Raw genomic sequence first — 57,671 nt, 5'->3', positions numbered from 1 at the left:
TGGTGATGTGCGCCATCGCGTTGCTGCAACTGGCCGGCCCGCTGGTGGTCTATTGGGCATTGGCCCTTGTCGGTGAACGGAAGGATTAAGCCATGTCATTAGAAGAATTCATTCCCTCGAAGCCTTGCACCTTCGGGGTGGAGCTGGAGATGCAGATCGTCAATCGTCACGATTACGATCTGACCAAGGCCGCGTCCGATGTGATGCGGCTCGTCGCCAAGGAGACGCATCCGGGCGAGATCAAGCCCGAGATGACCGAAAGCATGATCGAGCTGTCGACGGACATCTGCCACCACCATAGCGATGCCGTCACGCAACTGCGTCGTGTGCGCGACGTGCTGGTGGCCGCCAGCGACCAGCTCAACGTTGGCCTGTGCGGTGGCGGCACCCATGCCTTCCAGCGCTGGAGCGAGCGCACGATCTACGACTCGCCGCGCTTTCACTTCCTGTCCGAACTCTACGGTTATCTGGCCAAGCAGTTCACCGTGTTCGGTCAGCACGTCCACATCGGTTGCCCGGATCCGGATAGCGCGTTGTACCTCCTGCACGCCATGTCGCGTTACATCCCCCATTTCATCGCGCTGTCGGCCTCGTCGCCGTATGTGCAGGGGGTAGACACCGGTTTCCATTCGGCCCGCCTGAACTCGGTTTTCGCGTTCCCATTGTCCGGTCGTGCACCGTTCGTCCTGAAGTGGTCCGACTTTGAGACGTACTTCGACAAGATGGTGAAGACGGGCGTGGTCGAGAGCATGAAGGACTTCTACTGGGACATCCGTCCTAAACCGGGTTTTGGGACGATCGAGGTCCGGGTGATGGATACCCCCTTGTCGGTAGACCGGGCGGCCGCTATCGCCTGTTATATCCAGTCTCTGGCCCATTATTTGCTCAACGAGCGCCCGTTCGATCTCAGCGAGGACGATTACCTGGTCTACACGTTCAATCGCTTCGAAGCTTGCCGTTTCGGTCTGGAAGGCGCTTACGTAGATCCGCAGACGGGTGAACGCTCGATGCTGGGCGATCACATTGCCAAAACGTTGGAACTCATCAAACCGCACGCAGCGGCACTCGAAGCCGAAGCGGCCTGCGACGAAATCCGTCAGCTCGTGTCTTCAGGAAAGAACGACGCAGTCTGGCTGCGTGAGATCCATGCGGACGCCAAGTCGCTCAACGAGATGGTCCGTCAGCAATGCCTTCGCTGGGCCGCATAACCTGAAACACTTGTTGCAAGCCCTATCGGTTGTCTGACGACCGGTTTGACGAAACCCCGCCTCGGCGGGGTTTTTTCTTGCCCGATGGTTTTGCAGCAGGGGCTTTGCGGTTCGTTCAAAGGCAGATCTCTGTGCCATGGCGCTCGGCAGGCCCGAAATCCGTCGAATCACGCATCGCAGGCGCTGCGCTCTTCACTTTTTTCCACTGTTCGTGCCGACAGGCTTTTTGCCGTTTTCGCGTGGCTCACAGCAAGGTTTTAAGGTTTTAATAGGTTTACTGTATGTATACATAGTAGTAGTTAACAAAGGCAGCCAACTTCTGTGGATAACCACAGTAAACCTTGAGTAAACAGGAAGTTGTCGGAATGAGAACTGGATGGACAAACAGCGGGTATCCAGAGAACAACTCTGAACAGTTTTCGACCCCTGTGGAAAGATTCGCGACTTATCCCGAACCCATACACAACTAGTCCGATCACTTATCCAGAAAGTTATCCACAGGCGCTTAAATATTGTGCAAAGCACCCCCGAAAACACGGTTTTGTGGATAATTTTGACGTTCTCACATAGGTCGACCGGTTCGCGGATACAATCTCGCCACGCCGAATCCCGGACCTGCCGTACGTGGTGTAAGAAGTGAATGATGTTGGTTTTGCTGGCCGTAACGAGCGACAGCCTCCTTTTGGTCAAATTTCTCAATTCGCGTGTTCCGCAGCGCTCGCTTGCCGACACGCCGATCAGTTCTTTCCCTTTTTTTTCGCGCAGCACGACCCTCGGCCACTGACGATCGACGGTTGTGTTTCAAATCATTTGCGTTCTGTCCTAAACGCAGGGGGATCTGTGCGCGCGCGCCATGACACGGGCAAGGCAACGTTGTCTCGAAAATCTAGTGAATTTGGGAGGGGACGTAACAGGGACGCTGCGCACGCGCCGCGCGTCGTTACGGTCTACGAGCCACGTCCGACGAGGCTTTGCGAGCGAGGTGAGAATTGGTCTGGGGTACGACGTGCTTCGACACGCCGCTGCGCGTTACATCAATTCAGCGAGCGATGTAATTCGCATGGGATGCGAAATGTTTTTTCCGACACGACGCTTCGCTGCACAAGTGCGCAGGACACCAATATTTTGTAAACATCATGAGTAGGATTTGGGAGATCAGTACAAGAACTGATACGCCAAAATTAAACTCAGAACACACAATGGAATCGTGGTGGGGCGGCAGGTTCAACAGCGACTTGCCGTCGAGTATCGACACGGAAGTGGCTTAGGGTTTCCCCCGGGCGGGGCGCCGAAATATACGAAGCAATAGGCAAAGACGTGTGATGCACCGCCTGTGAGTTCATTTGACAAGCTGTTTTATCGACGTATAGTTTTTAGAAATCCTAACGAAAATCATGGCTACCCCGACCCCACTTGATGAACCGCTTTCCAAGCGCGTCACGGCAAGCTTGCTGCGCATGGGAACTGCGTTACGGAGCCACGCCTGGGAAGGCGCGGCACTGTCTGGATTGACGCCGACGCAGGGTGAGATTCTCACGCTCCTGCTTGTGCGCGGCGTGCCGATGCGACTGGGCGAAATTGCGGAGGATGCCGCGCTCACATCGGCCACGGTCAGCGAGGCCGTGAGCACGCTTGAAAGCAAGGGCCTCGTCGAGAAGCGTCGCGACGCCAACGACGGTCGCGCGCTGGCTTTGCGCCTGACGGCCAAGGGTCGCACGTCTGCCAAACGGGCGTCGCAATGGGCGAGTTTCGTGACGACGGCCGCCGACGTGCTGAGCGAGAAGGACCGGGCACAGCTGTACCGCATGCTCGTCAAGCTCATGTCCACGATGGAGAGCCGTGGGGACATGCCGCAGCAGCGCATGTGCCTGACGTGCGAACACTTCGAAGCTGCGCCGCGCGGCAAGGGCATGTACCACTGCAACTATTTCAATACGACGTACGACGATTCGCGTCTTGCGATCGATTGCAATGCGCACCAGGAAGCCGACCTGGCAACGCGCAACAAGGTCTGGAAGCTTTACAGCAAGAGCTGAACGCCGGGCCGGTATTCGCTGCGCTCGGGTGGGATCCCGCAGCAGGGCGAATCAAGGGGGAGAACGTCATCCGCGACCGGGTGACGTTTTTTTTCGTCGGGCGTTGTCACGCACATGACCGTCGCGTGCCTGTACACTGCGCTTTTTTGCATCCACGAAACCTCATCGCATAGAGATGGCAGCCAAGCGCAGAATCGAAGTCAGGAAGTCGGGCGTCCACGGTAAGGGTGTGTATGCGGTCAAGCGCCTCAAGAAAGGGGATCGCGTGATCGAGTACAAGGGCGAGATCATTTCGTGGCGCGAGGCGTTGCGTCGCCATCCGCACGATCCGGATCATCCGACCCATACGTTCTACTTCAGCCTGGAAGACGGTCGCTGCATCGACGGCAAGGTCGATGGGAACAATGCTCGCTGGATCAACCACGCGTGCTCGCCGAACTGCGAGGCGCGCGAGGAAGGGGAGCACGTCTATATTTATGCGATGCGCGATATCGATGCGGGCGAAGAGCTTTTCTACGATTACGGTCTTGTGATCGACGCCCGCTATACCAAGAAACTCAAACGCGAATACGCTTGCCACTGCGGCAGCAAGGCCTGTCGCGGCACGCTGCTCGCGCCGAAGCGCTGAGCGCGTGAGGGACGGGGTGGTTAGCGCGACGCGCGATCGCCTGCGAACTGGTCGATGGCCAGCGCCAGGTCGACGTCGCGTTGCGTCAGACCATCGGCGTCGTGCGTCGAGAGGGTGATGTCCACTCGGTTGTAGACGTTGAACCACTCCGGGTGATGGTCCATCTTTTCCGCCTTGAGCGCGACTTGCGTCATGAAGCCGAAGGCCTCGTTGAAGTCGTGAAACGTGAAGCTGCGCTGGATGGCGTCGCGTCCGACCACCTGGTGCCACTCGGGCAGCACTTCGGCCAGGCTGGCGCGTGCCTCGGATGAGAGTCGTGTTGTCATGGCATTCCTTTCAAAACGTTTCCTGCAACCATGAACGGCCGGTTCGCCGGTTCATTCGGCCTATTGTTTCACAGGCGGGCGGCGCACGTGTGTAAGCGCTGTCTGATAGCGCTTGAGTCTGACAGTGCTTGAAGGGGGCTTGGGACGCTTGGGACGAAAAGGCCCGGGTCATCCCGGGCCGTGCCATCATGCCGGCAGCAGAATCTGCGTGTCTTCCGCGCGGCGTGCGTTGGCGTCGAACGACGGCTGTTCGGCGAACGCCTTGAACAGCGCCGGGAGGTCGGCGCGCATGGCGTCGAACAGCTGGGCGAAGTCGTCGATGACGAAGTACGTCTGTTGAAACGTATCGATGCGGTATTGCGTGCGCAGTACGCGTTCGAGCGAGAAGCCGATGCGATTCGGCTCGCGCGAGGTCAGCGAGAACTCCGTTTCACCACGGCTCGAGACGATGCCCGCGCCGTAGATGCGCAGTCCGTCGCCATCACGCATCAAACCGAATTCAACCGTGTACCAGTACAGACGTGCCAGCAGCGGCAGCGCACCGAGCGATTGCGCCACCGTGCCCGCTTTTCCGTAGGCCTGCATGAAGTCGGCGAACACGGGATTGGCGAGCAGCGGCACGTGACCGAACACGTCGTGAAAGCAATCGGGTTCCTGAAGGTAGTCGAGCTGGTCCGGACGGCGCATCCACCAGGTCGCCGGGAAACGGCGGTTGGCGAGGTGGTCGAAGAAGACTTCGTCCGGCACGAGACCGGGCACCGCTACGACCTGCCAGCCGGTGGCTGCCATCAGTTTCTCGTTAAGCCGTTCGAACTCCGGCACGCGACGCGCGTCCATGTCGAGAGCGCGAATGCCTTCCATGAAGGCATCGCAGACACGGCCGGGCAGCATCGCCGTCTGACGTTCGTACAGCTGCTGCCACACCGCGTGATCGACCGCGCCGTATTGCTCGACGGGTTGATCGATGGTGAAGTCGGAGCGGGTCGTGAGACCGGCGTCGAATTGCTCCTGGAGCATGGCAGTAAGGGACATGATGCGAACGACTCAATTAAGCGGTGACAATGATTGAAAGTGTATTGCGCATGGCATGCGAAATGGGCGCATAATGCGCCTGTGGTGAAAGTCGTTTGCATAAATTTCGCATAAAAATGTGATTTATTGCGGAGAATCGTCATGCTTGATCTGGATAGCTTCGATTTGGCCCTTTTGGACGCCTTGCAGAAGGAAGGCCGGGCCACCCATCACCAGTTGGCAGAGCATGTGGCGTTGTCGGCGTCGCAGATCGGTCGACGCCTGCAACGGCTCGAAGCCGCGGGCGTGATCGAGGGGTATCGCGTGGTGTTGCGCCCCGAGGCGTTAGGCCTGGCGGTGACAGCGTTCACGACCCTGCGCCTGCAACATCATGGCGATCAGGTCATCGAACGGTTTCAGGCGGAGATCGATTTGCTGCCCGAAGTGCTGGAGTGCCACGCTGTGGTGGGCGAAGCCGATTACCTGCTGAGGATCGTGGTGCCGGATCTGAACGCTTTGTCGGCGTTCGTGATGAAGCGGCTGATGCAGGTGCCAGGCGTGGAGAATGTGCGCTCGAACATCGTGCTGAGCGCTTTCAAGCGCAGCAACGCCTTGCCGCTGAGCTATCTGTCGAACAACCGCCCGGCGTCGCGCTGATCGCAGCCGGGGACGGGGTTCAATCCTCCGGCATCAGCCACGGCTTCACATAGCGTCCGTAGATCAATGACTGGATAAGCGCGACGGTGGAGCCGATCAACACTTCGATCACGCGCAGCATGGCGAGGCTCAGCTCTTCGTGCAGGCCTTGCCCCTGTCCGCTGAGCGCCGCCGACATCAGAATCACCACCGTGGCCGGCCCCAGACGCCAGTTCGCCGGATAGTTCTGCACCAGCATGGCTGCGAGCGTCGCGATCGTAATGCCCACGAGCATCGCGGCCAGACCCGGCCCCATCACCAGCAGCACGATACATGCCACGACTGCCCCGGTAATCGTGTTGATCGAGCGCGCCTTGAAGTTGCTGCGGGCCTGCAACGGATCGGGCTCGGTCACGATGATGAGCGAGATCATCGCCCAGTACGGTTCGGGAAAGCCTGCGGCGCGCAGGCCGAACCAGACGATCAGCGACCCGCTAAGAATCTTGACGAGATAGACCAGCGCGTTCTTCTTTGGGTGCAGAAAGGCGATGGACATGGGCAGCGCGGGTGACGAATGCGGAAAGCGCCAGTGTGACATAGGCCGCTTTCTTGTCTGCCCATTTGCGTGATATCCGCGAGACATACGCGAGACATACGCGAGACATACGCGAGACATACGCGAGACATTCGCAAGATTTTCGAAGCGAATTCCGAGCGACCGTCCGGACGATTCCGACCCGGCCGGCGATCCCATCCCAAATATCGTTTTCCGTCCAAGTTCTGTTGGGAAACGGTTCGATATGCCAAAGACTGCGGGTTAGAATCGCCTCACCAGAACCCGGGAGGAGTCCGGCATGCATAGCCGAACGCAACGCGTCTGGCCGACCGCGCCGTTGGCGTGGGCGGCGCTGAGTCTTGGAATGATCATGGCGTCGCCAGCACAGGCGGCCCGTGTCGTAAGCGTCAGTCCGCAGGGCGAAGTCGCGAGTGTGAATCAGGTCGTCGTGAAGTTCGACGAAGCGATGGTGCCCGCAGGCGATCCCCGGGCGACGTCGCCCGCTGCCGTGCGGTGTACGGACGCGTCGCTGACCGGCGACGGTCATTGGCTCGAACCCAAGATCTGGGTCTTCGACTTCAAGAGCGATTTGCCGCCGGGGGCGAAGTGTTCCGTCGAGATGCGCAGCGGCCTGTCCGCCGTCTCGGGCACGGCACTCTCCGGTACCACGAAATACGCGTTCAATACGGGCGGTCCGGCCGTCTCGTCCATCCGTCCGTCGTACGGTCCTGTCGACGAAAACCAGATTTTCATCCTCACGCTCAACGGGGCGGCAACACCCGCGAGCGTGCGTCAGAACGCCTGGTGTGAAACCGAGGGCGTGGGCGAGCGTATCGGCGTGAAGTGGATCGAAGGCGACACCCGCACCGCGTTGCTCAAGCGTTTCAATCTCGACAAGCAGTCGGCGCGCGTTGTCATGCTGCAATGCAATCGCACGCTCGCCGCCGGCGCGAAGATGCATCTGGTGTGGGGGGCGGGGATTGCCACGCCGTCCGGGGTGCCGACCAAACAGGCGCGCCGTTTCGAATATGACGTGCGCGAACCGTTTACGGCCAGCTTCACCTGCGAACGCGAGAACGCCAACGCGCCATGCACGCCGTTGCGCCCGCTGCGTCTGACGTTCAGTTCGCCCGTGGCGCGAGAAATGGCCGCGAAGATTCGCTTGCAAGGGGCCGGGGCCGAACGGTCGCCGAAGGCCAGCGATTCGGACCGCTCGTCGAGCGTGGCGGAAGTTTCCTTTGACGCGCCGTTCCCGGAGAAGGCCGAACTGACGATCACCCTGCCGAAAGGCTTTACGGACGACAGTGGCCGCGCGCTCGATAACGCGAGCGAATTTCCGTTGAAGACGAAGACGGCAACGATGCCGCCGCTGGCCAAGTTTGCAGCGGCACCGTTCGGCATCGTGGAGCGATTCGCCGAGCCGGGCATGCCGCCGATGCTGCCGGTGACGTTGCGCAAGGTCGAACCGGCGCTGCAAATCAACGGTCTCGGCGTCGCGGGCGAAGCGGCGAAGGCAGGGGGGGCCGGTGAAGCAGGGCGGACGTTGCAACTGCGTGTCGACGATGACGCTGAGGTGCTCACGTGGATGTCGCGTGTGCGTCGCTTCGACGAGACGACGATGACGCGCAAGCAGATCGCGCAGGAAATGCCGTCGATCCTGACCGCACCGGCGGCGAAGGAGGCGTTCGGACCCAATGCGGCGGCGATCGTCGAAGAGAAGGTCACGCGATACGACACCCGCAGTCTGTCATTGCTCTCGGGGCTGCAAGGCGTTCAGGCGCTGACCTTGCCGGTGCCGAAGGAGAAGGATCCGCGGCCGTTCGAAGTGGTCGGTATTCCGTTCCAGAAACCCGGCTTCTATGTCGTGGAACTGGCGTCCCCGTCGCTCGGGGCGGCGCTGCTGGGCAAGTCGTTGCCGATGTACGTGCGCACCACGGTGCTGGTGACCAATCTGGGCGTGCACTTCAAGATGGGCCGCGAGAACGCGGTCGCATGGGTGACGACGCTCGACAAGGGGCAACCGGTCGCCAACGCGAAGGTGCGCGTGCTCGACTGCGATGGCAGTGAAATCGCAACGGCTGTGACCGACAAGACGGGCGTAGCGAAGATCGACAAGGCGCTCGAACGTTACAAGTACTGCCAGAAGACGGGCCGCTCGGGATACTTCGTGGTGGCGCGCACGCAGGGCAACGATCCTGATATGGCCTTCGTGTCGTCCGACTGGGATCGCGGCATCGAACCGTGGCGCTTCCATGTGCCGACCGACGGCGGCAACAGCCCGACCGTGCGTGCACAGACGGTGTTCGATCGCATGCTGTTCCGTGTGGGCGAGACGGTCTCGATGAAGCACTTCATCCGTCAGGAGACGATGCAGGGGCTGGCATTGCCGGCGAGCCTGCCATCGCAAATGACGATCACACATGAGGGCTCCGGACAGACGTACACGCAGCCCCTCACGTGGCGTAACGGACGGCTGGCCGAGAACACGTTCCAGATTCCGCAGGGCGCGAAGCTGGGTGAATACGCCGTGACGCTCGACTACACGGACAACGATTCGCGACCGAAGACCTATCCGCAGTCGCTCGACGCCGGGCATTTCCGCGTAGAGGCCTTCCGTCTGCCCGTGCTGGCCGGATCGATTGGCGTACGCGATGCAGCGAAGTCGCCGCTCATCAACAAGACCGAAGCGCCGGTGAACGTTCAGGTGAATTACGTTGCGGGTGGTCCGGCGGGCAATCTGCCGGTGCGTGTGTCGGCATTGATGCGCGTGCGTGATCTCACGTTCGACGGATACGACGATTACAGCTTCACGCCCTATCGCCCGCCGTCTGCCCAATCGGGCGGCGACGATGACGATCAGGGCAACGACGAGAGTTCGGGATCGAGCGACCAGAAGCTGGTGGCCGACAAGCAACGGCTTGTGCTCGACCGCAACGGCGCGGGCACGCTCACGCTCAAGGATCTGCCGAAGGTCGACCGTCCGAGCGATCTGGTGCTCGAAGCGAGCTTCGCCGATCCGAACGGCGAGATTCAGACGCTGCGCGGCAACGCGACCTTGTGGCCGGCCAATCTGATCACCGGCGTGCGCAGCGAAAGCTGGGTGTCGGTGACCAACAAGCTGCCGGTCAAGGCGCTGGCGCTGGATTTGCAGGGCAAGCCGAAGTCCGGTGTGGCGATGGAGGTGCGCGCAGAGGCGCGTATCACCACAAGCAGTCGCAAGCGGATGGTGGGTGGTTTCTACGCCTACGACAACCGAACGGAGGTCAAGGACCTCGGCAAGGTGTGCAGCGGCAAGACGGATGAGCGCGGTGAGTTGTCGTGCGACGTATCGCTCTCTCAGCCGGGCGAGATCACGCTGGTCGCGCAGGCGAAAGACGACAAGGGCAACCTGAGCACGTCGACGACCGGTGTGTGGGTCACGGGCCGGGGCGAGGTCTGGTTCGGCGGCGATAACACCGACCGGATGGACGTGTTGCCGGAGCGTCGCGCTTACGAGCCGGGCGAGACGGCCAAGTTGCAGGTGCGCATGCCGTTCCGTTCGGCGACAGCGCTCGTGGCCATCGAGCGCGAAGGCGTGATGGAGACGCGCACGGTGGAGATTTCGGGCAAGGATCCGAACATCTCGCTGAAGGTCGACCCGACATGGGGGCCGAACGTCTATGTCTCAGTACTCGCGGTACGCGGTCGCATCCACGAAGTGCCCTGGTACTCCTTCTTCCAGTGGGGCTGGAAACAGCCGTTGGAGTGGTTCCGCGCGTTCTGGTACGAGGGGCGCGAATATCAGGCCCCGACCGGTCTGGTCGATCTGGGTAAGCCGGCGTACCGGTTCGGTCTGACCGAGTTGCGCGTGGGGACGGCGGGTCAGCGCCTGGCCGTGGAAGTGAAGCCCGATGCCGCGACCTACCCTGTGCGCGGTCACGCGAAGGTGCGCATCAAGGTGACGCAGCCGGACGGGAAGCCGGTCGCAGCAGGCTCGGAGGTGGCCGTGGCGGCCGTCGACGAGGCGTTGCTGGAACTCGCCCCGAACACCAGCTGGAATCTGCTCGATGCCATGTGGCAGCGCCGCAGCTATACCGTCACGACAGCGACGGCACAAATGGAGATCATTGGCCGTCGTCACTACGGGCGTAAGGCGGTCCCTGCCGGTGGTGGCGGGGGTAAGAGTCCGACGCGAGAGCTGTTCGACACGCTGTTGCTGTGGCAGCCGCGCGTAGTGCTCGACGACAAGGGCGAGGCGACGGTCGACGTGCCGCTCAACGACTCGCTGTCGAGTTTCCGGATCGTGGCGGTGGCGGATGACGGTAAGCCCGGCACGCAGGCGCTTGGCTGGTTCGGCACCGGCTCGGCGACGATCCGCTCGACGCAGGACCTGCAACTGATCTCGGGGTTGCCGCCGCTGGTTCGAGAGGGCGATAACTACCGCGCGCAATTCACCGTGCGTAATACGACGCAGCACGCCATGCAGGTGCAGTTGACCGCGCGTGCGACGCAACTCACGCTCGCACCGCAGCGTGTCGACGTACCGGCTGGGGAGTCGCGCGAGGTGATGTGGGAAGTCACCGCTCCGACGGGGCTGGCCGACACGCGTGCGCAGCGGGTGCTGTGGGAGGTCAGCGCGCAGGCACCGGCAGCAGGCGGTGCGCCGGCCGCGAGTGACGCCATCAAGGTGGGGCAGGACATTCAGCCGTCTCTGCCGGCGACGGTGCAGCAGTCGGTGCTCACGCAGGTCGAAGGCAGCCTCACCTTGCCGATGGCGCCGCCCGCAGGCGCGGTGGCGGACAGCACGGGCAAGCTGCGAGGCGGCGTGCGCGTCAATATGCAGCCGCGTCTGTCGCAGGGGTTGCCGGGGGTGAGGCGCTGGTTCGAGCTTTATCCGTATGCGTGTCTGGAGCAGCAGGCGTCCAAGGCACTCGGCTTGCGCGATGTTGCGCAGTGGAAGCGTGTGATGGGCACGTTGCCGTCGTATCTCGACGAAGATGGCCTCGCAAGCTACTTCCCGCCGCAGGAGGGCTTCGCCAATCAGGGCAGCGATACGCTGACGGCCTATCTGCTCGCGATGAGCAACGAGGCGAAGGCGCTGGACCCCGCTTACGGTCTGCCGGATGACGCACTCGCACGCATGGAGGACGGGCTCACAGCGTTCGTGGAGGGCCGTCTTACCCGCCGCTTCTGGGCGCCGCGTGACGACCTGACGCTGCGTAAGCTCAGTGCGATCGAAGCGCTCTCTCGCTACGGTCGTGCCAACGCCCGCATGCTCAGTTCGTTGACGATCGCGCCGAACGACTGGCCGACGTCGGCGGTAATCGACTGGTACGCAATCCTGCAACGTCTGCCCGATGCCCCGCAACGGGCCGAACGCATGGCGCAGGCCGAGCAGATTCTGCGGGCGCGCCTGTCGTATCAGGGCACGCGAGTGGGCTTCTCGACGCAGGGCACCGATGGTCTTTGGTGGCTCATGGTGGGCCCGGAGACCAACGCGGCGCGGCTGGCGTTGCTGATGAACGCGAACCCGGCATGGAAGGACGACATGCCGCGTCTCGTGATCGGCTTGCTGGGTCTTCAGTCGCGTGGGGCGTGGTCGACGACGACGGCCAACGTCTGGGGCGGACTGGCGGTGGACCGCTTCTCGGCGCGCTTCGAACGCGATACGCCGACGGGGCAGACCACGGTTCAGTGGCAGCGTGACAACCAGACGAGCGGTGGGGTGCAGAGCGTCGACTGGGACAAGCTCAAGGCAGGCACTGTGCCGCCGACCGTGTCGCTGCCGTGGCTGAGCAACGCGACGGCCGGTGCCGACAACGCGCGCGACGTGTTGCGGCTTGAGCAGTCCGGTGCGGGCAAGCCGTGGGCGACGATCCAGAGTGTCGCGGCGGTGCCGCTCAAAGCGCCGTTTGCGGCGGGTTATCGCGTCACGCGCAGCGTTCAGGTGCAGGATGCGGCGGACAAGTCCGGCGACAGCTTTGTGCGGGGGGCCGTGTTGCGCGTGCGACTCGATATCGATGCGCAAGCCGACATGCGCTGGGTCGTGGTGAGCGATCCGCTGCCGGGCGGGGCGACGGTGCTGGGTGGTGGGCTTGGACGCGACTCCGTCATTGCGACGCAGGGCCAAAATAGCGAAAAGAGCGAAGGGGCAATGCCCGCGTTCGAAGAGCGCGCGCAGGACGCCTATCGCGCGTACTACGACTATCTGCCGAAGGGGCAGCATCGCATCGAGTACACCGTGCGTCTGAATAACGTCGGCAAGTTCGCCACGCCGCCCACGCGCGTCGAAGCAATGTACGAACCGGCGATGTATGGCGAGACGCCGAACGCGCCGGTGCAAGTCGTGCCGGCCAAGCAATGACGCACGGGGGACCGATCGCAATGACGTCGAACTTCTTTGCGCCGGCGGCGGCGCTGCCGCGCGAGGCACGCCGCTTCTGGTGGCTCGCCGCGGTGGCGGGGGCTGCGTATGCCGTCTCGTTGCGTGGCGCGCCCTATGCGGATCAGGCCATCGCGAAGGTATTCCTATGTGCGCTGCTGATGTTTGCCGCGCTATATCACCGGGTGCCGCGTGAGCGGGTCTGGCTCTGTGCCGCGCTCATCTTCTCGGGGGCGGGCGATGTGCTGCTCGCACTCCCGGCGCTCGCGCAGGGCTTCGTGTTCGGGCTGGGGGCGTTTCTGGTGGCGCACCTCGCGTACTTCATGCTGTTCTGGCGAGTGCGTCGGCCGTGGGCGCAGGTGCCGCGCTGGCATCGTGTAGCCATCGTTTTGGTGTGGATCGCGGCGGCGCTCCTGTACGCGCTGTACTGGCGTGGCATGGGCGAGTTGAAGGCACCGGTCGCATGCTATGTCATCGTGCTCGCCATGATGGCCTCGGCGGCGCTGCTGGCTGACGTTCGGGGCGAATGGGCACCGGTCGGTGCGCTGCTCTTCACCGTATCGGATGCGCTGATCGGCACCACCCGCTTTGTCGGCTCGGTGCCCGCGCAGGAGTACGCCATCTGGATTCTGTATGCGCTCGCGCAGTTGCTGCTCGTGGCGGGCATCATGGCGATCCGCTCGCCAGGGCAGGCGCCGTCACCGTCGAATGAGAAAGGATGAAGCCCATGTGCGCAGTGCCTGATGGGCGTCGTGGAGGCATTGTGCGTGGTGTCATGCGTCGTGTCGTGCTGAGCGTCGCGTTGGCGCTCGGGCTGATTCAGGCACCGGTCAGCGCGCACGCGGTGCCGTCGTTCGACGAGGTGCGTCAGGATTGGCGTGCGTCAGACTGGATTCTGCTGGATCGTCGTGGCGAGCCGTTGCAGCGCCTGCGCGCGGACATGCAGGCACAACGCGGCGACTGGGTGACGTTGGCCGATGTGTCGCCTGCCTTTCGTGAGGCGCTGATCGTCTCGGAAGACAAGCGGTTCTACGAGCACAGCGGGGTCGATTGGCGGGGTGTTGCTGCCGCTGCGTGGGGCAATCTCTGGCATTCGCGCACGCGTGGCGCGTCCACCCTGACGATGCAGCTGGCGGGCCTGCTCGACGACGATCTGCGCCCCAGCGCGCGTAACCGGTCGGTGACGCAGAAGATCGGGCAGGCAGCGACGGCACTCTGGCTGGAGCAGCGCTGGCGCAAGGACCAGATACTCGAAGCCTATCTGAATCTCGTGCCGTTTCGCGGCGAACTCGTCGGCATCTCGGCCGTCTCGCAAACGCTGTTCGGCAAGCTGCCCATCGGCCTCGACGCGCGTGAGGCGGCGATTGCCGTCGCGTTGCTGCGAGCTCCCAATGCGCCTGCCGGGCGCGTCTCTCAGCGCGCCTGCGGCATTCTGAAGGACATGGGGCAAGGGGCCGATTGCAGCGGGTTGGAAGGTTATACGCAGTTGGTCTTTTCGCGTCCCGCGAGCGTGATGACGACGCGCGACGCCGTCAATCTCGCGCCGCATTTCGCACGACGTGTGTTCAGCGAAAGTCGTCCGCCCACGGGCACGCGCATCACCAGCACGCTCGACGCGAATCTTCAGCGCATGGCGGTGAATACCTTGGGGCAGACGTTGCGTGAGTTGAGCACCCCGGGCCGTGCGCGCAACGTTCAGGACGGCGCGATTGTCGTGATCGACAACGCGAGCGGCGAGATCCTCGCATGGGTCGGATCGTCCGGCGCGCTGTCGTCTGCGGCACAGGTGGATGGTGCGACGTCGCTGCGTCAGGCAGGCTCCACGCTCAAGCCGTTTCTCTACGCGCAGGCGATTGCCGAGCAGCGTCTGACGGCAGCGTCGCTGCTTGATGACTCTCCGATCGATTTGCCCACGGGCGGTGGTCTGTACATCCCTCAGAACTACGATCGCCACTTCAAGGGATGGGTCAGTGCGCGCACCGCGCTCGGTTCGTCGCTCAATGTGCCCGCCGTGCGCACACTCGTGATGGTCACGCCGCGCCGGTTCGCACAGACGCTCGTCTCGCTCGGCTTGCCGCTCACGCAAAGCGGCGATTACTACGGCTTCAGTCTGGCGCTCGGCAGCGCCGACGTGACGTTGCTCTCACTCACGAATGCATATCGCGCGCTCGCGAACGGCGGCACGGCGAGTGGCATTCGGGAGCGCATGCCTGAGCACATGCCTGCGCGTGCGGCATCGACGTCGCGAGCGCGAACGGACGATAAGTCGGTGGGCAAAAAGGCTAAGGACGACAACCGTACGCAAGCAGCAGGCACGACGGTCTTCTCGCCGCAGGTGAGCTTCATTGTGTCCGACATGATCGCGGACCGGCAGGCGCGAACGCGCACGTTCGGTCTCGACAGTCCGCTCTCGACGCGCTACTGGACCGCCGTGAAGACGGGCACGAGCAAGGATATGCGCGATAACTGGGCCGTCGGGTATTCGCGTCGCTATACCGTGGGTGTCTGGGTCGGCAACGCGGATGGCGCGCCGATGTGGGACGTCTCCGGCGTCTCCGGCGCTGCCCCCATCTGGCATCGCGTGATGGACTATCTGCATCGACGAACCGCCAGTCTGCCGCCTGCGCCACCGCCCGGCGTGGAGCATGTCGCAGTGCAGTATGCGGAGCACGTCGAACCCGCCCGCGAGGAGTGGTTTTTGCCCGGCACGTCGCAGAGCACGATTGCCTTGTCCGCACTCGCCACGAAGGCCCCGAGCGGTCCGCTCTGGCGCATTGCCGGACCGACGGACGGGACCATCGTCGCACTCGATCCCGATATCCCGCCCGCCAACCAGCGACTGTGGTTTCAGGTGGCCGCGGCGTGGCCCAAAGGCGCAGCATGGCGACTCGACGGAAAGCCGTTGTCCGGCACGTCGCGTGTGGGATGGTTGCCGTGGCCGGGACGTCACACGCTCGAGCTGGTCGACGCGTCCGGCACGGTGCGCGACAGCGTTCGCTTCGAGGTACGCGGTGCGACCGTCAACGACGGAAAACGCATGCGCAATGCGAGCCGCTGAGCGCATGTGCGCGATGGCGCGTCGTTCGCGTCGACACGAAATGTCACGATTAAATTTTGATGTGGCAGACGCGTTCACGCGATGCGCGCTACACTGAAATCAGACTTGGCAAAGCGTGACGCGATGTGACGACGACGAGTGCAAACTCCGCCGCCCGAAGGCGTACGCCCCGAAGCGGAGACAATCGATGATCACGCTGGATGCGCATCAAACCGCGCAGTTGTTGCCTTATCCTCAGTTGGCCGACGGCATCGAGGCCATGCTCATGGAGATGCGCTCGGGTACCGCGCGCGCCCCGGAGCGTCTGCACTTTCCCCTGACCGAACCCGAACGCGGCCGCCGCACCGGCGTGCTACTGGTGATGCCTGCCGTCAATCGGGATGTCGCGATGACCAAGCACATCACCGTGCATCCCGAGAATTGCCGCGCGGGCAAACCGTCGATCATCGGCGAGGTAATGGTGTTCGACCCGCACACGGGGGAGCGTCAGATGCTGCTCGACGGTCCGACCGTCACCGGGCGTCGTACTGCCGCCGTCACACTCTTTGCTGCGAGAAAGTTTGCGCCGCGTCCGAAGGGGCCGGTGCTGATCGTCGGCGCGGGCGTGCAGGCGAGGGCGCATCTGGAGGCTTTCGCCGCCGGTATGGGCACGCGTCATTTCATGATCTTCTCGCGCAGTCCGGAGCGCGCGCATGCGCTGGCCGATCACGCCGCGACGCTCGGTGTGGAAGCGACTGTGGTCGATGCCATCGAGCCTGTACTCAATACCGTCAGCATCGTGATCACGGCGACGACCAGCAGCGAACCGGTGTTGCCGGACAGCGACGTGACGCGTTGGCGCGACGACATTTTCGTCGCGGGCGTGGGCGCGTTTCGCCCGGACATGCGCGAGTTGCCGCCGCAGTTATGCCGCGATGCGGCGGTGCGCGGCACACTCGTCGTGGATACGTGGGAAGTGAAGCACGAGGCGGGTGATCTGCTGCACGCCGCCATCGATTGGGGACGCGCAGCACCCTTGATGGACGCGATCATCACGCCCGATCGTTTCCGGTCGAGCGGGCCGGTGGTCTTCAAGAGCGTCGGCTATGCGCTGTGGGATCTCGCGGCGGTGCTGTGCGCGCGCGCGAATCTTGCGAAGGATGGTGTGCCTGCCGCTTGATTCGGCTTGATTCAGCTTTGGCCACCTGGCGGGCCATCAAGCGGGCAATGCGAACGGTACGCCGGCGGATGCGCCCTTCGGCATGGGGTATCCCGCTGCGGTCTCCGGCGTAATCACGTGCACCGGCAGACCCAGCGTCGTTTCGATCAGATCGGCACGCATCACGTCGTGCGGCGTGCCGGTGGCGAGAATGCGTCCGTCGGCCAGCAACGCCATGCGGTCGGCGTGACGCGCGGCGAGATTCACGTCATGCACGATGGCCATCGCACCGAATCCCCACGACTTTGCCAACGCCCGCGTGAGCGACAGCAGATGATGCTGATGGGCGAGGTCGAGCGCCGCCGTCGGTTCGTCGAGCAACAGATAGCGCGGGACCGACGGGGCCGATGCGCTCTCGTCAGGCCACAACTGCGCAAGCACCCGCGCGAACTGCACCCGCGCCCATTCCCCGCCTGAGAGCGTCATCACGTCGCGATGGATCAGCGGCAGCGCGCCTGCCTGTTCGAGGGCGAGGGCGGCAATCTCCGTGTCGCTGCGGCTCGCCTTCGGAAACGGCAGACGCCCCATCGTCACGATCTCCAGCGCACTGAACGGAAACGACAACTGTGCCGTTTGCGGCAGCACGGCGCGCAGGCGCGCGAGCGCCGCCGTCGAGTATTGCGAGAGCAGCGCACCGTTGAGCGTGATCGCGCCGCTCATGTGCGTGCGCGGTGGCAACGGTTCGCCCGCCAGCGCTTTGAGCAGCGTGCTCTTGCCCGCGCCGTTCCGGCCGAGCAGCACAAGCAGCTCGCCGGGACGGATGTCGAGCGACAGGCCGTCGAGCACGGGCGAATCCGAGTGGGCGATGGTGAGGTCGTAAGCACTGAGCATGGCGATGTCCCGATGTTGGCTGATGTCGTCAGTTGGCGATGGATGCGGATGGGGCCGTCGGCGTTACAGACCGAACTGTCCGCGGCGTCGCCACAGCAGCATGAGGAAGAAGGGGGCACCGAGCAGCGCCGTCAGAATGCCCAGTGGCAGTTCGGCGGGCGCGACCCACGTGCGGGCAACGAGGTCGGCGAGCAGCGTCAGAATCGCGCCGAAGAGGGCTGCCGCAGGCAGCACGGCGCGCGGATCGGGGCCGACCACCAGACGCACGATGTGCGGCGCGATCAAACCGATGAAACCGATCATGCCGCTCGACGCCACCAACGCGCCCACGCACAACGCGCACGCCACCATCACACGTCGCTTGACCGATTGCACCGCCACGCCGAGGTGCAGCGCTTCGGCTTCCCCGAGCAGCAACGCATTGAGCGAGCGGCACTGCGAGGCAAGGGCGACGATGCCCAACGCGACCGGCCACACGATCACCGCGAGCATCGACCATTGCGCACCGCCGAGACTGCCCAGCGTCCAGAAGGTGAGCGTGCGCAATTGCGTATCGTTTGCGAGATACGTCAGCAAGCCGATGGCGGCCCCCGAGACGGCATTGATCGCGATGCCGGCGAGCAGGAGCAGTGGCAGGGCGAGACGGCCGCGTCCGGCGGCCAGACGATAGACGAGTGCCGTGACGCCCAACGCACCCACGAACGCCGCCAGCGGCAGCATCCACAAGCCCAGCGACGCTGCGAGTGCCGCGGGCAGCAACACCCCGCCGAGCACGATCACGCCCGCCGCACCGAGCGCTGCACCGCTCGCCACACCGATCAGCCCCGGGTCGGCCAGCGGATTGCGAAAGAGCGCCTGCAAGGCGGCACCGGCCGCGCCGAAGCCTGCGCCCACCAGCACGCCCAGCACGATGCGCGGCAAACGGATCTGCAACATCACATTGCGCGCCTGATCCTGCGCGAAGTCGCCCGTCGCGCCACGGAACAGGGCGGTAATGGCGTCGTCGGGAGCGATGCGATAAGCGCCGCCACACAATGCGGCCAGTACGGCGGCGGCGAGCAGGCCGACGAGCACCGTCATGACGATCCAGCGCGGCGGACGTCGCCGTGCAGCGCCGGTATGTCCCGGGGCGCCAGGACGGCCGGTCGAGGCATTGGGTGTCGTGGCCCGGCTGCCGCTGGACGTGCGGGACGCGCTGGACGAACTTGACGACATGGGCTTCGGAATCGGAGGAGCGGCTGACATGGCAACGATGACTGGCGAGTGGCTGGCGAATGACGGATTCGGGACGGGAGAGGCGCAGTGTGGGTGACGTCACGAAGTGGCTCGCGACGTCACGCCACGCTCACGCAGCGGCCCTCAGACGGTATGCACGCGCCTGGCAAGCTCGGCGACCGCTTGCGGCAGACGCGGGCCGAAGCCGAGCAGATACAGGGCGTCGAAACTGACGACGCGTTTGGCGCGACCCGCCGGTGTGTTGGCGAGTCCCGGCTGCGCGAGCAGCGTGGCGGCCGGATCGGCGGGCGACGGTCCCGTCGTCGTCGTGAGCAGCACGTCGGGCTGCGCAGCGACGGCGGCTTCGGCGGTCAGCGGACGGTAGCCGTTGAACCCGCTCAGCGCGTTCTCAGCACCGGCGTAAGCGAGCATCGCATCGGCGGCGGTGTCCTGCCCGGCCACCATCACCTGATTGCCCGTATGACCGAGGATGAACAGCACGCGCGGACGCTTCTGAATGCCGTACATCTCCTCGACCTTGCCGCGTGCCTGAATCCAGTCGGACATAAAGCGGCCTGCCACGCGTATGCCCTCGTCGTTGAGCTTCATCGCGTTCGCGACACCGCGAATGTTGTCGCGCACCAGCTCAGCGGTATAACCGTGCTTGAAGTGCTGCACGGTCACGCCAGCCGCCGCGATCTGCGACAGCACATTGGGCGGCCCGGCTTCGGCACCGGCGAGCAACAGATCGGGATGCAGCGAGAGCACGCCCTCGGCCGAGAGCGTGCGCAGATAGCCGATCTTGGGCAGCTTGGTGGCCGCCTCCGGATACAGGCTCGTCAGATCGTTGGCGATCACGCGATTCTGCGCGCCGAGTGCGTAGACGATTTCCGTCAGCGCGCCACCGGCGACGATCACGCGCTTCGGTCCGTCCTTGGCGACGGACGCATCCGTTGCCGCATGCGCCGCGCCGACCAGCGAGTGCGGGAGCAGCGCGCCGAGCCACGCACCTGCGGCGAGCGTCGCGCCACCGCCGAGCAGGGTGCGACGCGAGAGGCGAAACGCGTCGCGTGCGTCGTCAGATTTGTTCACGCCGGGCTTGTTCACGCTGATGCCTCCGCAACCCCTTGCGAACCCTCCACGCGTACCAGCGTCGCGCGCCAGTCTTCGCGTTCGGCCTGACCCGGCTTGCGCTCACCGAAGAACATGGCGATCACCATGCCCGAGGCGTCGAGCAATTCGAGCGACGAGACGATGCCGTCCGCCGTCGGCTTGCGCACGACCCACGCGGTGTCGACGAGGTCTTCGCGCAGGTGCAGATTGAAGCCCGGATCGAGGATGTTGACCCACGGACCCATCATGCGAATGTTCTTCACCGGGCCGGTGTGGATCTGGATCATGCCCGCATTGCCGACGAACACCATGATCGGCAGATCGGTACCGGCGGCATCTTCGAGCAGCGTACGGACCGAGGCGGACGACACGCGCTGCGCGTGACCGGCGGGCGCAAGACGCAAAGCCTGCGCGCGCGACACACCGTGGCGCTTGAGCATGTCGAAGAACTGGTGCGTGTCGGTCATCGCAAGCCAGTCGCGCTGGAAGGCGTCGGCGTCGATGTCTGCGTCAGGGGTTTCGGCCTTCGGAGCGTCGGCAGCGACAACATGCTGACCCGGTGTCTGATCGTCGTCGCGGAAGCGTGCGACAAGCGCTTCAAAGGCAGCGACGTCGCTGTGATCGCGCAGGAACATCTTGTGCACGGCGGTGCCGGCCTTGTCGAAGAATTGCAGCGAGCGGCGCGGGCCGTTTTCCGCCGGCGTTTCGACGGCGTAACCATAGGCCCATTGGTGATAGAAGATGCGCAGGTCGAGGTCCTTGCCCAGACCCAGACCGATGGTGCCCTGATGCGAGAGCTTTTCGTACTGACCGTCTTTCTCGTGAACAGCGGCGTTGTTGCGCGTGAGCGCCATGACGCGTCCGAGCGCAGGCAGCGCTTCGACAATCTCGACGAACGCCGGACGCAGGCGCACGACGTGCTCGCCGACGAATGCCGCGACCGTCTCGCCTTCGGACACACCGAGCGCGGCGGCGGCGTCGCGATCGCGCAGGTTCTGTTCCGTCTTCACTCGTTGGAATTCGCTGCGCAGACGGGTGACGTCGGCGAGCGCGGGGAATGCCGGGCGGGCGGTGGAAGTGGCGTTTTGAGCGTTCATCATGGCGATTCCTTGAATAGCGTGTTTGCTGGCGATAGCGGATAGCTGGCATGCGCCGGCGGGGCGAAGCTCAGACGCTGAGCCTCTTGCGCCGGCGCGGTTCTGACGACCGATCCCGAAGGATCAGTACTGAAGCTTCAGGCTCACAGCCACGCTGCGGCCCGGTGCCGAATAGGCGTCCTTGACGTTGGAGTTGTCGGCGAGGTTGCGAACGTCCGACCAGTTCCAGTACTTGCGGTCGAACACGTTGTAGATCCCGGCGTAGACCGTCGCGTGCTTGTTGATGTGATAGCCACCGGACAAGTCGAGCACGATGGAGGTCGGCGGAGCCCAGCAGTTCTGGTTCTGCTGTGTACCGGCTGTGCAGCTCTTCGCGATCTGGCTTTGCGACTTGGCGGCCTGGAACATCAGGTCGGCCTGCGCGAACCAGGTGCTGTTCGGCTCGTAGCGCACACCCACGACCGCAGAGAACGGGTTGATGGTGTTGAGCGGTTGGCTCGCAGCGCCGTTGTCTTCCGTCGTGCCGTGCGTGTACGCCATGGCGGTACGCAGCGTGATGCCGCCCTTGAGCGCCCACGTCGCACGGCCTTCCCAACCCTGAATGTTGGCGCGGCTGAAGTTGACGTACTGGAAGACGAGCGGATCGTTCGGACGGCCCGAACCGCTGATGGTCTGCTGCGAGATGAAGTTGCGATACTTGCCCGCGAACACGGCGGTGCTGTACGTCACCGGGCCGAGTGTGGTCGCCAGACGGCCGCGCAGACCCAGCTCGATGGTGTCGCTCGTCTCAGGCTTGAGGTTCGGGTTCGCGATCGACATGTAGCCGAAGAGCGGATTCGAGAAGCCGTTGTTGACCTGATCGGGCGTCGGCGTGCGGAAGCCGCGGGCGTATTGCACGTACGGAATCAGCGACGGCGCGATTTCATACATCACCGCGATGCGCGGCGAGAAGGCGGAGTCGTTCGACGAGGTCGGCTGCGTGCGTGCGCCCGATGCCGTTTGCGAGACGTACAGCGGATCGTTCTGTTTGGGCGAGAGCCAGTAGGCGTCGTAGCGGATACCCGGCGTGACGGTCAGCGCGCCGTAACGGATTTCGTCCTGCAGGAACGCGCCGAAGAGGGTGTAGTCGGTGTCCGGGAAGGCCTTGTTCGGGAACGACTCGCCCACGCCCGGCACGGTGCCGTTGCGGTAGCTGGTGATGTACGCCAGGCTCGCATCGGTGCCGTACACCAGCTTGTGTGCGAGCGGACCGGTCTCGAAGTTGCTCTCTGCTTGCAGCGAGCCGCCCACGGTGCGTTCTTTGTACGTGTTGTCGCGCGTGCGGTCGCCCGCCGTGCGTTTTTCGTACGAGTACTGGCTGTTCTTCGCGTCCTGGAAGTACACCAGCGCGTGTGCGTTCTGGATGTATGCCTGCGAGGCGTCGTTGAAGTCGTAATCGAGGCTGACGCGGTTGCGCTCCAGACGATCGCTCGTATGCAGGCCGAGCGTCGTGGGCGGATTGACGGCGGACAGCACGTCCGAATCCGTACGACGGCGCACGTTCTCGGCAGTGAGCTTGAACGTCGAGAACGGCGTGGCCTTGAAGACGAGCTTGCCGAGGATGGAGTCGCCGTTGGTGTCCTGCGGGTTCGCCGTCGTACGCGCGGTGCTCGCGGAATTGTTCGAGCCTTTGCCGTCGAGTTCGTGACCCTTGTTGCCGTCCACGATCAACATGCCTTGCCACTGCTCGCCACCCCACGCGGCCTGCGCGGTCGTGCCGAAGCTGCGGTCCATCGAGTTGTAGTACGGACGCAGCGAGAAGTAGGTGGACTTGCCGAACACGTCGAGCAAGTCCTGCGGATCTTTGGTGAGGAAGTTGACGACACCGGTCAGGCCGTCGCTGCCGTATAGCGAAGACGCCGGGCCGCGCAGAATTTCGATGCGGCGCAGCAGGTCCATGCCCATGTAGTCGCCACGGCCGGCTTCTAGCGGACCGAACGAGTACGAGGAGGGCATGCGGATACCGTCTTCGAACAGCGCGACGCGATTACCTTCCAGACCGCGGATATTGATGCTGGAGTTGCCATCGCGACCGCCACCGGCAGCGGCCGAGGCAGGGCGATACGGCGCGCGACGTACGGTCACGCCGGGCTCATAGCGCAGCGCTTCCTTGATGTCCTGCGCTTGCTGCTCCTCGATGTCCTGATCGGTGATGACCGAGATCGAGGCTGGCGTGCGTTCGCTGGCAGTCGGTGTGCGCGTTGCCGTCACGTTCACCTCTCGCAGATTGGCTTCGGCGAGCTGGATCGGTGCGTTGGGCGATGCCTGCGCGAGTTGAATCGTCTGGGCGGACTGGACGGGTTTGGCGGGCTGCGCCGAACCGTCGGCCGGGGCCTGTTGCGCGAAAGCGGCAGGCAACCAGAACGCGGCAAGCACCGCGCCTGCGAGCGGATGCAGACGCCGGCGTGACTCGGACGCCCGTTGGCGTCGCGAGGCTTCGGTTCGTGCGCCATGCATGGCGCTGGTTGAACCGTTGGCGCCGTGTTCCCGGCGCATGGACATGACAAAGGCGCGGCCCCCGCCGCTCGACGACTGCTTCACTGCTGGCTCCCAGTGCAAAAAACCCCGTTGCTGGCTGGCGAGCGCTCGTGGCAATCGGCGTGTGAGCGGCGTCTCTCGACGCTTCACTACACGCTGGCAGGCGCGGCTGGCGAAAAAATCTCACGCCACCCGGCCGCAATGTTCGGCCTTGAGACGAAGAGCTTGGATAAAGACTTAAATGAGAATCATTTGCATTTTTAGCGAAGATCCCCCGGTCCGTCAAGAGGGGATGTTGCGCAATGTCAACGCATGGGAAGTGACTGAAAGCTTAGGGAAATGACCGAAAGTCAGATGGGCAAACTCGTATCGAACTTGATTTCACGCAGTACAACGCTGGTTTTAACGTTAGAAACCGCAGGAAGACGGAAGATGTGCTCATGCAGGAAGGCGTCGTAGGCCTTGATGTCCGGCGCCACGATTTTTAGGATGTAATCGGCCTCGCCGGTCGTGCTGTAGCACTCCGTGACTTCGGGGCAAGTGCGGATCTCGCGCTCGAACTGCTCCGTCCCCCCTTCGGTATGCCGCGTGAGCTGCACGTGAGCCAGCGCACAGACATGCAGGCCGAGCTTTTCCCGGTCGAGCAGCACGGTATAGCGCTGTATCACGCCGCTTTGCTCCATGTCCTTGATCCGACGCCAGCACGGCGTGGCCGACAGGCCGACGTTTTCAGACAGTTCCTGCGCCGAGCGGCGCGAGTCGATCTGCAGCAGACGCAAGATCTGCCGCGCAAAGTTGTCGAGTAATTCCATTTCTCGAAATCGCCTTTTGCGAAATGAACGTTTCTTATTGTGCGCCGAAAGGAGTGAAATAGTAAAAATCTTTCTCGGGCCTCCCCATACACTGCTTCCATAACCGACGCGTTCACGCGCTATGCGCAAAGCCGTCGAGACGAACAGAACAAATGCCCCCAAGCACTGCTAGCGCGTCGATGCATCGATCACGTTGCCAGCCGGACGAGGGGATCAGGAGATACCCGATGAATGCCCCCATGCGCGCAGCCTTTGCGACGCCCACGGCCAACCCCCTGGCCCATCCCGACTACCAGCTCTCCGACGCGCTCACCGCGCGTAGCGGTCAGATTTTCCTGACCGGTACGCAGGCGCTGGTGCGCATCCTGCTGATGCAACATCAGCTGGACGCCGCACGCGGTCTGAACACCGCCGGCTTCATCAGCGGCTATCGCGGCTCGCCTTTGGGCGGTGTGGACCAGCAACTGTGGAAGGCGAAGAAGCTGCTCGACGCGGCGAGCGTCAAGTTCCTGCCTGCGATCAACGAGGAACTGGGCGGCACGGCCGTGATGGGCACGCAGCGCGTGGAAGCGGACCCCGAGCGCACCGTCGAAGGCGTGTTCGGCATGTGGTACGGCAAGGGCCCGGGCGTGGATCGTGCGGGCGATGCGCTCAAGCACGGCAACGCGTACGGCGCATCGCGTCATGGCGGCGTGCTCGTGGTGGCGGGTGACGATCACGGTTGCGTGTCGTCGTCGATGCCGCACCAGAGCGACTTCACGATGATGTCGTGGAGCATGCCGGTGCTCAATCCGGCCGATATCGGTGAACTGGTCGAGTTCGGTCTGTACGGTTACGCGCTGTCGCGTTTCTCCGGCGCATGGGCGGGCCTGAAGGCCATCTCCGAGACGGTCGAGTCGCGTGGCACTGTCGATCTCGACAAGATCCGTACCGACTGGGCCGAGCCGCTCGATTACGTCGCCCCGGCAGGGGGTCTGCACAATCGCTGGCCCGATCTGCCGAGTCTCGCGCTCGAAGCGCGTCTGGCGGACAAGCTCGACGCCGTGCGGGCCTTCTCGCGCGTGAACAGCATCGACAAGTGGATCGCCCCGGCACCCGACGCCGACATCGGCATCGTGACGTGCGGCAAGGCCCACCTGGACCTGATGGAGACGCTGCGCCGTCTGGACATCACCGTCGACGATCTCGCGGCGGCTGGCGTGCGTATCTACAAGGTGGGGCTGTCGTTCCCGCTGGATATGTCGCGTCTGGACACCTTTGTCGCCGGGCTGAAGGAAATCCTCGTCATCGAGGAGAAGGGCCCGGTTGTCGAGCAACAGATCAAGCAGTACCTCTACAACCGCACCACGGGCACGCGTCCCGTCGTGCTCGGCAAGACGGACGCCGAAGGCCGGATGCTGCTCTCCGCGCTGGGCGAGTTGCGTCCGTCGCGCGTGCTGCCGGTGTTTGCCGAGTGGCTGGCAAAGCATCGTCCGACGCTGGACCGTCGTGAGCGTGTGGTCGATCTCGTGGCGCACGACATCCTGTCGAATGCGGCCGACGGCGTGCGTCGCGTGCCGTACTTCTGTTCGGGCTGCCCGCACAACACGTCGACGAAGGTGCCCGAGGGGTCCATCGCGCAGGCGGGGATCGGCTGTCACTTCATGGCGTCGTGGATGGATCGCGACACGACCGGGCTGATCCAGATGGGTGGCGAGGGCGTGGACTGGGCGGCGCACTCGCACTTCACGAAGCGTCCGCACGTCTTCCAGAATCTCGGCGACGGCACGTACTTCCACTCGGGGCTGCTGGCGATACGTCAGGCGGTCGCATCGAAGGCGAACATCACCTACAAGATCCTCTACAACGACGCCGTGGCGATGACGGGTGGCCAGCCGGTCGACGGCTCCATTTCGGTGCCGCAGATCGCGCGTCAGGTGGAAGCCGAAGGCATCGCCAAGCTGGTCGTGGTGAGCGACGAGCCGGAGAAGTACATCGGCCACGAAGGGCAATTCCCGAAGGGCACCACGTTCCATCACCGCAGCGAACTCGACGCCGTGCAGCGCGAACTGCGCGAGATCCCCGGCGCGACCGTGCTGATCTACGACCAGACGTGTGCCGCCGAGAAGCGTCGCCGTCGCAAGAAAAACGAATTCCCGAATCCGGATCGACGTCTGTTCATCAACGAAGCCGTGTGCGAAGGCTGCGGCGATTGCGGCGTGGCGTCGAACTGTCTGTCGGTCGAACCGGTGGAAACGGCGATGGGACGCAAGCGTCGCATCGATCAGTCGTCGTGCAACAAGGACTTCTCCTGCGTGAACGGCTTCTGTCCGAGCTTCGTGTCGGTCAAGGGCGCGCAGTTGAAGAAGGCGCTGGCCGCTGCGTTTGATCAGGCCGCTTTCGAAGGACGTCTGAATGCGCTGCCGCAGCCGGTGGCGCTCGCAGGCGACGCACCGTTCGACATCATGGTCACGGGCGTGGGCGGTACGGGCGTGGTGACGATCGGCGCGCTGATCACGATGGCCGCGCATCTGGAAGGCAAGAGCGCGTCGGTGCTCGACTTCATGGGCTTCGCGCAGAAGGGCGGTGCAGTACTGTCGTTCGTGCGATTCGCGAACACGCCGCAGGCGCTCAATCAGGTGCGTATCGACACGCAGCAGGCTGACGTGCTGCTCGCGTGCGACATGGTGGTGGGGGCGAGTGCCGATGCGTTGCAGACGGTGCGCCGCGACCGCACGCGCGTGGTCGTCAACACGCACGCGATTCCGAACGCGACCTTCGTGCAGAACCCGGATGCGAATCTGCATGCGGGCGCGCTTCTGGAGAAGATGCGTCACGCGGCGGGCAACGACAAGCTCGACGCCTGCGATGCGCAAGCGCTCGCACAGCGCTTCCTCGGCGACACGATGGGCTCGAACATCATCATGCTCGGCTACGCATGGCAACTGGGTCTCGTGCCGGTCTCGCTGCATGCGCTGCAACGCGCGATCGAACTGAACAACGTGGCTGTGCCGATGAACCATCTGGCGCTCGCGATCGGCCGTCTGGCGGCGGGCGATCCGGCTGCGCTGACGGAGACGACGGCCAAGGCCACGCATGCACCGATGCATGCGCCCGTCGCTGACGACATGACGTTCGACGCGCTCGTGGCGCATCGTGTGGACTTGCTGACGCAGTACCAGAGCGCGGCATACGCCTCGCAATTCAAGGCGTTCGTGAAGCAGGTGGTCGATGCGGAAACGCGTGTGGCCGGTGCACCGGGACGTCTGTCGCGTGCGGTGGCTCAGCAACTGTCGCGTCTGATGGCTTACAAGGACGAATACGAAGTGGCGCGTCTGTATGCCGCGACGACGTTCACCGATGCGTTGGGCGAGACGTTCGAAGGCAAGCCGGGCAGCGACTTCCGTCTGGAATTCCACATGGCACCGCCGCTCATCGCGCGTGGCAAGGACGGCGGTGTACCGAAGAAGGTGACCATCGGACCGTGGCTGTGGCCGGTGCTGCGCGGCATGGCAAAGCTGCGTGGCCTGCGTGGTGGTGCGCTCGACGTCTTCGGTTACACGCTGGAGCGTCGTATGGAGCGTCAGCTGATCGCCGACTACCGCACGACGATGGAGCGCGTGCTGGCCGGTCTCTCGGCCGACACACTGGCCGATGCGATTGCGCTGGCCGAAGCCCCGGCGAAGATCCGTGGTTACGGGCACGTGAAGCTGGCGAACCTGGCGATGGTCAAGCGTGTGGAAGCGACGATTGCCGGGCGTCTTGGCATCACCCCGGCCACCGGCGACGCCGTCGAACAGGCACTGGCTCACGCCCGCAGCAGCGGCAAGACGCTCAAGGGCATTCCGGTGGTGACGAGCCGGTAATTATTAGCATCATTTTCGCTGTTCGCGGCAGGAGTGATTTGTTTTGAGAAAAGAACGACGGTGGAGCAAGCGATACGAGTCGCTGTTCCACCGTCGTTTTTTTGTTAGTCGCGGCGCTTGCTCTAGTGACACCCGAAGGGTGTAGGGAACGGGGCTCAGTGGACCGACGGAGAGCGTGAGGCCGGGACCATTCGTGCAAATATCCCAAGACCAATGGCGGTCATGCCGGAGCACAAGAAAACAAACTCAATGCTGGTCACGTTTGATAGAGCGCCCCCGAGCAGAGGCGCGATGATCATCAGAAGCAATTGGAGGCTTCTGCCGGTGGATGTGACCGTTCCCAATACTTCGCGTGGACAATATCGTTGGAACATCAGCATCACCAACATGACCCCCAGTCCGTACCCGAATCCATTGCCGATCCACAATGTGAGCATTGCGAAGACGGGCACTTCGGTTTGTGCGAATACCATTGCCGCAGGCGTCAGTACGGTTAAGCCGAAGAGTATCGACGACACAGTTAGCAGAGTGGTCGGAGAGCATCTCTTGATTGCGCTTTTGAAGGCGAGTGAGCCAATGATGGCACCCGCCGCGGTACATCCAACGATGCTGCCAAAAGTGCCGTCGGGATAGCCCCTCGCCTTGAGAAATAGGGCTAACAATGCGTCGTAAAAGCCCAAAACGAATGCTTGGCAAAGCGTAATGGTGAATACGCGTCGCAGAAGGGGGTGGTCCCGCAGTACGGCATGAAATACCGCCCACACAGGACGTCTGTGGACGTTAGCTCTGACAGGCTTCGCGGACACTTCGCGCCAAGGAAGGAGAACGACACCCGCAAGCCCAAGTGCGGCAGACACTGCGAATCCTGGCAAATGCCATGCTGCAAGCATCGCGGCGATGAGTGGCGCGACGAGCTTGGCCATCTGGTCGATCAAGGTCACTTTGCTAGCGTTTCCGGCAAGCGCGTCGTTGGAAAGCAGGCGGCGAAACAACTGCTGCTCAGCTGGGCCAGGAATCAGATTGGCTAGTCCCTTCATCGCTACACAAATCAGAAATAGCTGAAGTGTAGGTGCGAGCAAAAGGGCTATCGCTGCGACCGCGCGTGCGACGTAGCTCCAACGCAGCATGACCCAGGGACAATGACGGTCAACGAGGGCACCGATCCATGGGCCAGCGAGAACGCCGGGAACTCCGTAAAACGTCATGGCTAGTCCGATGAATACAGCATCGGCATCCCAGCGAAATGCGAGACTCTCGAAAATCAATGTGAAGTCTATCCATAGGATCGACGCTCCGACCGCGCGGGACGCCAGCAGACGCGAATAGCTTTGTGCGCGAAAGGTGTGTTTCAAAGCTGGTCTCGGGGTTTCAATGTTGCATCTTGATCCGACGGGCTAGCGAGAGCTAAGCGATTTCTCAGTGCACACGACACCCGGGAGGCCGAATTCTGATATCCGGCGCCTCTGGTCGCTATTCGATTTGAACGCTTCCTTTTTGTACTAGCTAACATGTCTGGTTCAGCTCATCTGTGTCTGGAAAGGACCAATTTCTTGTTGGTTTTTGGGCTTCGGCCCCCGTTTTTCATGGTTTGAGCGTTGCTCAGACGACCGCAACGTCCACCGACTGCGGGAGGGGTTTCTGTACCGTCATCGGGCCGACGCGCTACCATTCGGAAACGACGCTTGATTACGGAGAGGAAAATGAGTGTTTCGAAGGCGCCTGCGGATCGCAAGGTGATCCTCACGGGTGACCGTCCGACGGGCCCGCTGCATCTGGGCCACTACGTCGGTAGTCTCAAGAACCGTGTTGCGTATCAGCACGAGTACAAGCAATTCATTCTGGTCGCCGACGCACAAGCGCTGACCGACAACACCGACGACGAAGGCAAAGGCCGCGACAAGGTCCACCGCAACGTCTCCGAGGTGGCGCTCGACTATCTGGCCGTCGGCATCGACCCGGACGTCACGACCATCTGCGTGCAGACCTGGCTACCCGAACTGACCGAACTCACGTTCTATTACCTGAATCTGGTCACGGTGGCGCGTCTGGAACGCAACCCGACCGTGAAGCAGGAGATCTCCCTGCGCAACTTCGAGCGCGATATTCCGGCGGGCTTCCTCACGTATCCCGTGAGCCAGGCGGCGGACATCACCGCGTTCCGTGCCACGCTCGTGCCTGTGGGCGAAGACCAGTTGCCGATGATCGAGCAGACGAACGAAATCGCACGTCGCCTCAATCGCATGGCCGGTCGCGAGATCCTCACCGAAGCGAAGGCGCTCGTGCCGCCGATCGGACGTCTGCCGGGCATCGACGGCAAGGCGAAGATGAGCAAGTCGCTCGGCAACGTCATCAACATCTCTTCCTCGCCGGACGAAATCCGCGCAGCCGTGAAGAAGTGCTACACCGACCCGCTGCACCTGAAGGTTGAAGACCCGGGGCATCTGGAAGGCAACGTCGCGTTCGCCTATCTCGACGCCTTCGACGAAGACAAGGAAGGCCTGCAAGCGCTCAAGGATCACTACGTTCGCGGTGGTCTGGCGGACTCGAAGGTGAAGGCGCGTCTGGAAGAGCGTCTTCAGGAAATGCTGCGTCCGATGCGCGAGCGTCGCGAGGAATACGCCAAGAGCCCCGACTACGTGTGGGACATGCTGCGCGCCGGCACCGAACGCGCACGCGAGACGGTGTCGCAGACGCTCGACGACGTTCGCTCGGTATTCGTCACGCCGGGCTGGAAGAAGTAAGGCACGCGTTGTGCGCTAGTCGCTGACGCGTGGTAGATGGCCCCCCGAGGGTTGGAGATGTCTCCAATCCTCGGGGGGCCATTTATTTTGGACGCTGATTCGATGGGAGTGAGCTGATGACCGCCACCTGCTTGGGCTTTCGTTCGAGATTCGAATCACCGCACATCACGTTGCTCTTTTCGGATAGGGGGCAACGCGTGGGCGATAGTGGTGCAGGCCCATAGGGTGAAAACGCGGGACATGGGCAAGCGCTATTCGGGGCCGTTTGACAACGATTGATCTCCGCCGACAACGTGGAACGGGGTGGTGAGCGCAAGTTGTCGGTGCGCTGTAAGCGTTGATTGGCGAGATGCGTCGCTCTTGAGTTGAGCTGGGCCAAGGTGTTGAGCGCAAGTTCGTCATCGGAACGAATTTGTCGCACTTTGAGGGTAGCCCATTCAATTTGATGGCGAAGGAATCGGGTACGCGCTTGCTTCGTATATCCCGGCCCTGCAACGCTCACGGTGCTCGGCACTGTGTAGGGAGCGGAATGATTGGAAATCAGTGGCATGACGCAGGTCGTCCCAAAATTAGATAGTGAAACAGATGAGAGCGGGAGTCATCAGAGGTTGGCCGCTGTCATCGCGTTATCGAGTTCTTGCAGCCCTTGTGCGAGGGCGCTGCGATCCGTCGCCATATGATGAAGCTCATCACAGCAGGCATTGAATCGGCGCAGCAGAAGCATTTCCTCACGGGCGCACGCCGCTTCCGTTTGCGCCCCGATTCTCATGTCCATGGCGCTGTATAGATTTCGTACGCTTTCGATGCGGTTCGACATATCGGTCCAGCCTCGATTGCGCGGATAAGCGACCATCGTGAACACGCTGTTCAGCAGGCTGACACCGCTAAGAATTCCCGATGCGATCTTGAGCGCGACGCCGACGATGATGAGTGCCGGCAGCATCGGCGGAAGCAAAATCGTCATCGCAATGACCGCTGCCGACAGCACGTAGAGGCACACGAGAATGGCGATTCTCGTTTTCCATCGACGTCGCTCGGGAGGCACTGCACGTTTGGCCCGATTGAGTGCCTCGCCGACATGAGTGCGCGAGTTCCTTAGCGATTGCCCCGTCGTCGCAATGGCAGTCGTGAGCTCCTGATCTCTTCCACGCAGCGTTTCACACGTCTGACACTGGCTCTCCATACGGCATTCGCCGTGCAGGGCACGCGCGCCTTGCATCTCTGCGCTTTTGGTCTCCACTTCGTGCACCGCCTCCAATGACGACAAGATGATTCGCACGGCATAGTCGACGTGATAGAGAACCATGAACGCGGCCATGGCATTCGTGGTCAGCCCATCGCTAGCAACGATCGATTTCTGTGAGCCGATCGATCGCCACGATCCCCATGGCGCTTCACGCGACCGATAGATTCTCCCGATCGCCTTTTCGATGTCACCCATCAAACTCTTCACTGAGACAAGGCCATCCCCGTGATGTTCTTTTACGGTTTCGTCGAGCTTGCGAAAGGCGACGACCTTCGCGAATCTCTCGGAAAGCGGCGCAGTTGGGACGTCGACACTCAGCAGTTTTTCAATTTCAACCCATGTGTTGCTGATCGATTGCAGGTTGTTGCCGATGGAGCCTCTGAGCCACTCCAGCGAATCCACCTGGGAAGACCGTTCCAGAGACACGACGGTGACGTGCTGAACCTTGACGTCGAGCCAGTCCCGGTCAATCGCCGTCGGCGTGTTGTTTCCCGTGCTGGACGTCGAGGGCAAGTCTGGCCCGGGAAGTGGGGAGGAAGGCAGAAGGACTCTCATCGGGGGACCCTGTTCCTTGCTGATGTGAGATCAGACTAGTCCCCCCAAATGCGTCCCGCTTTTATTTTTTGCACATGCACGAAGCGCAATGCGTGAAATCACGGCCGAAATCTATACTCGGTCCCGGTGTCCAGGTTGACGAGAGACGGCGCTGAATCACAAAACGCCGCGACGTCATGTTCGTCGCGGCGTTTTGCTATGGCGCTATTGCAAAGGGTGAGGCGCTATTCCGATTACGGCTGCTTTGCGACCTTGCCGTCCTTGAAGACCCAGCGAATGGCCTCGCCCTGACCCGTCAGCACATCGATCGATTCGAGCGGATTCCCATCGACGACCAGCACGTCGGCGAGCGCGCCCGGTGCGATCACGCCCAGCTCACCCGCGCGATTCAGAATCTCCGCGCCGATCACCGTCGCCGAGCGCAGCGTATCGACCGCACCCAGCACGTCGGCGCGAATCGTCAGCTCGTCGGACTGATACTTGTGCATGTCGCCGAGCAGGTCCGAGCCGAAGCCCATCTTCACACCGGCATCGCGGTAGATCGCAAGCGACTCACGACCGGCGCGTTGCACGCTCTCCACTTTCGCGACGGATTCCGGCGGCAGACCCAGCGATTCGCCGTCCTTGGCGAGCGCGTCGTAGGTGACGAGCGTCGGCACCACGTAAGCGCCTTTCTCGGCCATGAGCTTCGCCGTCTCGGCGTCGCACAGATTGCCGTGCTCGATGGTGCGCACGCCGCAACGCACGGCACGCGCGATGGCCTTCGGCGTGTACGCGTGCGCCATCACATAAGTTTGCGCCGCTTCGGCTTCCGCCACGGCCGCGCGGATTTCGTCTTCCGAGTACTGCGTGTTGGCAATGGGATCGACCGGCGATGCCACGCCGCCCGACGCCATCAGCTTGATTTGCGTTGCGCCCTTCTGAATCTCTTCGCGCACGGCGAGACGAATCGGGTCGACGCCGTCGACCACGCGGCCGATGGCACCTGCACGGAACGCGCACGAGCACGGCTCAAGCACGTCGCTGCGCGGACGGAAGTCGCCGTGACCGCCCGTTTGCGACAGCGCCTTGCCCGACGGGAAAATACGCGGACCCGGGATCACGCCTTGTTCGATGGCTTGTTGCAGCGCCCAGTCGGCACCGCCTGCGTCGCGCACGGTGGTGAAGCCGCGGCCCAGCATGCCCTGCATGATCGGCAGCGACTTGAGCACGGTCAGCACGTTCGGCTGGCTGGCGTTGGTGCCGAGGTTCGGATGCGAGGCGAGCACGTGCACGTGGCAGTCGATCATGCCGGGCATGACGGTCTTGCCGGTGACGTCGATCACCGTGGCACCGGCGATGTCGAGCGGCGTGGCGCTCACTGCCGTAATGCGATTGCCAGAGATAGCCACATCGTGACGTTCGAGCAGACGGCCGGCGGCTGCGTCGAGCACATTGCCGCCGCGAAGCAAAGTCACGGTCGTAGAGGCGGTCGTGGAGGACATGGGGGAATTCCTTGGAAAAAAAGCACAAGGCGCGCCGGGTCAGGGCGCGCCTTGTTTAGGGGAAACTCAGACCTTGCCGGTCTTTGGCAGCGGCTTGACGAAGCACGTGCCGACCAGACTGATGGCCGCCGCGACGATCACATAGATCGCCGGGGCCATGTTGCTGCCCGTGCGGGCAATCAGCCAGGTGATGATCAGCGCAGCGAAGCCGCCGAAGATCGTCACTGCGAAGTTGTATGCCACCGACAGGCCGGTCGAGAGCACCTTCGCCGGGAACAACTCGGAGAACGCAGCGAGGATCGGGCCGGTGTAGCAGGCGATCAGCAGGCCGAACACGATCTGGAACGTGAGCAGCGATTGCAGACCCGGCGACACGTTCAGGTACGTGAACATCGGCCAGGCGAGCACCAGAATCAGCAGCGCCGAACCCGTCAGGAACGGGCGGCGGCCGATGCGGTCTGCCAGACGTCCCACGACCGGGGCGAACACGAGGATCATCGCGCCGCCGACCATACCGGCGGTGAAGCCGTTCGACGCGGGCAGATGCAGCACGCGCTGGGCATACGTCGGCATGTAGAACAGCAGCACGTAGGTGCAGATCGTCCACAGCACGACCATGGAGAAGCTCGCGAGCGTTTCCTTCGGATATTGCGAGAAGACGTCGCGCAGCGGCGTGTCGGACTTCTCTGCATTCTGGAACGTCGGCGTTTCGTCGATCTTGTTACGGATATAGAAGCCGACCGGGCCGATCAGCATGCCGACGATGAACGGCACACGCCAGCCCCACGATTCGAGCGACGCCTTGTCGAGTTCGGTCGTCACGAACGTGCCCACAGCCGCACCCAACAGCACGGCAAAGCCGATGCTCGATTGAATCCATGCGGAGTAGTAAGCGCGTTGATTCGGCGGTGCGTATTCCGTCAGGAACGCCGTCGCGCCGCCCATTTCACCGCCGGCAGAGAAGCCTTGCAGCAAACGGGCCAGCACGATGATGAGCGGTGCGGCGAGTCCGATCTGATCGTACGTCGGCGCCAGACCGATCATGGCCGTACCCGCCGCCATCAATAGGATGGTGAGCGAGAGGGCGGCCTTGCGGCCCACGCGGTCGGAGTAGATGCCGAGCACGATGCCGCCGACCGGGCGCATGAAGAAGCCCACGCCGAAGGTGGCCACGGCCAGCAGGAACGACGAGAGGTCGTCGCCCGTGGGGAAGAACTGCTTCGCGATGATGGCGGCGAAGAAGCTATAGACGGTGAAGTCGAACCATTCAAGCCCGTTGCCGATCACCGTCGCCACGATCGCGTGACGGCGCTGGCGGGCCAGGTTGTCTTGAGGCACTGCGTAGGTCGCCTGCATCTGGGTCTCCCGGAGGATGGGTGGCGTCCGTTGCGTGTCTTGCTGTCACGTCATGCCGGTGATACGCCTGCTTTTTTGTCGGATCACGTTCGTTCGCAAGTCATGGGAATCCCATGCCGCTGCCGAACGTGCGCGGATAAGACAGAAAGTAGTTCAGACAAAATGACAGGCAAAACGATAATTCCGCATGTTGCCATGCGTGCAGCGCATGGCAATTTTTGGAAATACGCGTAACCCCTATGATGGGAAACGAGTTTCCGAGTAAATCCAGTTGCGGAAAATTCGTGCTGCGGCATGCTCATGGCGCTCGGCAGGCCATACGAGGTAGTAGCCGCCGCCGAGACTCGCCGATGCGTCGCACGCGGGCACGAGCAGCCCTGCGTCGAGACACGGGTCGATCATGTGACGCCATCCCATCACCAGTCCGCCGCCTTCGATGGCCATCTGCACGAGCAGTGGGTAGTAATTGGCGCTCACCATGCGAGGGAATTTCGGCGCGTTCACGCCTTGCAGCTCGAACCAGTCGGGCCACGACATCCATTTGCGCTGACCGTCTTCGATGAAGAGCAGCGTTTCGCTCACGAGATCGGCGGGGGTGAGCTGGCGTCCGTCGAGATAGCTCGGGGAGCAGACGGGGAAGACTTCTTCGTCGAAGAGACGGCGTCCGGCGAAATCGGGCGGCAGGTCGTTACGCACGTAGTACACGCCGAGATCGAATTCGGACGCGGACAGCGTCGTGATGCCGTCCTTCACGATCACGCGAATCTTGATGTCGGGATGGGCTGCGCGAAAGCGCATGAGTTGCGGCGTCATCCAGAGCACGGCCACGCCGGACGAACACGCGACGGTGAGTTCCAGATCGCCGCGTCGTTTCATGAGGTCGGCCGTGGCTTCGGCGCATTCGCCGAGCAGACGCTGAATCTGCTCGGCGTAGCGTTGTCCGGCCACCGTCAGCCGCAGCGTGCGATGTTCGCGAGTGAAAAGCGCGCGCCCGAGAAACTCTTCGAGCTGCGCGATCTGCCGGCTCACGGCACTTTGCGTGAGGTTGAGTTCCGCAGCGGCCCGGGTGAAGTTCGCGTGCCGCACGGCGGCATCGAACGCAATCAGGCAGTGCAGCGGCGGCAGGGGCGAAATCGGCATGCGCGTTGACGGTTAATGCGGGGTACGAGTCAGGAACGAGGAAGGAAGCTTAGCGCTTGCCGACCATCTGCTCCGGACGCACCCATGCGTCGAACTGCTCGGACGTGACGTGGCCCAACGCGAGCGCGGATGCCTTGAGCGTCGTGCCTTCCTTGTGCGCCTTCTTCGCGATCTGCGCGGCCTTGTCGTAACCGATGTGCGGGTTGAGCGCGGTCACAAGCATCAGCGACTCTTCGAGCAGCGTGCCGATGCGTTCGCGATTCGGTTCGATCCCGATGGCGCAGTTGTCGTTGAAGCTCACGGCACCGTCGGCGAGCACGCGCACGCTTTGCAGGAAGTTGTGGATGAGCATCGGCTTGAACACGTTCAGTTCGAAGTTGCCCATCGAACCGCCGATGTTGATCGCGACGTCGTTGCCCAGCACCTGACAGCACAGCATCGTCATGGCTTCGCATTGGGTCGGATTGACCTTGCCCGGCATGATCGAGCTGCCCGGTTCGTTTTCCGGAATCTGCAACTCGCCGATGCCGCAACGCGGGCCGCTGGCCAGCCAGCGCACGTCGTTGGCGATCTTCATGAAGCTGGCGGCGAGCGTCTTGAGCGTGCCGTGGGCGTTGACGATGGCGTCGTTGGCCGCGAGCGCTTCGAACTTGTTCGGTGCGGTGACGAACGGCAGGCCGGTGTCGTGGGCGAGCGCGTCGGCGACCTTCTTCGCGAATTCAGGGTGCGCGTTCAGGCCCGTGCCGACGGCCGTGCCGCCCAGCGCGAGTTCTGCGACGTGGGGCAGGGCGTTGTCGACGTGCTTCAGGCCATGATCGATCTGCGCGACCCAGCCGGAGATCTCCTGACCGAGCGTGAGCGGCGTGGCGTCCTGCAAGTGCGTGCGGCCGATCTTGACGATGTCGTCGTAGGCGCGCGCCTTCGCGTGCAGCGTGTCGCGCAGCTGGCCGACGCTGGGCTTGAGGTGGTTCACGAGGGCGTCGAGGGCGGCCACGCTCATGGCGGTCGGGAAGACGTCGTTCGACGACTGGCCCTTGTTCACGTCGTCGTTCGGATGCACGAGGCGCTCTTCGCCACGCACGCCGCCGAGCAGTTCGCTGGCGCGGTTCGCGAGCACTTCGTTCATGTTCATGTTCGACTGCGTGCCCGAGCCGGTCTGCCAGACAGCGAGCGGGAATTCGTCGTCATGCTTGCCGTCGACGACTTCGTCGGCGGCCTTGATGATCGCGTCGGCCTTCTTCGCGTCGAGCACACCCAGATCCTTGTTGACCTCGGCGGCCGCACGCTTCACACGAGCGAACGCGCGCACGAGTTCGCGCGGCATTTTCTCGGTGGAAATCTTGAAGTTTTGCAGCGAGCGCTGGGTTTGCGCACCCCACAGACGGTCGGCAGGTACGGCAATTTCGCCGAAGGTATCGCGTTCCATTCGCACATCAGACATGATCGACTCCTCGAAGAGAGAATTAAATTCTAGAGCTTTAGAAAGGATCCGGCATGGCAGGCCATTGGGGGACGTGCCATGTCGTGGGAATGAATTGCGGGGAGATGGGCCTTTTCGAATGTCGTGAGCGTGAAGGCCTGAGCAGGCATGGATTATGCGCCGGAATTGCGATACGAGGGTGTCGCGAGACGGGGTGAAATGCGTTCGTCCTGCCCCCAAAGTCGGCTCAGGCCCCTCACGCCCAAACGGCTGTGACCAGTTGCAGCGCGGCGGCAATGGCGGGCTCCTCGCGCCGTGAGGCGAGGGTGACGAACGTGAGTTCCGTGGGCACCGACACGCTGTCGGCAATCACCAGACCGTGCGCACGCGCCTCGCGCAGCGCAATCGAGTCGCGCACCAGCGACAGACCGATACCGGACTTGACCAGATCGAGCATCGACGGCTCCTGATCCACTTCCGCCACTTTGACGGGCGAAGCCCCGGCCTCGCCGAAGACCGCCGACAGCAGCCGGTTGTGGGCCGATTCGGGCGGTGTCCAGATCCACGGCAGGGCGGCCAGTTCGCGCCAGCCGCGCCGGGACACACGCTCACGCCAGCCGGCGGGTGCGAGCACCTGATAGGAGAAGGGCGTGAGCGTAATCGCGTGAAAGCGCGCCGGGTCGGGACTGCCGATGTAGAAGCCGACGTCCAGCTCGCTGCGCGCAAGCCGTTGCAGCACGTCGCCCGACATGCTGTGACGCAGGGCCGTCTCAATCTGCGGATATGACTCTACGAGACGTTTGAGAAACGCCCCCAGACGCGTGAACTCGGGATCGAGGATGGTGCCGATGCGCAGGCGTCCACGCACGGTGTCGCGCAGCGCACCAGCGGCCTGCTGAAGATCGGTCAGCGCGGCCAGCATGCGCTCGGCGAGGGGCAGCAACGCCTGTCCGTCCCGCGTGAGCGCCAGCCCTTGCGCGGTGCGCGTAAAGAGCGTGAGCCGCAGCGTCTCCTGCAAGGCCTTTACCTGAAGGCTCACGGCGGGCTGCGTCAGATGCAGACGTTGGGCGGCACGCGTGAGATTGCCCTCGCGGGCGATGGCGACGAAGGCGCGAAGATGAGCGAGTTCCATGGACGACGGACGAAAACAGGCATTTGCCCGGAGCAATATAAGCGGATCTTATATTGCTTTTGATTTTTTCTCATTGGATTGCGGCCGGTCACGGCAGTACGCTTGGGGCTACTCGTGGCGCTGAGCGTGACAATGCCGGTGCCGATGCCTTGAAATCCACAGGAAACGAACATGAGCAACGCTGATATTCCAACCGTCCAGCACTTCATCGGTGGTCAACGTGTGGCCGGTGAGGGCGAGCGCTTCGCCGACGTCTTCAATCCGGCCGAAGGGGCCGTGAGCGCCCGCGTGGCGCTGGCCAGCGTAAGGGACGTGAATGCGGCGGTAGCGGCGGCGAAAGCGGCGCTGCCGTCGTGGTCGGAGACCGCCCCGCTCAAGCGCGCCCGTGTGCTGTTCAAGTTCAAGGCACTGCTCGACGAACATCAGGACGAACTGGCCCGCATCATCACCCGCGAACACGGCAAGGTGTTCTCCGATGCGCGCGGCGAAGTCACGCGCGGCATCGAGATCGTCGAGTACGCCTGCGGCGCGCCGAATCTGCTGATGGGCAAGCACAGCGACAACATCGGCGGTGGCATCGATAACTGGCATCTGCGTCAGCCGGTGGGCGTCTGCGCGGGGATCACGCCGTTCAACTTCCCGGTGATGGTGCCGATGTGGATGTTCCCGATCGCGCTCGCGTGCGGCAACACGTTCGTGCTCAAGCCGTCCGAACGCGATCCGTCGGCCAGTCTGCTGATCGCCGATCTGTTGCGTGAAGCCGGGCTGCCGGATGGGGTGTTCAACGTCGTGCAGGGCGACAAGGTCGCCGTGGATGCGCTGCTCGATCACCCGGACGTCGAAGCGCTGTCGTTCGTCGGCTCGACGCCGATTGCCGAGTACATCTACACGGAAGGCACGCGGCGCGGCAAGCGCGTGCAGGCGCTCGGCGGCGCGAAGAATCATCTCGTGGTGATGCCCGACGCGAATCTCGATCAGGCCGTCGACGCGCTGATCGGCGCGGCCTACGGTTCGGCCGGCGAGCGCTGCATGGCGATCTCGGTGGCGGTGGCGGTCGGGCAGGTGGCGGATCGTCTGGTCGACGCGCTGGTGCCGCGTGTGAAGGCGCTGCGTGTCGGGCCGGGCGTGGACGATGCCTCGGAGATGGGGCCGGTCGTCACGGCCGCCCACAAGGCGAAGATCGAGGGCTATATTGCGGAAGGTGTGAGTGCCGGGGCGACGTTGCTCGTCGACGGACGCGGTCTGCAAGTCCCGGGCCACGAGCAGGGGTTCTTCCTCGGCGGCACGTTGTTCGATCATGTGACGACCGAGATGACGATCTATCGCGACGAAATCTTCGGGCCGGTGCTGGCCGTCGTGCGCGTGCCCGATCTGGCGTCGGCCATCGAGCTGATCAACGCGCACGAGTTCGGCAACGGCGTGTCGTGTTTCACGAGCGACGGCGGCGTGGCGCGCGCGTTCTCGCGTCAGGTGAAGATCGGCATGGTGGGCATCAACGTGCCGATTCCGGTGCCGATGGCGTGGCAGTCGTTCGGCGGATGGAAGCGTTCGCTGTTCGGCGATCATCACGCTTATGGCGAAGAGGGCATTCGCTTCTATACGCGCTTCAAGAGCGTGATGCAGCGTTGGCCCGACAGCATCGGCAAGGGCGCGGAGTTCACGATGCCGGTGGCGAAGTAAATCGCGACGCCGCAGCAGCACAACGACAAAAATGAACCCGATGAGGGTGGCGACAGTCCACCCCACTCGGGTGCCGCACCAGCGTCGGCACCGCACTATGGCGAGTGCCGCGCCAACGACGGAGACATGCGGGAATGAGCAAGCAGACGGACAAGCATAGCGACAAGCAGGAGCGCTTCGACTACATCATCGTCGGCGCCGGTTCAGCCGGCTGTGTGCTGGCGAACCGTCTCACGCAAGACCCCGACGTCTCTGTGCTGCTGCTCGAAGCCGGCGGCAAGGACGACTATCACTGGATTCACATCCCCGTCGGTTATCTCTATTGCATCGGCAACCCGCGCACGGACTGGCTGTATCGCACGCAGGAAGAAGCCGGGCTTAACGGTCGCTCACTCGCGTATCCGCGAGGGCGGGTGCTGGGGGGCAGTTCGTCGATCAACGGCATGATCTACATGCGCGGCCAGCGCGAGGATTACGACGTGTGGGCCGACGCGACCGGCGACGACGGCTGGCGCTGGGACAACGTGCTGCCGCTGTTCAAGCGCAGCGAAGACCATTACAAGGGAAGCTCCGAGTTTCATGGCAGCGGCGGCGAATGGCGCGTCGAGAAGCAGCGTCTGTCGTGGCGCGTGCTCGATTCGTTTGCCGATGCCGCCGAGCAGATCGGCATTCCCAAGACCGACGACTTCAATCAAGGCGATAACTTCGGCATCGGTTACTTCGAAGTGAATCAGCGACGCGGTGTGCGCTGGAGTGCTGCGAAGGGCTTCTTGCGACCGGCGTCGCAACGTCCGAATCTGACGGTGATCACGGGCGCGAGCGTAAGTCGTCTGACGTTCGACGGCACGCGTTGCACGGGCGTGGCGTATCGCGGTGGAAACGAGGACTTCGTGGCGCTCGCAAACGTCGAAACGATTCTCGCGGCGGGCGCGGTCAATTCTCCGCATCTGCTCGAAGTGTCCGGCATTGGCGATGGCGAGCGATTGCGCAATCTCGGCATCGATGTCGTGTCGCATGTGCCCGCTGTCGGCGAGAACTTGCAGGACCATCTGCAATTGCGCACGGTGTACAAGCTACGCGGCGCAAAGACGCTCAACCTCACCGCGAACAGTCTGCTCGGCAAGCTCTCGATCGGCATGCAGTACGCGTTTACGCAGCGCGGGCCGATGAGCATGGCGCCGTCGCAACTGGGGGCGTTTGCGCGCAGTCGCGACGACATGACGCGTCCCGATCTGGAGTATCACGTGCAGCCGTTGTCGCTGGAGAAGTTCGGCGAGCCGTTGCACAAGTTCAACGCGTTCACGGCGTCGGTGTGCAACCTGCGACCGACGTCGCGCGGCCATGTGCATCTCACGTCGCCCGATGCGCGTGTCGCACCGAACATCGCACCGCACTATCTCTCGACGGAAGAGGATCTGCGTGTCGCCGCCGACGCGATCAAACTCACGCGCCGCATCGTGGGCGCACCGGCGTTCGCGCGTTACGAGCCGCGCGAGTATCTGCCGGGACCGTCGTATCAGAGCGACGACGACCTGAAGCGCGCGGCGGGTGACATCGGCACGACGATCTTCCATCCGGTCGGCACGTGCCGCATGGGCCGCGCAGATGACCCCGATGCCGTCGTCGATCCGCAGTTGCGTGTGCGGGGTGTGCAGGGCTTGCGCGTGGTGGATGCGTCCGTTATGCCGACTATCACGTCGGGCAACACCAACTCGCCGACGATCATGATCGCGGAGCGGGCCAGCGACATGATTCGCGCTGCGCGTAAGCTTCGCGTCAGCTAACGACCTACCGCTGCTTTCCCAAATCTTACGTAGTAATACCTAATGTAGTCCCATATCGATGAGCGCCCGGTGCGGTGTCTCATCGATATTCGCTATCGCCCGCCCATTTGCATGTGCCGCAAAACCCTTGTCGCACAAGGGAGGTGCATCGTCGTGTGCTATGTGACCGAACGTTCTGCAACGCGTGTGAGCATGCGCGTTTCGAGGGGTGCGAAGCCTAGTGCAAATCCCAATGATCGCGTTGCAGCAAACCACACACAATAACGTTTCCCTATGAGTGATCGAACCAAGAATTCGGCGCTTCGTTTGGGACGCGGGGCACTTTGCCGGCGACGCCAACCATCGCGTCACCCGCCTGCCTTGCGGTTGTCACAGACGATGGTGTCTGAAGCGCACACGACGCTTCGCACCGCCAACCAGGAATGTGGCAGGAGACATGGCGAACAACGATTACATTCTCGAAACCCGCGGGCTCACCAAAGAGTTCCGTGGCTTCACCGCCGTGAACGGGGTCGACCTGCGCGTTGCGCGCGGCACCATTCATGCGCTGATCGGGCCGAACGGTGCGGGCAAAACGACCTGCTTCAACCTGCTCACGAAATTCCTCGTGCCCAGCGCCGGGTCCATCACCTTCAACGGGGAAGACATCACCCGTGAAGCGCCCGCGCAAATCGCGCGACGCGGCATCATCCGCTCGTTCCAGATCTCCGCCGTGTTCCCGCACCTCACCGTGCTCGAGAACGTGCGTATCGGACTGCAACGCAACCTCGGCACGGCGTTCCACTTCTGGAGCAGCAGTCGCACGCTGCGTCAGCTCGACGCGCGCGCCATGGAGTTGCTCGCGGAAGTCGGCCTCACCGAATTCGCTCATACGCTCACCGTGGAGTTGCCGTACGGCCGCAAACGCGCGCTCGAAATCGCAACCACGCTTGCTATGGAGCCCGAACTAATGTTGCTAGACGAGCCCACGCAAGGCATGGGTCACGAAGACGTCGATCGCGTGACGGCACTCATCAAGAAGGTGTCGGCGGGACGCACGATTCTGATGGTCGAGCACAACATGAACGTGATCGCCGGGATCTCCGACACCATCACCGTGCTTCAGCGCGGTGAAGTGCTCGCCGAGGGGCCGTATCACGAAGTCTCGAAGAATCCGCAGGTGATGGAAGCCTATATGGGCACGGCGGACGGCGAAATGCAGGGAGCCCACGGGTGAGGACGGCTATGTACGGTAACGGCGGCAACAACCAGGGTGGCAAGAACGGCGGCAACGTGCCCGCACTGGAAGTCGAAGGGCTTCAGGCGTGGTACGGCGAGTCGCACATCCTGCACGGCGTGGACCTGACGGTCGGGCGTGGCGAAGTCGTCACGCTGCTCGGGCGCAACGGGGCCGGGCGCACCACGACGCTGCGCGCGATCATGGGCCTGACCGGTCAGCGTCAGGGATCGATTCGCATTGCCGGTGAAGAAACGATTCATCTCCCGACGTATAAGGTCGCGCATCACGGCGTGGGTTATTGCCCTGAAGAGCGCGGCATTTTCGCGAGCCTGTCGTGTGAAGAAAATCTGCTGCTGCCGCCGTATATCGGCATGAGCGGCAACCGTCGCGAAGACGGCGGGCGCGGTATGTCGCTCGACGAGATTTACGACATGTTCCCGAACCTGAAAGAGCGCCGTCACAGTCAGGGCACGCGCCTGTCGGGTGGCGAACAACAGATGCTCGCGGTGGCGCGCATTCTGCGCACAGGCGCGAATCTGTTGCTGCTCGATGAGATTTCCGAAGGCCTCGCGCCGGTGATCGTGCAGACGCTTGCGCGCATGATCACCACGCTCAAAGCGCGTGGCTACACCATCGTGATGGTGGAACAGAATTTCCGTTTTGCGGCTCCGCTGGCCGATCGCTTCTATGTCATGGAGCACGGCAAGATCGTGGAGCGCTTCGGCGCTCCGGAGCTGGAGACGAAGATGCCGGTGCTGCACGAGTTGTTGGGCGTATGAGGTGAGCTACCCGGCGTGCACGCGTGCCGGGCGATGGACCCAGGCGATCAAATCCACGAAGGAGACGAAGATGACGATGCGGATGAAGGCGTTGGCCGTTGCGGCTGCGTTTGGTTTTGCGGCAATGGCCTCGCAGGCCCACGCCGATGGCAACACGGTGAAGATCGGTTTCATCACCGATATGTCGGGTCTGTACACCGACATCGACGGACAGGGCGGCGCAGAAGCCATCAAGATGGCCATCGCCGACTTCGGCGGCAAGGTTCTCGGCAAGCCGGTCGAACTGGTCACGGCCGATCACCAGAACAAGGCGGACGTTGCGGCGTCGAAAGCGCGCGAATGGTTCGACCGTGGTGGCGTCGACATGCTCATCGGTGGTACCAACTCGGGTACCGGCCTGGCGATGAACAAGGTCTCCGCCGAGAAGAAGAAGGTCTACATCAACGTAGGCGCAGGCTCCGACGCGCTGACCAACGACCAATGCCAGCCGTACGGCGTGCACTACGCGTACGACACCGTTGCGCTCGCACGCGGCACCGGCTCGGCCGTGGTGAAGGCGGGCGGCAAGTCGTGGTTCTTCCTGACCGCCGACTATGCGTTCGGTCACGCGCTGGAGAAGTCCACGTCCGACGTGGTGAAGGCTAACGGCGGCACGGTGGTGGGGCAGGTGCGTCACCCGCTGTCGGCTTCGGACTTCTCGTCGTACCTGTTGCAAGCGCAGGCGTCCAAGGCGCAGGTGCTGGGGCTGGCGAACGCTGGTGGCGACACGATCAACGCGATCAAGGCCGCGAAGGAATTCGGTATCAAGGGCAAGATGCAGATCGCCGGTCTGCTCGTGTTCATCAACGACATTCACTCGCTCGGTCTGGATAACACCGAAGGCATGTACCTGACCGATAGCTGGTACTGGGACAAGGACGACAAGACCCGCGCCTTCGCCAAGCGTTACTTCGAAAAGATGAAGAAGATGCCGTCGAGCCTGCAAGCCGGTGACTACTCGGCCACGACGACGTACCTCAAGGCCGTACAGGCCGCCGGTACGACGGACGCCGACAAGGTCATGGAGCAGCTCCACAAGATCAAGATCGACGACATGTTCAGCAAGGGCTACATCCGTAAGGACGGCACGATGGTCCACGACATGTACCTGATGCAAGTGAAGTCGAAGGCCGAATCGAAGGCGCCGTGGGACTACTACAAGGTAGTTGCCACGATCCCGGGCGAGAAGGCCTTCACCACCGAAGCCGAATCGACCTGCAAGCTGAAGTAAGCGCAGCACTTCTGTAGCAAACGATGCACGGATAGCGACGGGACGCGTGTCCCGTCGCGACCTTTCTCCAAGGTTTCTCCCAGAGAATCGATTTCGATGGACTTTCTAGGCATCCCCCTGCCGGCGCTGTTGAGCCAACTGCTGCTGGGACTGGTGAACGGCTCGTTTTACGCCATGCTGAGCCTCGGCCTGGCGGTGATTTTCGGTCTGCTCAACGTGATCAACTTCGCGCACGGCGCGTTGTTCATGCTGGGTGCCATGCTCGCCTGGATGGGCGGCAATTATCTCGGCCTCAATTACTGGGTCATGCTGATCCTCGCCCCCGTCGTGGTGGGCATCATCGGCATCGTGATCGAGCGCACCATGCTGCGCTGGATCTACAAGCTCGATCATCTTTACGGTTTGCTGCTGACGTTCGGCATCACGCTCGTGCTCGAAGGCGTGTTCCGCTCGATCTACGGTGTGTCCGGCCAGCCGTTCGACGCACCCGATGCGCTGTCCGGTGCGACCAACCTCGGCTTCATGTTCATGCCGAACTATCGCGCGTGGGTGGTGGTGGCATCGCTCGTCGTCTGCTTCGCGACGTGGTTCATCATCGAGAAGACGAAGATCGGCGCGTATCTGCGTGCTGGCACCGAGAACCCGAAGCTCGTGGAAGCGTTCGGCGTGAACGTGCCCCTCATGATCACGCTGACGTACGGCTTCGGCGTGGCGCTGGCCGCGTTCGCCGGTGTGCTCGCCGCGCCCGTCATTCAGATATCCCCGCTCATGGGCCAGTCGATGATCATCACCGTGTTTGCGGTGGTCGTGATCGGCGGTATGGGCTCCATCATGGGCTCGATCGTCACCGGGCTGATGCTCGGCGTGATCGAAGGCTTCACCAAGGTGTTCTACCCGGAAGCGTCGGCGACCGTGGTGTTCTTCATCATGGTGATCGTGTTGCTGCTGCGCCCCGCCGGGCTGTTCGGCAAACAAAAGTAAGGGACGAAACCATGCAACAACAGATGCAACAACGCGTGCTGTATTCCCTGCTGCTGTTGGCGCTGATCGTTGCGCCGTTTGCCGGCGCGTATCCGGTCTTCGTCATGAAGGTGCTGTGCTTCGCACTGTTCGCCGCGGCCTTCAACTTGCTGCTCGGCTTCACGGGGCTGCTGTCGTTCGGGCACGCCGCGTTCTTCGGTAGCGCAGGTTATGTGACGGGCTATGCGATTCGCAACCTCGGCTTTACGCCGGAGATCGGCATTCTCGCGGGTGTGGTTGCGGGGGCGGTGCTGGGGCTGGTGATCGGCTTGCTGGCGATCCGGCGTCAGGGCATTTACTTCGCCATGATCACGCTGGCGCTCGCGCAGATGCTGTACTTCTTCTGTCTGCAAGCACCGTTCACCGGCGGGGAAGACGGTCTGCAAGGCGTGCCGCGCGGTTCGCTCTTCGGTCTGCTGCCGCTCGACTCGGATCTCACGCTGTACTACGTGGTGCTCGCGATCTGCGCGCTGGGTTTCCTGCTGATCATGCGCATCGTGCACTCGCCGTTCGGTCAGGTGCTCAAGGCCATCAAAGAGAACGAGCCGCGTGCGATCTCGCTCGGTTACGACGTCGACCGCTTCAAGCTGCTGGCGTTCGTGCTGTCGGCCACGCTTGCCGCGCTGGCCGGTTCAACCAAGACGGTAGTGCTGGGCTTCGAGACCCTCACCGACGTTCACTGGACGATGTCGGGCATGGTGATTCTGATGACGCTCGTGGGCGGTCTCGGCACGATGCTCGGGCCGGTGGTGGGCGCGGTGGTGATCATCGTGCTCGAGAACAAGCTGGGCGATATCGGCAACTGGCTCGCGACGGCGACCGGTGTGACGTGGTTCCAGACGCTCGGTGAGTCGGTGACCATCGTGATCGGCGCGATCTTCATCATCTGCGTGCTGGCGTTCCGACGCGGTCTCGTGGGCGAGTTCATTGCGCGCAGCCGGTTCTTCCGGTCGATGTCGCAGGCGTCGTAAGTGAGTGATAAGCGAGTGATAAGCGAGCGATTCGTGGAAGCCTGGATGGCGGTGGATGCACCTGTGTGGCGCGTCCGCTCGTCACTCTGGCGCACGAATGTCAGAAAAAACCTAATTCGTAGGGGTAAATGCTGACTTGTGGTGCATTGGGTGCTCCTTTATTCTCTCCCTCAGTTCGCGTCACAGCAGGATATAGGGGCGAGGAACGAGGAGACAACAAGCGCGATAACGCGCACCGCCAAAAAAGAAAGCGCTGTCGGAGAAGACTCCGACAGCGCTTTTTATATTGTGCTTCACCTTCTGCGCAACGTCGCATTGCGTTGTGCCAGGCCTTCGCCAGCCATGCCATATTCAACGGTCATGACGCTCCCTTGTGCGGCTCTCGCGCATCGCATTCTCCCTTTAATTGGTTTTCCCGCATTCAATTCGCAATTCCGGCTGTCTTTACGCCACATTGCGAGAATTGCACCGGTTTCTACCGCAATAAGTACGCGCAATGCGGAATAAAGACGCTATGCTCGGCGTTTTCGTCTGGCCGGTGCCGACGCACGGAGCGACTGGGGTGTTGTGTATGGGGAAGGTATGTTGACGGGTTGGGCGCTGAGCGATTTGCTGATGCTCGCTGGCGGGGCGTTTCTCGCCGGGTTGGTCGACGCCGTAGTCGGTGGCGGCGGCCTGATCTCCGTGCCGACGCTTTTCGCCGTCTTCCCCAATGCTGCGCCGCCGCTGCTGTTCGGCACCAACAAGATGGCTGGCATCTGGGGCACGGCCTCAGCGGCGCTGCGTTACTCGCGCGGCGTCCAGCTGCGCTGGTCCATCGTGGCGCCCGCCACCGTCGCGGCCTTCGTCTTCTCGTTCTGCGGTGCCTACGCCGTCACCCATGTGCCGGCCGACGTGCTGCGCAAGGTGCTGCCGTTCGTCCTGGTCGCTGTTGCGATCTACACCCTGCGAAAAAAGGATTTCGGGACGGTCCACGCCCCTGTGAAGGGTGGGAGCGGGGTGACACTCATGGCGATCGCTGTGGGCGGCGTCATCGGCTTCTACGACGGTTTCTTCGGCCCCGGTGCGGGCAGTTTTCTGGTGTTTCTGTTTGTGCGGCTGTTCGGGCAGGACTTCGTGAACGCGTCGGCGTCCTCGAAGATTGTGAACGTCGCGACGAATCTGGCCGCGCTGCTGCTGTTCGGCATGAGCGGGCATGTACTGTGGCTGGTCGGCGCGGGCATGGCGATCATGAACGTGGTGGGCAGTCTGGTGGGCAGCCGTCTCGCGCTCAAGCACGGTGTGGGTTTCGTGCGGCGCATGTTTCTGGGCGTGCTTGCGGTGCTGATCGTGAAAACGGGCTACGACGCGTTTTTGCGCGGCTAGTGGCAAAACCGCTGTGGCAGATGCCACAGGTGGGGAAACCGCACTTTACGAAACGGCATCCGTGCCCGTAAGATGGGCGACAATTTCCCGACTGCGCGGTCGGTTAATGTCAAAAAAATGCGTCAAAAATCGAATTCGAAATTTTTGTGAGGAGACCCAAATGAAACTGAAGTTGCTGTGCATGGCATCGGCCATGATGCTCGTCGCGGGCGTGGCGAACGCTCAGGTGAAGATTGGCGTGTCGCTGTCGGCGACCGGTCCGGCCGCTTCGCTGGGCATTCCCGAGAAGAACACGATCGCACTGATGCCCAAGACGATTGCGGGTCAGACGGTGCAGTACATCGTGCTCGACGATGCGACCGACACCACGACCGCCGTCAAGAACATGCGCAAGCTGATCAGCGAAGATCACGTCGACGCCGTGCTCGGCTCGACCGTCACGCCGAACTCGCTGGCGATGGTCGACGTCGCTGCCGAAACGCAGACCCCGGTGATTTCGATGGCCGCAGGCGCTGCCATCGTCGAGCCGGTCGACGCCAAGCGCACGTGGGCCTTCAAGACCCCGCAGAACGACATTCTGATGGCCACCGCTATCGCCAAGCACATGGCCGACAACGGCGTGAAGACCGCGGCGTTCATCGGCTTCGCCGATGCGTACGGCGAAGGTTGGTACAAGGAATTCCAGAAGGCTGCGGATCTGAACAAGATCAAGGTCGTGGCGAACGAGCGCTTCAACCGCGCCGACACGTCGGTGACCGGTCAGGCGCTCAAGGTCATGGGCGCGAACCCGGATGCCGTGCTGATCGCCGGTTCGGGCACGCCGGCGGCACTGCCGCAGCGCACGCTCAAGGAGCGCGGCTACAAGGGCAAGCTGTATCAGACGCACGGCGTGGCGAACAACGACTTCCTGCGTGTTTGCGGCAAGGACTGCGAAGGCACGTATCTGCCGGCCGGCCCGCTGCTCGTCGTCGAGCAACTGCCGAACGACAACCCGGTGAAGAAGTCGGCCGCTGCATACAAGGCTGCCTATGAAAAGGCGTACGGCGCTGGCTCGATCTCGACCTTCGGCGGCCACGCCTGGGACGGCGGCCTGCTGCTGCAAGCCACGATTCCGGTGGCACTGAAGAAGGCCAAGCCGGGCACGCCGGAGTTCCGCGCAGCCCTGCGCGAAGCGCTGGAGAACGTGAAGGACATGCCGGGCACGGCAGGCATCTTCAACATGAGCAAGAACGACCACAACGGTCTGGATCAGCGCTCGCGTGTGATGGTGCAAATCGTCGACGGCAAGTGGAAATTGGCGAACTGATGCGCGCCGGGGCTGCCTATAGCATGCAGGCATGCCCCGCTGTTCCATCGGAAACATCTGCGGTAAAAGCGCCCGGTTCGACCAGCCGGGCCTAAAGAACGGGCGTTCGCGCCCGTTTTTTTTGAGCGTGGTAGTTTCGCGCATCGCAAAGAGACGGCAGGACATGCATTTGCGAGCGGCACATGAGAGGCCGCATTGTCCCAACCTGATCGCCGCAGCCGGGGGCTGAACGGTCGATCCTTTCGAGCGTAAATCCATGACGGGTGAATTCGAACACCGCAACCTATCCCTGTTGTTGCTGCAATCGCGTGAAGCGGTGATGGGCCTGTTCCGGCCGTTACTCAATTGCTACGACATCACGGAACAACAATGGCGTGTCATACGCGCCGTCAACGATAGCGAATCCGGGGAAATGGAGATCGGGCAGGTGGCGCGCGAGTGCTGCATTCTCAGCCCGAGCCTGTCGGGCATGCTCGAACGGATGGAGGCGTCGGGTCTGATCATGCGCCGACGCGTGGCAGCGGACCAGCGCCGCGTGATGGTGTCGCTGACGCCGTCAAGCCGGGCGCTGTGCAAGAAGCTCGGCCCGCTGGTCGAGGAGCGCTACCGCTATCTGGAGGACAAAGTAGGGCGCGACACGCTCGCCGAGATCTACCGGCTGATGGATGTCGTGCGCGAAGCCCTGCCGCCGGAGGTGCTGGCCGACGCGCCGTCGTTGCCGACCAAGCCCCGCCGTCGTCGAAAAACGGGTTGAGATGTCGTCATCTCAGTAGTCACCCGGGTTTTACCAATGCATAACGGTTTATACAATTCATAATTCGCTGCGCTGCGACACGGGGATCGTGCGGGGTGCGCCGAAGTTGAAGGGGAACGGGGTGGCAGCGCGCTGCACCGTGCATCACACCGGCTGTCTCGCCAGCCGGTTCAAGAAGTACTCAAACGAAGTGAGAGGAGCATGGATCTTTCGATTGCAGCCATCCTGGCGCAGGACGGCATCACCACGGGTGCGATTTATGCCTTGTTGGCATTGGCGCTCGTGTTGGTGTTCTCCGTCACCCGCGTCATCTTCATTCCGCAGGGCGAGTTCGTGTCGTATGGCGCGCTCACGCTCGCGGCCATCCAGACCCAGAAGTTTCCGCTGACGAGCTGGCTGCTCGTGGCGATGGGCATTTGCACGTTCATTGTGGAGACGGCAAGTGTCTTGCGTCACAGTGAGCGGCGCAAGCTGGCGGGCCGCCTGGTGCCGGTGTTCGCGGGTAAATATCTCGTGTTTCCGATTGCCGTGTTCTTCGTGGTCAAGGCGATCTCGCCGATGACCTTGCCGATGCTCGTGCAGATCGCCGTCACGCTGTTGCTGGTCGTGCCGATGGGGCCGATGCTCTATCGCCTGGCGTATCAGCCGTTGGCGGAGGCGAGCACGCTGTTGCTGCTGATCGTCTCGGTCGGCGTGCACTTCGCGCTCACGGGCCTTGGGCTGGTGATGTTCGGTGCCGAGGGTTCGCGCACGCAGCCGTTCTCGGACGCGAGCTTCAACATCGGCTCGGTGATGGTGTCCGGACAGAGTCTGTGGGTGGTGGGCGTGTCGGTCGTGATGATTCTGGCGCTGTACTTCTACTTCGACCGTTCGCTCTCGGGCAAGGCGCTGCGCGCGACGGCCGTGAACCGTCTGGGTGCGCGTCTGGTAGGCATCGGTACGGTGCAGGCCGGCCGACTGGCGTTCACGCTGGCGGCGGTGCTGGGCGTGCTGTGCGGCATTCTGATCGCACCGATCACGACCATCTATTACGAATCGGGCTTCCTGATCGGCCTGAAGGGCTTCGTGGGCGCGATTATCGGCGGTCTGGTGAGTTATCCGGTCGCGGCGCTTGGCGCCATTCTCGTGGGCCTGCTGGAGTCGTACTCGTCGTTCTGGGCGAGTGCGTACAAGGAGGTCATCGTCTTCACGCTGATTCTTCCGGTGCTGCTGTGGCTGTCGCTCACGAGCAAGCACGTTGAAGAAGACGAGGAATAAGCCGGGGCGGACCACAGAATGAAAAACAAATACTTCCTGATTTTCCTGGTGCTGCTGGCGGTGTTGCCGGTACTGCCAGCGCCGGTGCGTTTGCCTGAATACTGGGTGACGCTGCTTAACTACATCGGCTTGTACAGCATCGTCGCCATCGGTCTCGTGTTGCTCACGGGTGTGGCGGGCATGACCTCGTTCGGACAGGCGGCGTTCGTCGGTCTGGGCGCGTATGCGACGGCGTATCTGACGACGGCTTACGGCGCATCGCCGTGGCTGGGTCTGATCGTCGGCGTGGCGATTACGGCGGGTGCGGCGTTGATCATCGGTGCGATCACGATGCGTCTGTCGGGCCACTTCCTGCCGCTGGGCACGATTGCGTGGGGTCTGGCGCTGTATTACCTGTTCGGCAACCTGGAGTTCCTGGGCAAGTACGACGGCCTGAACGACATCCCGACCATCAATCTGTTCGGCCTGGAGCTGGCGAGCGGGCGTCAGATGTACTACCTGATCTGGATCGTGGTGGTGCTGGCGGTGGTGTCGATCAAGAACCTGCTGGATTCGCGTCCGGGCCGTGCGATTCGCGCGCTCAAGGGCGGCGGCGTGATGGCCGAAGCGATGGGCGTGAACACGGCGTGGATGAAGGTGGTCGTGTTCGTCTATGCGGCGGTGCTGGCTGCGATTTCGGGCTGGCTGTACGCGCACTTGCAGCGTGCCGTGAACCCGACGCCGTTCAACCTGAACCACGGCATCGAGTATCTGTTCATGGCGGTGGTCGGTGGCGTGTCCCACGTGTGGGGTGCGGTGCTGGGTGCGGCGATTCTGACGGTGCTCAAGGACTACTTGCAGAACATTCTGCCGGTGCTGCTGGGCGCGAACGGCAACTTCGAAACCATCGTCTTCGGCATCTTGCTGGTGTTGTTGCTGCAATATGCGCGCGATGGCGTGTGGCCGTTCTTCGGCAAGATCTTCCCGGCGCGACGTGTCGCGAAGGCCCCTGAGCAGGCAGAGCCGTTGGGACATCGTCCCAAGCCGGCGGTGGGCGAGGTGGTGCTCAAGCTTGAGAAGGCGCGCAAGGAGTTCGGTGGTCTGGTCGCAGTGAACGACGTATCGTTCGAAGTGAAGGCGGGCGAGATCGTCGGTCTGATCGGTCCGAACGGTGCGGGTAAGTCGACGACGTTCAACCTGGTGACCGGCGTGTTGCAGGCGACGCGGGGTGAGATTTCGTTCCTCGGCGAGCGTATCGACCGTCTGCCGTCGCGTGAGATCGTCAAGCGCGGTATCGGCCGGACCTTCCAGCACGTGCGTCTGATGCCGCACATGAGCGTGCTCGAGAACGTGGCTATCGGCGCGTATCTGCGTGACAAGAACGGTCTGCGTCGTCGTCCGCAGGGTGGCGTGTGGTCGAGCGTGCTACGTCTGGATCGTCATGAAGAAGCGATGCTGCTGAACGAAGCCAAGCAGCAGATCGAGCGTGTGGGCCTTGGCGCGCACATGTATGACGAAGCGGGCAGTTTGGCGCTGGGTCAGCAACGTATTCTGGAAATCGCGCGTGCACTGGCGTGCGACCCGACGTTGCTGTTGCTCGATGAGCCGGCGGCAGGCCTGCGCTACAAGGAAAAGCAGGCGCTGGGCGATCTGCTCAAGAAGCTGAAGGACGAGGGCATGAGCGTGTTGCTGGTCGAGCACGACATGGACTTCGTGATGAATCTGACCGATCACCTGGTGGTGATGGAGTTCGGCACCAAGATCGCCGAGGGGCTGCCGGAAGACGTGCAGAAGAACCCGGCGGTGCTCGAAGCGTACCTGGGAGGAGTGGAGTGATGGCCGACGCAATTCTGGAGGTCAAGGACCTCGCCGTTGCATACGGCAAAGTCGAGGCGGTGCATGGTGCGCATCTGCGGGTCGGGGCAGGGCAGATCGTCACCGTGATCGGTCCGAACGGTGCGGGCAAGTCGTCGATGCTCAACGCGATCATGGGCGCGTTGCCGCACAACGGGTCGAGCAAGGGCAGCGTGGCTTATCTCGGCCATGAGATGTCGGCGCTGACGATCGAGGCCCGTGTGTCGCGCGGCATGTGCCTGGTGCCGGAGAAGCGCGAGCTGTTCTCGACGATGACCGTTGAGGACAATCTGCTGCTGGGTGCTTACCGTCGCAAGAAGGCCGGGGAGAAGAACTTCCTCGATCAGATGGAAGTGGTCTATGAGCTGTTTCCGCGCCTGAAGGAGCGTCGTGTTCAGCAGGCGGGGACGCTGTCGGGTGGTGAACGTCAGATGCTGGCGGTGGGGCGTGCGTTGATGGCCAAGCCGCAGTTGCTGATGCTGGATGAGCCTAGCCTGGGTCTGGCGCCGCTGATCGTGAAGGAAATCTTCCACATCATCAACGACTTGCGTAAGACGGGCGTTGCCACGCTGCTGATCGAGCAGAACGCACGCGCGGCGTTGCAGGTCGCCGACTACGCCTACGTGATCGAGACGGGCGAGCTGGCCCTCGAAGGGCCGGCGCAGGAGCTGGCCACCAATCCCAAGGTCATTGAGACCTATCTGGGGCTGGCTAAGAAGGCTGCCTGACGGTCGTTGGCTGTCGGAGCATAGTCCGATGTAGATTGAGAAGGCCCGCCGGTTTGGCGGGCTTTTTTTTTCGTTCCTGGCGAGTGCGGGTGAGGCGCTCGTTTTGGTTGCTTAATCGAACCGAACGGTCGTTCGATACGACTATCCGTCCCTAATTCTTTGGGCCGACGTCGAGGATCCGCGCCAAAGTATGCTAGGTCACTTATTCACAGTTGCTTGTGGATATGTGTGAGTAACTCAAATCTATGGCGCACTGCCGCAATAAGGGGTTGCGAGATTTTCTCGAAATTCTTGCGGATTTCGTTGCTGAGGTTATCCACAGAAAAGCAAATTCCTGTGACGGGTTTTTTGCGTTCTGCGTCCGGATGTGGATAACGCGGGTGGATGATCGCTGTAGATATGGCGGCGGTGTTTGCTTTCGGCTTTGTTTGGCCGTTTTCGTTTCTTGGTTTCACGTGGAACGGAGGTGGGTTTAGGGGGGTGTTTCTGAACACCACGTCCCGCTATTACGGCGACGTTCTCCCTCACTTCCGGGCAGTGGGGATTGACGGTACTCGGCTGTGCTCCACCTGAAAGTCGCTTCGCCAGAGTACCGCCAATCCCCACCCCTCAATTTTCCGGAGCTTTCGTCGCGGTTCGACCTCGTTCGGCTAAATGTGGCGAAGTGGGGTGTGACGAGGAGTTGAGTCCATACAAGTGGGCTGCATGCTTTTTAGAACACCCTCTAGCACTACTGCGGCATTGTTCTCCCTAGCTTCCGGGCAGTGGGGATCGGAGGCACTCGGCTGTGCTCCACTTGAAAGTCGCTTCGCCAGAGTGCCCCCGATCCCCACCACGCAAACGCCCCCATCGTTCACCGCCTACGTCCCCTCTTGCATTTGGTTGGAGCTGCATGCTCTACACATCCAATCGACATGCCGAGCTTACTAGCGCCAGACAAACCGCGCGGTGCAATTGCCGTGTCGTCCTCACCCATGTCCGGGCAGTGGGGATTGAGGGCACTCGGCTGTGCTCCACTTAAAGTCGCTTCGCCAGAGTGCCCCCAATCCCCACCACTCAATTGCCTGACCCCATCCTGAAGGTCGCGGGCGAGGTTTGTTTCACGTGAAACAGCATTGCTTTGGTTGCGGGACGCCCCTTGTATGGTTTGGTCGCCACTGGGCAAATGCTGTCCCGTCAGCTGGGCCTCAGCTTGAAAGCGGGAAAGGGCAGAGGTGCTGTCAGCGTGGTCTCGGTAAGATCCACGTTCGGCGTACCCAGTTGAGACGTGGAACAGAGCGGAGTTGACCCAGGACCGAGATCCCAGGGGAGAACAAGGTGTCGCCCCGTGATCTATGCCATGACGGTTCTCGACGTTTCACGTGAAACATCCCCTCACTTGTCTACGGCCGATTTCGACGGACATCCAGACGGCGGTCGCTGATACCCAATGGTCCAGATGCGAACGATCTCCTTGGCACGGGAGGTGGGGTCGGAGTGGCGGTTCATTATGCGCGGGACGGTTGGCCCAATGTTTCACGTGAAACCGCACGACAATCTTCGGGCGATTGGCCCCGGGCAATTGAGTGGTGGGGATCGGGGGCGCTCTGGCGAAGCGACTTTCAGGTGGAGCACAGCCGAGTGCCTCCGATCCCCACGGCCCGGATGCTTGTGAGGGCGACACGAACTTGGCACCGAGTGGTTTTAGCGTGACGAGACGCCACGCCTGCATGCGAGAGGGCGGGAATGTCGGAGGATTCGGAGCATCGGAATTCGTCTGAGTGAGATGTCTCTACGGGAGAGTGGTGTTTCACGTGAAACCAATGCGATCCAAAGGCCAGCCTCTCAGGGCGAGACGTGAGAGCAACGGACAGCCGGTTTGCTCGCCAAGAATGGCAGGCATGTTTCACGTGAAACCGCACGCACATCCTCGGGTGATTGCTCCCGGGCAATTGAGAGGTGGGGATCGGGGGCGCTCTGGCGAAGCGACTTTCAGGTGGAGCACAGCCGAGTGCCTCCGATCCCCACTGCCCGGAAGCTTGCGAGAGCGACACGAATTTGGCACCGAGTGGTTTTAGCGTGACGAGACGCCACGCCGGCATGCGAGAGGGCGGGAATGTCGGAGGCTTCGGAGCATCGGAATTCGTCTGAGTGAGATGTCTCTACGGGAGAGTGGTGTTTCACGTGAAACCAATGCGATCCAA

General features: G+C 62.6%; 40 protein-coding genes (1 of these 40 running past the window's edge). 24 read left to right on the top strand and 16 right to left on the bottom strand.

From position 1 onward, the window contains the following. The 4 genes from PAQ31011_RS05765 to PAQ31011_RS05750 form a co-directional block, all read left to right on the top strand. Nucleotides 1–89: the end of a cation:proton antiporter gene (locus PAQ31011_RS05765; protein ID WP_150574959.1), read on the top strand. Its footprint begins 1,117 nt before the window's first position; 89 of the gene's 1,206 nt are visible here — the last part of the coding sequence; the start codon falls outside the window, past its left edge; the stop codon is at nucleotides 87–89. A gap of 3 nt (nucleotides 90–92) precedes the next feature. Then, a complete protein-coding gene (locus PAQ31011_RS05760; protein ID WP_150574958.1) occupies nucleotides 93–1,208 on the top strand; it encodes a YbdK family carboxylate-amine ligase in 1,116 nt (371 codons plus the stop codon). 1,394 nt (nucleotides 1,209–2,602) lie between these two features. Continuing rightward, a complete protein-coding gene (locus PAQ31011_RS05755) occupies nucleotides 2,603–3,244 on the top strand; it encodes a MarR family winged helix-turn-helix transcriptional regulator (protein ID WP_174989982.1) in 642 nt (213 codons plus the stop codon). Nucleotides 3,245–3,419: 175 nt separating this feature from the next. After that, entirely contained in the window at nucleotides 3,420–3,872 is a 453-nt protein-coding gene (locus tag PAQ31011_RS05750; protein ID WP_046290246.1) for an SET domain-containing protein, read from the top strand. Nucleotides 3,873–3,892: 20 nt separating this feature from the next. Here the strand turns inward: PAQ31011_RS05750 and PAQ31011_RS05745 are convergent, their stop codons facing one another. Together PAQ31011_RS05745 and phhA are read right to left on the bottom strand one after the other, a co-directional pair. Further along, complete coding sequence (locus PAQ31011_RS05745) at nucleotides 3,893–4,198, bottom strand: 4a-hydroxytetrahydrobiopterin dehydratase (RefSeq protein ID WP_039394212.1); 306 nt, start codon at nucleotides 4,196–4,198, stop codon at nucleotides 3,893–3,895. 186 nt (nucleotides 4,199–4,384) lie between these two features. Then, entirely contained in the window at nucleotides 4,385–5,230 is an 846-nt protein-coding gene (phhA, locus tag PAQ31011_RS05740) for a phenylalanine 4-monooxygenase (protein WP_150574957.1), read from the bottom strand. A gap of 141 nt (nucleotides 5,231–5,371) precedes the next feature. Between phhA and PAQ31011_RS05735 the strand changes: the two genes are divergently transcribed. Further along, a complete protein-coding gene (locus PAQ31011_RS05735; RefSeq protein ID WP_039394205.1) occupies nucleotides 5,372–5,866 on the top strand; it encodes an Lrp/AsnC family transcriptional regulator in 495 nt (164 codons plus the stop codon). 19 nt (nucleotides 5,867–5,885) lie between these two features. Here the strand turns inward: PAQ31011_RS05735 and PAQ31011_RS05730 are convergent, their stop codons facing one another. Next, nucleotides 5,886–6,401 (bottom strand): FUSC family protein, encoded by a 516-nt coding sequence (locus PAQ31011_RS05730; protein ID WP_150574956.1) that lies wholly within the window; start codon nucleotides 6,399–6,401, stop codon nucleotides 5,886–5,888. Nucleotides 6,402–6,699: 298 nt separating this feature from the next. Between PAQ31011_RS05730 and PAQ31011_RS05725 the strand changes: the two genes are divergently transcribed. The 4 genes from PAQ31011_RS05725 to PAQ31011_RS05710 all read left to right on the top strand — a co-directional run bounded on the left by PAQ31011_RS05725 (nucleotide 6,700) and on the right by PAQ31011_RS05710 (nucleotide 16,979). Continuing rightward, a complete protein-coding gene (locus PAQ31011_RS05725) occupies nucleotides 6,700–12,744 on the top strand; it encodes an Ig-like domain-containing alpha-2-macroglobulin family protein (RefSeq protein WP_150574955.1) in 6,045 nt (2,014 codons plus the stop codon). 20 nt (nucleotides 12,745–12,764) lie between these two features. Further along, nucleotides 12,765–13,484, top strand: coding sequence for a lysoplasmalogenase (locus PAQ31011_RS05720; protein ID WP_150574954.1), 720 nt, complete (start codon nucleotides 12,765–12,767; stop codon nucleotides 13,482–13,484). A 5-nt stretch (nucleotides 13,485–13,489) separates the two neighbouring features. Further along, complete coding sequence (gene pbpC / locus PAQ31011_RS05715) at nucleotides 13,490–15,820, top strand: penicillin-binding protein 1C (protein ID WP_150574953.1); 2,331 nt, start codon at nucleotides 13,490–13,492, stop codon at nucleotides 15,818–15,820. A 187-nt stretch (nucleotides 15,821–16,007) separates the two neighbouring features. Continuing rightward, nucleotides 16,008–16,979, top strand: coding sequence for a delta(1)-pyrroline-2-carboxylate reductase family protein (locus tag PAQ31011_RS05710; protein WP_150574952.1), 972 nt, complete (start codon nucleotides 16,008–16,010; stop codon nucleotides 16,977–16,979). A 36-nt stretch (nucleotides 16,980–17,015) separates the two neighbouring features. Here the strand turns inward: PAQ31011_RS05710 and PAQ31011_RS05705 are convergent, their stop codons facing one another. The 6 genes from PAQ31011_RS05705 to PAQ31011_RS05680 all read right to left on the bottom strand — a co-directional run bounded on the left by PAQ31011_RS05705 (nucleotide 17,016) and on the right by PAQ31011_RS05680 (nucleotide 24,603). Continuing rightward, a complete protein-coding gene (locus tag PAQ31011_RS05705; protein WP_150574951.1) occupies nucleotides 17,016–17,849 on the bottom strand; it encodes a heme ABC transporter ATP-binding protein in 834 nt (277 codons plus the stop codon). A 63-nt stretch (nucleotides 17,850–17,912) separates the two neighbouring features. Continuing rightward, entirely contained in the window at nucleotides 17,913–19,064 is a 1,152-nt protein-coding gene (locus PAQ31011_RS05700; RefSeq protein WP_174989980.1) for a FecCD family ABC transporter permease, read from the bottom strand. A 144-nt stretch (nucleotides 19,065–19,208) separates the two neighbouring features. Further along, nucleotides 19,209–20,156, bottom strand: coding sequence for a heme/hemin ABC transporter substrate-binding protein (locus tag PAQ31011_RS05695; protein WP_150574950.1), 948 nt, complete (start codon nucleotides 20,154–20,156; stop codon nucleotides 19,209–19,211). 11 nt (nucleotides 20,157–20,167) lie between these two features. Beyond that, nucleotides 20,168–21,277: a hemin-degrading factor gene (locus tag PAQ31011_RS05690; protein ID WP_150574949.1), complete on the bottom strand. Its 1,110-nt coding sequence runs from the start codon at nucleotides 21,275–21,277 to the stop codon at nucleotides 20,168–20,170. 120 nt (nucleotides 21,278–21,397) lie between these two features. Further along, complete coding sequence (locus PAQ31011_RS05685) at nucleotides 21,398–23,770, bottom strand: TonB-dependent hemoglobin/transferrin/lactoferrin family receptor (protein WP_150575762.1); 2,373 nt, start codon at nucleotides 23,768–23,770, stop codon at nucleotides 21,398–21,400. Between the two features lie 371 nt (nucleotides 23,771–24,141). After that, the gene (locus tag PAQ31011_RS05680) at nucleotides 24,142–24,603 is read right to left on the bottom strand and encodes an Lrp/AsnC family transcriptional regulator (RefSeq protein WP_039394177.1); all 462 of its coding nucleotides are present in this window, start codon (nucleotides 24,601–24,603) and stop codon (nucleotides 24,142–24,144) included. 227 nt (nucleotides 24,604–24,830) lie between these two features. Here PAQ31011_RS05680 and PAQ31011_RS05675 point away from each other — a divergent pair, with 227 nt between their 5' ends. Then, nucleotides 24,831–28,448: an indolepyruvate ferredoxin oxidoreductase family protein gene (locus tag PAQ31011_RS05675; protein WP_150574948.1), complete on the top strand. Its 3,618-nt coding sequence runs from the start codon at nucleotides 24,831–24,833 to the stop codon at nucleotides 28,446–28,448. Between the two features lie 155 nt (nucleotides 28,449–28,603). Here the strand turns inward: PAQ31011_RS05675 and PAQ31011_RS05670 are convergent, their stop codons facing one another. Continuing rightward, nucleotides 28,604–29,800, bottom strand: a complete 1,197-nt coding sequence (locus tag PAQ31011_RS05670) for an MFS transporter (RefSeq protein WP_174989978.1) — start codon at nucleotides 29,798–29,800, stop codon at nucleotides 28,604–28,606. 348 nt (nucleotides 29,801–30,148) lie between these two features. Here PAQ31011_RS05670 and trpS point away from each other — a divergent pair, with 348 nt between their 5' ends. Continuing rightward, nucleotides 30,149–31,189, top strand: coding sequence for a tryptophan--tRNA ligase (gene trpS, locus PAQ31011_RS05665; RefSeq protein ID WP_150574946.1), 1,041 nt, complete (start codon nucleotides 30,149–30,151; stop codon nucleotides 31,187–31,189). 601 nt (nucleotides 31,190–31,790) lie between these two features. Here trpS and PAQ31011_RS05660 read toward each other — a convergent pair. From PAQ31011_RS05660 to PAQ31011_RS05635, 6 genes are all read right to left on the bottom strand, one after another. Then, nucleotides 31,791–32,948: a hypothetical protein gene (locus PAQ31011_RS05660; RefSeq protein ID WP_150574945.1), complete on the bottom strand. Its 1,158-nt coding sequence runs from the start codon at nucleotides 32,946–32,948 to the stop codon at nucleotides 31,791–31,793. Between the two features lie 275 nt (nucleotides 32,949–33,223). Beyond that, on the bottom strand, nucleotides 33,224–34,474 hold the full coding sequence (locus PAQ31011_RS05655) for a metal-dependent hydrolase family protein (RefSeq protein ID WP_150574944.1): 1,251 nt from the start codon (nucleotides 34,472–34,474) through the stop codon (nucleotides 33,224–33,226). Nucleotides 34,475–34,540: 66 nt separating this feature from the next. Next, nucleotides 34,541–35,830: an MFS transporter gene (locus PAQ31011_RS05650; protein WP_150574943.1), complete on the bottom strand. Its 1,290-nt coding sequence runs from the start codon at nucleotides 35,828–35,830 to the stop codon at nucleotides 34,541–34,543. Between the two features lie 237 nt (nucleotides 35,831–36,067). Further along, the gene (locus PAQ31011_RS05645) at nucleotides 36,068–36,970 is read right to left on the bottom strand and encodes a LysR substrate-binding domain-containing protein (RefSeq protein WP_150574942.1); all 903 of its coding nucleotides are present in this window, start codon (nucleotides 36,968–36,970) and stop codon (nucleotides 36,068–36,070) included. Between the two features lie 49 nt (nucleotides 36,971–37,019). Beyond that, nucleotides 37,020–38,414, bottom strand: coding sequence for a class II fumarate hydratase (gene fumC, locus PAQ31011_RS05640; RefSeq protein ID WP_150575761.1), 1,395 nt, complete (start codon nucleotides 38,412–38,414; stop codon nucleotides 37,020–37,022). A gap of 232 nt (nucleotides 38,415–38,646) precedes the next feature. After that, a complete protein-coding gene (locus PAQ31011_RS05635; RefSeq protein ID WP_150574941.1) occupies nucleotides 38,647–39,522 on the bottom strand; it encodes a LysR family transcriptional regulator in 876 nt (291 codons plus the stop codon). Between the two features lie 171 nt (nucleotides 39,523–39,693). On the opposite strand from PAQ31011_RS05635, the gene PAQ31011_RS05630 reads away from it, so the two are divergent. The 13 genes from PAQ31011_RS05630 to PAQ31011_RS05570 all read left to right on the top strand — a co-directional run bounded on the left by PAQ31011_RS05630 (nucleotide 39,694) and on the right by PAQ31011_RS05570 (nucleotide 55,488). Beyond that, on the top strand, nucleotides 39,694–41,202 hold the full coding sequence (locus PAQ31011_RS05630) for a CoA-acylating methylmalonate-semialdehyde dehydrogenase (protein WP_150574940.1): 1,509 nt from the start codon (nucleotides 39,694–39,696) through the stop codon (nucleotides 41,200–41,202). A 134-nt stretch (nucleotides 41,203–41,336) separates the two neighbouring features. Beyond that, on the top strand, nucleotides 41,337–42,986 hold the full coding sequence (locus PAQ31011_RS05625) for a GMC family oxidoreductase (RefSeq protein WP_150574939.1): 1,650 nt from the start codon (nucleotides 41,337–41,339) through the stop codon (nucleotides 42,984–42,986). Between the two features lie 436 nt (nucleotides 42,987–43,422). Continuing rightward, complete coding sequence (locus tag PAQ31011_RS05620) at nucleotides 43,423–44,202, top strand: ABC transporter ATP-binding protein (protein ID WP_046290222.1); 780 nt, start codon at nucleotides 43,423–43,425, stop codon at nucleotides 44,200–44,202. A gap of 8 nt (nucleotides 44,203–44,210) precedes the next feature. Further along, on the top strand, nucleotides 44,211–44,984 hold the full coding sequence (locus PAQ31011_RS05615) for an ABC transporter ATP-binding protein (RefSeq protein ID WP_039394148.1): 774 nt from the start codon (nucleotides 44,211–44,213) through the stop codon (nucleotides 44,982–44,984). Nucleotides 44,985–45,060: 76 nt separating this feature from the next. Beyond that, nucleotides 45,061–46,254 carry an ABC transporter substrate-binding protein gene (locus tag PAQ31011_RS05610; RefSeq protein ID WP_150575760.1) on the top strand — a complete coding sequence of 398 codons (1,194 nt, stop codon included), beginning with the start codon at nucleotides 45,061–45,063 and terminating at the stop codon, nucleotides 46,252–46,254. A 96-nt stretch (nucleotides 46,255–46,350) separates the two neighbouring features. Beyond that, nucleotides 46,351–47,235: a branched-chain amino acid ABC transporter permease gene (locus tag PAQ31011_RS05605; RefSeq protein ID WP_150574938.1), complete on the top strand. Its 885-nt coding sequence runs from the start codon at nucleotides 46,351–46,353 to the stop codon at nucleotides 47,233–47,235. An 11-nt stretch (nucleotides 47,236–47,246) separates the two neighbouring features. Further along, entirely contained in the window at nucleotides 47,247–48,245 is a 999-nt protein-coding gene (locus PAQ31011_RS05600) for a branched-chain amino acid ABC transporter permease (RefSeq protein ID WP_150574937.1), read from the top strand. Between the two features lie 582 nt (nucleotides 48,246–48,827). Beyond that, nucleotides 48,828–49,610 (top strand): sulfite exporter TauE/SafE family protein, encoded by a 783-nt coding sequence (locus tag PAQ31011_RS05595; protein WP_150574936.1) that lies wholly within the window; start codon nucleotides 48,828–48,830, stop codon nucleotides 49,608–49,610. Between the two features lie 160 nt (nucleotides 49,611–49,770). After that, nucleotides 49,771–50,916 carry an ABC transporter substrate-binding protein gene (locus PAQ31011_RS05590; RefSeq protein WP_150574935.1) on the top strand — a complete coding sequence of 382 codons (1,146 nt, stop codon included), beginning with the start codon at nucleotides 49,771–49,773 and terminating at the stop codon, nucleotides 50,914–50,916. A gap of 256 nt (nucleotides 50,917–51,172) precedes the next feature. Beyond that, the gene (hpaR, locus tag PAQ31011_RS05585) at nucleotides 51,173–51,670 is read left to right on the top strand and encodes a homoprotocatechuate degradation operon regulator HpaR (RefSeq protein WP_039394138.1); all 498 of its coding nucleotides are present in this window, start codon (nucleotides 51,173–51,175) and stop codon (nucleotides 51,668–51,670) included. Nucleotides 51,671–51,871: 201 nt separating this feature from the next. Then, nucleotides 51,872–52,927, top strand: a complete 1,056-nt coding sequence (locus tag PAQ31011_RS05580) for a branched-chain amino acid ABC transporter permease (RefSeq protein ID WP_150574934.1) — start codon at nucleotides 51,872–51,874, stop codon at nucleotides 52,925–52,927. Nucleotides 52,928–52,945: 18 nt separating this feature from the next. After that, a complete protein-coding gene (locus PAQ31011_RS05575) occupies nucleotides 52,946–54,742 on the top strand; it encodes a branched-chain amino acid ABC transporter ATP-binding protein/permease (protein ID WP_150574933.1) in 1,797 nt (598 codons plus the stop codon). Next, nucleotides 54,742–55,488 carry an ABC transporter ATP-binding protein gene (locus PAQ31011_RS05570; protein ID WP_150574932.1) on the top strand — a complete coding sequence of 249 codons (747 nt, stop codon included), beginning with the start codon at nucleotides 54,742–54,744 and terminating at the stop codon, nucleotides 55,486–55,488. Before PAQ31011_RS05575 ends, PAQ31011_RS05570 begins: the two co-directional genes overlap by 1 nt. Nucleotides 55,489–57,671 lie beyond the last annotated feature (2,183 nt).

It is taken from the genome of Pandoraea aquatica, from assembly GCF_902459565.1.
In the GTDB taxonomy this organism is placed as follows: domain Bacteria; phylum Pseudomonadota; class Gammaproteobacteria; order Burkholderiales; family Burkholderiaceae; genus Pandoraea; species Pandoraea aquatica.
The sequence above is the reverse complement of the archived record's forward strand: the minus strand, read 5'-3'. Positions and strand labels throughout refer to the sequence as shown.

What these genes read in the sequence shown, in the direction of transcription:
- PAQ31011_RS05635 (WP_150574941.1), bottom strand. Translation starts at nt 39,522, where the DNA reads ATGGAACTCGCTCATCTTCGCGCCTTCGTCGCCATCGCCCGCGAGGGC.
- PAQ31011_RS05735 (WP_039394205.1), top strand. Translation starts at nt 5,372, where the DNA reads ATGCTTGATCTGGATAGCTTCGATTTGGCCCTTTTGGACGCCTTGCAG.
- PAQ31011_RS05650 (WP_150574943.1), bottom strand. Translation starts at nt 35,830, where the DNA reads ATGCAGGCGACCTACGCAGTGCCTCAAGACAACCTGGCCCGCCAGCGC.
- PAQ31011_RS05730 (WP_150574956.1), bottom strand. Translation starts at nt 6,401, where the DNA reads ATGTCCATCGCCTTTCTGCACCCAAAGAAGAACGCGCTGGTCTATCTC.
- PAQ31011_RS05710 (WP_150574952.1), top strand. Translation starts at nt 16,008, where the DNA reads ATGATCACGCTGGATGCGCATCAAACCGCGCAGTTGTTGCCTTATCCT.
- PAQ31011_RS05575 (WP_150574933.1), top strand. Translation starts at nt 52,946, where the DNA reads ATGAAAAACAAATACTTCCTGATTTTCCTGGTGCTGCTGGCGGTGTTG.
- PAQ31011_RS05760 (WP_150574958.1), top strand. Translation starts at nt 93, where the DNA reads ATGTCATTAGAAGAATTCATTCCCTCGAAGCCTTGCACCTTCGGGGTG.
- PAQ31011_RS05615 (WP_039394148.1), top strand. Translation starts at nt 44,211, where the DNA reads ATGTACGGTAACGGCGGCAACAACCAGGGTGGCAAGAACGGCGGCAAC.
- PAQ31011_RS05610 (WP_150575760.1), top strand. Translation starts at nt 45,061, where the DNA reads ATGCGGATGAAGGCGTTGGCCGTTGCGGCTGCGTTTGGTTTTGCGGCA.
- PAQ31011_RS05700 (WP_174989980.1), bottom strand. Translation starts at nt 19,064, where the DNA reads ATGTCGTCAAGTTCGTCCAGCGCGTCCCGCACGTCCAGCGGCAGCCGG.
- PAQ31011_RS05690 (WP_150574949.1), bottom strand. Translation starts at nt 21,277, where the DNA reads ATGATGAACGCTCAAAACGCCACTTCCACCGCCCGCCCGGCATTCCCC.
- PAQ31011_RS05745 (WP_039394212.1), bottom strand. Translation starts at nt 4,198, where the DNA reads ATGACAACACGACTCTCATCCGAGGCACGCGCCAGCCTGGCCGAAGTG.
- PAQ31011_RS05620 (WP_046290222.1), top strand. Translation starts at nt 43,423, where the DNA reads ATGGCGAACAACGATTACATTCTCGAAACCCGCGGGCTCACCAAAGAG.
- pbpC (WP_150574953.1), top strand. Translation starts at nt 13,490, where the DNA reads ATGTGCGCAGTGCCTGATGGGCGTCGTGGAGGCATTGTGCGTGGTGTC.
- hpaR (WP_039394138.1), top strand. Translation starts at nt 51,173, where the DNA reads ATGACGGGTGAATTCGAACACCGCAACCTATCCCTGTTGTTGCTGCAA.
- PAQ31011_RS05750 (WP_046290246.1), top strand. Translation starts at nt 3,420, where the DNA reads ATGGCAGCCAAGCGCAGAATCGAAGTCAGGAAGTCGGGCGTCCACGGT.
- PAQ31011_RS05605 (WP_150574938.1), top strand. Translation starts at nt 46,351, where the DNA reads ATGGACTTTCTAGGCATCCCCCTGCCGGCGCTGTTGAGCCAACTGCTG.
- PAQ31011_RS05625 (WP_150574939.1), top strand. Translation starts at nt 41,337, where the DNA reads ATGAGCAAGCAGACGGACAAGCATAGCGACAAGCAGGAGCGCTTCGAC.
- PAQ31011_RS05705 (WP_150574951.1), bottom strand. Translation starts at nt 17,849, where the DNA reads ATGCTCAGTGCTTACGACCTCACCATCGCCCACTCGGATTCGCCCGTG.
- PAQ31011_RS05630 (WP_150574940.1), top strand. Translation starts at nt 39,694, where the DNA reads ATGAGCAACGCTGATATTCCAACCGTCCAGCACTTCATCGGTGGTCAA.
- PAQ31011_RS05675 (WP_150574948.1), top strand. Translation starts at nt 24,831, where the DNA reads ATGAATGCCCCCATGCGCGCAGCCTTTGCGACGCCCACGGCCAACCCC.
- PAQ31011_RS05655 (WP_150574944.1), bottom strand. Translation starts at nt 34,474, where the DNA reads ATGTCCTCCACGACCGCCTCTACGACCGTGACTTTGCTTCGCGGCGGC.
- PAQ31011_RS05570 (WP_150574932.1), top strand. Translation starts at nt 54,742, where the DNA reads ATGGCCGACGCAATTCTGGAGGTCAAGGACCTCGCCGTTGCATACGGC.
- PAQ31011_RS05590 (WP_150574935.1), top strand. Translation starts at nt 49,771, where the DNA reads ATGAAACTGAAGTTGCTGTGCATGGCATCGGCCATGATGCTCGTCGCG.
- PAQ31011_RS05720 (WP_150574954.1), top strand. Translation starts at nt 12,765, where the DNA reads ATGACGTCGAACTTCTTTGCGCCGGCGGCGGCGCTGCCGCGCGAGGCA.
- trpS (WP_150574946.1), top strand. Translation starts at nt 30,149, where the DNA reads ATGAGTGTTTCGAAGGCGCCTGCGGATCGCAAGGTGATCCTCACGGGT.
- PAQ31011_RS05595 (WP_150574936.1), top strand. Translation starts at nt 48,828, where the DNA reads ATGTTGACGGGTTGGGCGCTGAGCGATTTGCTGATGCTCGCTGGCGGG.
- PAQ31011_RS05680 (WP_039394177.1), bottom strand. Translation starts at nt 24,603, where the DNA reads ATGGAATTACTCGACAACTTTGCGCGGCAGATCTTGCGTCTGCTGCAG.
- PAQ31011_RS05645 (WP_150574942.1), bottom strand. Translation starts at nt 36,970, where the DNA reads ATGCCGATTTCGCCCCTGCCGCCGCTGCACTGCCTGATTGCGTTCGAT.
- PAQ31011_RS05580 (WP_150574934.1), top strand. Translation starts at nt 51,872, where the DNA reads ATGGATCTTTCGATTGCAGCCATCCTGGCGCAGGACGGCATCACCACG.
- PAQ31011_RS05600 (WP_150574937.1), top strand. Translation starts at nt 47,247, where the DNA reads ATGCAACAACAGATGCAACAACGCGTGCTGTATTCCCTGCTGCTGTTG.
- PAQ31011_RS05755 (WP_174989982.1), top strand. Translation starts at nt 2,603, where the DNA reads ATGGCTACCCCGACCCCACTTGATGAACCGCTTTCCAAGCGCGTCACG.
- phhA (WP_150574957.1), bottom strand. Translation starts at nt 5,230, where the DNA reads ATGTCCCTTACTGCCATGCTCCAGGAGCAATTCGACGCCGGTCTCACG.
- PAQ31011_RS05725 (WP_150574955.1), top strand. Translation starts at nt 6,700, where the DNA reads ATGCATAGCCGAACGCAACGCGTCTGGCCGACCGCGCCGTTGGCGTGG.
- PAQ31011_RS05685 (WP_150575762.1), bottom strand. Translation starts at nt 23,770, where the DNA reads ATGCATGGCGCACGAACCGAAGCCTCGCGACGCCAACGGGCGTCCGAG.